Below are 42,423 nucleotides of genomic sequence, written 5' to 3'. Positions count from 1 at the left end.
CCACCCCCCACCCAGCACCGCACCAGCCCGGTCACCCCGCCCAACGAACCCCAGCCGAAAAGGTCACGCATTCGACCGGCAAACCCCCGTTCCCACCCACAGCACCCACCACACGCCACCAGCCGCTCGCCCATGCTCACGAAAGCTCACTCGTGCACGGTCAAACAGCAGCAGCTTCGAACCCCCTACCCCCCAAGGGCGACGGCCTGCTCGGCACGGTCACCGTGACCCCGTACGCCGAGGCCGCGCTTCGCTGACCCGTCCCCGCGCACCGGCCGGGCGTCCCGCGCGCGTGGACGCCCGGCCGGGTGATCGTGGAACGGCACCATTCCACGATCACCCGGCCGGGGCGGGAGCCCTGGGCCCGCCCCGGCCGACAGGTGGTTGAGCCGCTGCCGAGGGCTTAGCGTCGAAGGAGGGGAGTCCTCGGATCCGCCCACAGGGAGGACGATCATGGACATCAAGGGTTCGGTGGCCCTGGTGACGGGTGCCAACCGTGGAATCGGGCAGGCCTTCGCCCAGGCACTGCTCGAGCACGGCGCCGCCAAGGTGTACGCCGGGGTCCGGGATCCGGAGACCGTCGGGGACCCGGGGCTCGTCCCGCTGCGCCTGGACGTCACCGACGAGGAACAGGTCGCCGCGGCCGCGGCGACCGCCGGGGACGTCGGCATCGTCATCAACAACGCCGGCGTCGCCGGTGGCCCGTCCCTGCTGGAGGGGTCGTTCGACGGGGCCAGGCGCGAGATGGAGGTCAACTACTTCGGCACCTGGGCGGTCTCGCGTGCGTTCGCACCCGTACTGGCCGCCAACGGAGGCGGAGCGCTGGTCACCATGCTGTCCGTGGCCTCATGGGTGGCCAACCGCAGGCTGCCGAGCTACGCGGCTTCCAAGTCCGCCCAGTGGTCACTGACGAACGCCTTCCGGCTGGCGCTGCGGGAGCAGGGCACGCTGGTGGTCGGCGTGCACGCCGGCTACGTCGACACCGATCTGGCGGCGGACATCGACTCGCCGAAGATCGGCGCGGCCGACGTGGCCGAGCAGACCATGGCCGCGCTGCTCGACGACGAAGAGGAAGTGCTGGTCGACGAGCGCACCCGCCAGGTACGCGCCGCGCTCTCGGGTGATCTGGCGACCCTGTACGCCGATCGGTGACGACTCGGTACGCCACCGGCTGGCGGCTCGAACTCCTGAGCACCGGAGGAAACCCGAGGTCAGGGGTGCGGGCATGGTGGCGGCCCCCCGAGGCGATGGGGGGACAGCCCCCCAGGAAGTCTGCAACTGACCGGCTTCTGCCGAGGGGACGCCCCTCCCCAGACTCACTGCATGACAACTCTTCCCGATCTCACGGTCGCGAGCACGACGTCCACGGTCCGCCCACGCGGATCCGCCCCGGACGCGGGCAGCGACTTCGCCCGGCTGACGCAGCGCATCACCGAGGCGGGCCTGCTGCAACGGCGCCCCGGCTACTACACGCTGCGCCTGGGCCTGGTGACCGGGCTGCTGGTGGCGGGCTGGACGACCTTCGTGGTGCTGGGCGACACCTGGTGGCAGCTCGCGGTCGCCGCCGTCATGGCCCTGCTCTTCGGACAGGTCGCGCTCGTGGCCCACGACCTGGCACACCGGCAGGTGTTCCGACGGCGGCGGCCGAGCGAGATCTGGGGACGGCTCTACGGCAACCTGGGCATCGGCATGAGTTACGGCTGGTGGATGAACAAGCACACCCGCCACCACGCCAACCCCAACCACGAGGAACTCGACCCCGATGTCGCCCCGGACATCCTGGTGTGGTCCACCGAGCAGGCCTGCGACAGCAGCGGCCTGGCCCGCCTCATCGGCGGTCACCAGGCACTCCTGTTCTTTCCGCTGCTGACACTCGAGGGCTTCAACCTGCACGTGTCGAGCGTGCGGGCGCTGCGTTCGCCGTCCATGAAGAGCCGTCTGCTGGAGGGGAGTCTGCTCTTCCTGCACCTGGCGGCCTACCTGTCCGCGCTGTTCCTGGTGCTCTCACCCGGCAAGGCGGTGGCGTTCCTCGCCCTGCACCAGTGCCTCTTCGGTGTGTACCTCGGCTGCACCTTCGCCCCCAACCACAAGGGGATGCCCACCTTCACCGGCGACGAGCGGCCCGACTTCCTGCGCCGCCAGGTGCTCACCTCCCGTAACGTCCACGGCGGCCGGCTCACCGATGTGCTGCTCGGCGGGCTCAACTACCAGATCGAGCACCACCTGTTCCCCAGCATGCCCACTCCCCACCTGCGGCGCGCGCAGGTCGTCGTGCGCGCGTACTGCGCGGAGATCGGGGTCCCGTACCACGAGACCGGGCTGATCCAGTCCTACCGCGAGGCACTCACGCATCTGCATCGGGTGGGAGAGCCGATCAGGCGGCAGCGCAAGGCGGCCTGACGGCCGGAGGCCCGGACGCCCTGCGCGGGCGTCGCGGTCACCGGCGGACGGCCGTGACCAGCCACGCCCCTGTCCGCATACGGACACCGGTCGCGTCTTCGTACGGAGCGAGGGCGGCGCGGAGCGCGGCCCGCACGCGCTCGGCTCCGTCGCCGTCGTCCGCGGTGTCGAGCTGTTCCACCAGATGCCGTCCGGGTCCTGACCCCAGGAGGTGCCCGGCGGCGTCGTCGGCGTCGCGGCCGAAGTCTCCGAGCGCGGTGACGGCTTCGGTGCGTACGTCGTCGAAGCCGGCCTGTCCGAGAACCTCTCGTACGACGTCCGGGTCGGCGAGCGAGAACATGCCCGGGCCGGCAGAGTCACCGGACGCCTGCGGCAGGGAGGACAGTGCCGCGCTCACGGTGCCGTACAGCTGGGCCCACTCGCTGCGGGCCGGGTCCGCCATGCACACGAAGGCGAGCCGTCCGCCGGGGCGCAGGGCGCGGGCGACGTTGCCGAACGCGGCGGCCGGATCCGCGAAGAACATCACCCCGAAGCGGCTCAAGGCCGCGTCGAACCCGGCCTCTGGCAGGGGGTGGACCTGGGCGTCGCCCTGCTCGAAGCCGATGTTGTCCAGGCCCTCCCGCGCGGCCAGCAGGCGCGCCCGGTCGAGCATGGGGCCGGACAGGTCCAGGCCCAGGACCGATCCCGGGGCAGCGGCACGGGCGGCCAGTCGCGTGGTCTGGCCGGCCCCGCAGCCGACATCGAGGACGCGGTCCCCGGGGCCGATCCCGGCCGCGGTGAGCAGGGGTGCGTCGAACCCCTCGTTGACGGCGTTCCAGCGGTCGTGGTGGTCGCTCCAGTGTCGGCCCTCGTCGCCGTTCCAGGCCTTGGACTGTGCGGTGTTGACGAGTTCGTACATGGGATCGCTCCTGCCGGAGAGCTAGTATGGGCATCTGCCCATACCAAGGTATGAGCGTTCGCCCATACTGGCAAGTGTCGTCCGGGAGGACCCGATGTCACCACGCGGAGTAGCGATCCCCGACGTCCGGGAGCGGCTCTTCGCCGCAGCGGAGCGGGTACTGGCCCGGGAAGGCACGGCCGGCCTGACCAACCGGTCCGTCACGGAGGAGGCGGGCTGCGCGAAGGGGCTGCTCTACAACCACTTCGCGGACCTGGACGACTTCGTGACCCAACTCGTCCTGGACCGGTTCGCGCGCATCGCCGCGGAGGTGGGACCGCTGCCCGACCGGGCGGGCAGCGGCAGCGTGCACGACAACCTCACCGCCGCGGCCCTCGCCATGCTCGGCACGAGCGGCCCCGCGATCGCCGCGGCCGCCCTCTCCCGCAACCAGGTCGCCCAGCGCGTGGCCCGGTCCTGGGCGGAGGGCACACCGGGACCCGGCGCGGTCGAGGACGCGATGACCCGCTACCTGGAGGCCGAACAACGGCTGGGCCGGGTGGCCCCGGACGCCGACTGCCCCATGCTGGCCCTCGCCCTGACCGGCACGGTCCACCACCTCCTGATGCACCCGGGTCCGCAACCGCAGGCTCCCGAACCATTGATCCGGCGGCTGGTCACGGCCCTGGTGGCCAGTCAGGAGCAGGCGTAGCTGAAGGACGCCTCCGCCTCGATCGGCTTGCGCTGGTGCGCGATCCGCAGCTGTGCGGACCCCCGGAAGCTGCCGGGGCCGCGGACCGTCCAGCGGAGGTGCACGGTGACCCTGCGGTCGCCCCGGCGGGCCATGTGGACCAGCTCGCCGGAGTCCTGGCCGTCGCTGCGCAGCCAGTGGTACGTCACCGGGCCGCCGCTGCCGTCGGTGGTCACGACACCGACCAGATCGGCGGTCTGTCCGCAGTGCAACCGCCCGACGGGCGCCCGGACTTCGACCGCGGTGACCGTCGGGGCCGGGGCCGGGCGCAGCAGCAGCCAGAGCAGGACGGCCGCGGCGGTCAGGAAGGCCGTCGTGGCGATCCGGGCCCACCGCCTTCGACGGCGGGGGCGGCTGCCCGGCGGTACGGGGGCGGTGCGCCACTGGGCGCGCAGGACGTCCTGGGCCTCCAGAGGGACGCCGGGGCCGAAGCGCAGCAGGATCTCGCCGTCGTCCTCGCCGGCCGGGGGCGGCGTCGTCGCCCCGGCGGGCGCCGCCGTCGGGGATCCGGCGGGGGCGCGATTGCGCTTGCCGAGGAGGGTGGCCTGATCGTCCGCGGCGGGGGAGCGGGGCCGGTGCGGGGCGGAGCGGGCGCGGCTGGGCATGGTGAGCTGCTCGTCCGGCACCCCGTGGCCGGGCCTGTCCGCTTCCGGGACCACGTCTTCGGGGCCTGCGACGTTGGTACCGGCGTCTTCGGGACTTGCGTCTGCGGGGCCTGCGACGTTGGTACCGGCGTCTTCGGGACTTGCGTCTGCGGGGCCTGCGACGTTGGTACCGGCCGCTGCGGCACCGAGGGCTTCGCCTTCCTCTCCCCGAGGGCGCGCACGCTGGGTGTCCGCCCGCGTCTCGTCCCCCGTCGGAGCCGTGGTGATCTCCGGGCCGGCCGCGGCCACCGCCGCGCGGAGTTCCGTGCGCCGCAGGAAACCCGCCGGGAGCGCCGCGCGCCCGGCGACCAGTGCCGCCCGGGCCGCCGCGAGCCCGTCGGAACCGGCGGTGGCGGAACACCGCGCGAACAGGGCCGACGCCGGGGTACCAGGTGTCACCCAGGCCTCGCCCAGGGTGCGGCACAGGACGGCCCAGGCCGCGATGTCCGCCTCGCGGCGCGCGGAGTCCGGCGCGTCGCCCAGCACCGCGCCCAGCGCGGCCTCGGCGAGCAGGGCGACCCCGTCCGGGGCGAGGACGACGGTGTCCGCGTCCAACGCTCCGTGGGCGAGGCCGGCCGCGTGCAGGGCGAGCAGGCTCTGCGCGGTCTCGTTCAGGACACTGGCCGCACTGCCCGCGCCGGGGCCCGAAATCCCGCGGGCCAGCAGGTCCGCGAGGGTGGGAGCCGGTGGCCGGGCGGTGACGAGCCACACCTGCCCGGCCTCCACGACCAGGTCGACCGTGCCGAGCACTCCGGGCAGCCGGAGCCTGGCGACGGCGAGCACGGCCGCCGCGAGCCGCTCGCGTGTGCCCTCCGGCGCGAGCAGGGCACGGTCGATGCGCAGCGCGCCGAGCACCGGCTCGCCGGACCTGGCCGGGAGCAGCGCGTGCCAGGTGCCGTGGCGGGCGTCGCGCGACCAGCCCGACAGGGTTCGCCCGGCGACGGTGGTGGCTGTCGTCATGCCGATCCGTTCTCGCTCTCGCTCTCGTTCTCGCTCGGTACGGCGCTCAGCACGGCGGCGCGTCCAAGGAGGCCGTCTGTGGTCCGTTCGCGGCCGCCGGAGTGCTGGTGAGCGTGACCGTCCAGGTGCCCCGGCACGGGTGGTTGGCGAAGTCGGCCACGAAGGTCACGGGGTAGTGCGTGCTGCCGGACAGCTGCTGCGTCCGGTGGCCGTACGGATCGGCGGGCGTGTTCACGTAGTAGTCGGCCGTGACGGTCACCGGCCCGGTGCCGGTCGTGTCGACGCTGACGTCGGCGACCAGCGTGCCAGGGGTCTGCCCCCGCTGCCAGGAGCCGATGGTGATGGTGACCGTGCCGGGCGTGGGAATGAGCGTGGGTGTGGGCGTGGCCGGGCTCGCGGTCGTCGGTGCGGGCGATTCCGCCGGTGCGGCGGTGCTCGCCGTGGGGGTGGGGGAGACCGCGGGGCCGTCCGAGGGGGTTGCGGTCGGGGTGGTGTCGGTCGTGGGGGAGGCGCCGGACGCGGACACGGACACGGAGGGCGAAGAGGTGGACAAAGTCGGCGAGTTGAGAGTCGAGGGCACCGAGCTGGCCACTGTCGTCGACGTGTCGTGCGGACGGGCCGCCACCGCCGTCGCCCCGCCCGCGACGACCGCGAGGGCGGCCGCCCCGGCGGCGGCCTTCCACCCGCTGCGCCTCAGCCGACCGAGCAGGGTCAGGGCCCGGGCCGGAGCTTCGAGGGTCGCCGTCGCGGTGAAGGGGAACAATAGGGCGAGCAGCGCCGTGAGTTCGGCGAGTCTGCGCCGTCCCCGCTCCTCCCAGCCTGCGCCGTACCCCTCGGTGGCGGATCGCTCGAGGTCGGTGAGGAACGCCTCGACGCCCGGCCGGTCCGCCGGGTCCTTGGCCAGTCCCCGGCGCAGCAGCCCGCGTACGGGGGCGGGTACGTCGTCCAGGGGGACGGGGGCCCGCAGGTGCTGGAGGCGCAGCGCGGTCACGTCGTCGCCGGTGAACGGGCGACGCCCGGTCAGGCACTCGTGGAAGACGGCCGCCGCGGCGTACACGTCGCCGGCCGGTCCCGCCGGTTCGCCCTGCCACTGCTCGGGCGCCATGTAGGCGGGCGTGCCGGCGGCCTCGGTCTCGCGGCCGGTGCGCACGGCGATGCCGAAGTCGGCGAGCGCGCTGGTACCGTCGGCGCGGACCAGCACGTTCTCGGGCTTGTAGTCGCGATGGACCACTCCGGCCGCGTGGGCCGCGCCGAGGCCCAGCAGCGAGCCCTTGAGCAGGACCAGGGCGGCCTCGGGCCCGGTCGACCCGTGCCGGCGCAGCAGTTGGCGGAGGCTGACGCCGTCCACCGCCTCCATCACGATGGCGGCACCGCCGCGCGCCTCGACGTACTCGTAGAGCCGCACCACGCACGGGTGCCGCAACTCGCCCAGGAGTCGGGCCTCCGCGCGGAAGCGGGCGAGGAACTCCCGGTCGGTACGCAGGTGTTCGCCGAGGTACTTGATCGCCACGGGTATCCCGGTCGCGGTGTGCCGGGCCAGGACGACCCGTCCGCCGGCGCCCTCGCCGAGGGTACGCACCTCCGCGTAACCGGGGACGGCCCACTGACCGGGGCTGCCGGTGTCCTCCTTCATGTCGTCCCCTCCACGGCCGCGCCCAACGCTGGAGCCGGTGCCGTACCCCGAGCGCCACGCCGACGCCGTATCCGGCGGACCAGCCAGCGCACCGGCGCGGACCACACCGGGAAGGCGACCAGGGCGACCACGACCGCCTCGATCGGCGTGGTCCACGCCGGGGACAGCCACCCGTCCAGCAGGTCGCCGATCCGGGAGCGCCAGGCCAGCAGGGCGAGGACGAGGAAGCCGTACGTGCCGACGACGACCGCGAGTCCGTACGCCGCCATGCCCGCCTGCCGCGGCCCGGGCCGGACGCCCGCGCGCAGGTCCTGCCAGAGCCCCTTGCGGAAGTACGCGCTCGCCTCCTCGCGCAGCCGGGGCACCCGCAGCGCGTCGGTGAGGGCCTGGTAACCGTCCAGCGGCATCAGCGGGTTGAAGTTGTAGAGCGTGTTCAGGTACAGCCCGAAGGCCAGTTGGAAGAGGACGGCCGAGGCGGCACCGGAGGGCAGGAAGGCCGCACCGGCCGCGCACCAGCCGGCCAGCGCCGCCGTCGACAGCGGTCCGGACAGCGCGACGACGACGCGTGACCGGCGGGTGCCGAACCACATGTCGCTGGTGTCCACGAACGCGAACGGCATGCCCATCATGAGCAGGAAGCCGCCGCGCCTGACCTTGCGGCCGTACGACTTCACGGCCAGGGCGTGCGTCAACTCGTGGACGACGAGGGCGGATATGTATCCGGCGCCGAGCAGCACCGGGCCCCACACGCCCGCGCCGCCGAAGTCCAGCAGTTGCCGGCGTCCCTGCGCGACGAAGAACGCGAACAGCCCGCCGACCACCGAGAGCCAGACCAGCGTCACTCCGGTCCGGGTGAAGAACCGCCAGCCGAAGGTCTGGTAGAGGCGGGCGGCGGTGCGGTCGAGGCCGGGGACCGAGATCTCCAGTTTCAGCAGCGCCCGGTACACGGCGTGTCCCACGCGCCGCCAGCCCGTCCGCTCCACCTGCTCGGGTCGGCCGGGCAGACCACGCAGCAGTCCCGCGTCCGCGAACGCGGCGAGCGCCGCCTCGATGCGCGGCAGCGCGAGCTCGCCGAAGCGGTCGGCGTACGCGAACAGCAGGTCCCGTACGGTGTTCTCGCCGTCGACGGCCTGCCAGAGGAAGACCTCGCGCTCGTCCAGTTCCAGATACCTGCCGGTGCGGGTGCTGTTGAGCACCCAGCGGGCCTCGCCGCGGTCGGCGGGCAGCTGCTTGAGAGCCCACCCGGAGCGGCGGCGGGGACGCGCGGTGAGCGGGCCGTTCGCCTCCGGTGCCGCCTCCTCCTGTGCCGCGGTGGGGAGTCGGGTGAGCTGGGTGCCGACGACCTGGGTGCGCTGGCCGATGTGGGCGTCGCGGGGCTGCTCGAACACCAGGCGTACGTCGCCGACGGACAGCTCGGTCCCGTCGGCGAGTTGGGCGGCGCCGCCGTGCAGGTCGACGCCCGCGACGGCCGTACCGTTGAACGAGTCCAGGTCCTCGATCCGGAAGCCCGACTCGGTGCGCACGATCCGGGCGTGACGGCGCGACACGCTGGCGTCGGACAGGACGACGTCGCTGTCCGCGCCCCGGCCCAGTGTGGTGACCGGGCCGGTGAGCGGGACGAGCAGGGTGGGGTCGTCGAGGCCGCGCAGCTGCGGCGCGGCGTACGACGTCGGTGCCGCGCCGCGGCGGAGTGTGCCGCAGTGCAGGCAGTACGGGAAGTCGCGCCGCACATGGACGCGGCAGGCGTGGCAGAGCATGGGTCGACTCAGCCCGCGCCGGATCCGCTGATGAACGTTCCGTCGGTGAAGCCGCCGTCGGTGTCCGGCGCGGAGGGCGAGAGATGGGTGGAGACGTTGCCGAGGCCGGGGGCGCTCACGCCACCGCGCATGCGCTCGGTGCCGTCGGCCAGGCCCGCGCGGCCACCGCGGCCGCCCTCGCCGTCGCCACCGCCGGGTTCTCCACCGCCGCCGCCGGGTCGGCGTCCGGTGTTCTCCTGGCTGCCGCCGCCGCTGCCGTCGCCGCCTCCGGGTTCTCCACCGCCGCCGGGACGTCGGCCGGTGTTCTCCTGGTCGCCGCCACCACTGCCGCCTTCTCCACCGCCGCCGGAGCCGCCGTCGTGGCCGTGACCGCCGCCCTCTTCGCCGCCCCCGCCGTCGCCGCCGGAACCTCCGCCGTCGCCGCCACCGGAACCGCCGTGGCCGCCGCCCTCGCCGCCGCCGGAGCCGCCGTGACCGGAGCCGCCGTCCTCGCCGCCACCGCCACCGCCACCGCTGCCGCCGCCGTCGCCACCGCCGCTCCCGCCGCCCTCGCCACCGCCGGGCCGGCGTCCGGTGTTCTCCTGGTCGCCGCCACCGCCACCGCCGCTGTCTCCGCCGCCGCCCTCACCGCCGCCGCTGTCCCCACCGCCGTCACCGCCGTCGCCGCGGTCGTAGATACCGCCGTGCCCGAAGTGACCGACGTCGCCGCCGCCCTCGCCGCCGAAGCCGCCGCCGTGGCCGCCGCCGAACCCGCCGAGGCCGCCGCCGGATCCGGCCCCGCCATCACCGAAGCCACCGCCACCCAACCCACCGCCGAACCCGCCGTGGGCACCACCGTCACCGAAGCCGCCGCCGAACCCTTCGTCGGTACCACCGCCGCCGAACCCGCCGAGGCCGCCGCCGGATCCGGCCCCGCCGTCACCGAAGCCGCCGCCGAACCCGCCATCGGTACCGCCGCCACCCAACCCACTGCCGAACCCGCCGTGGGCACCACCGTCACCGAAGCCGCCGCCGGCACCACCGTCACCGAAGCCACCGTCACCGAAGCCGCCGAAGTCACCCAACCCTCCGTCGGGACCCGCACCGCCATGCCCGCCGAGCCCGCCGAGGTCCGACCCGGCCTCGTTCCCGAAGCCTCCGAATTCGCCGAACTCACCCGATCCGCCGCTCACGTCGACCGGCGATTCCTGGGTCAGCCCCCCGCCGAGCAGGCTCTGGGCGCCGGTGGCGGAGACGTCGAAGCCGTGGGCGCCCGCGTGGCCGTCACCGGCGAGCGGCAGGTCGGTCGTGTGCTCCATGGAGGCCTGATCGGCCGACACGTGGTCGACCGGGACATGCGGGACGTCATGGTGTGCCAGCGCGTGTGCCGCGCTGCCGAAGAACAGGGACGACTTGGACAGGCGCGGGTCGAGTGCGGCCGGTCCGTCGGCGGTGCCGGACTCGACGCGGAGGGCGCGGAGCTCGCCGACCTGTGCGGGTGTCAGACCGAGTCTTCGGGCCACTTCCTCGGCGTCACCGTCGAGTTCGGCCCGGAAGGCCGGGTCGACGGCAAGACGGGTCATGGCATCGCGAAAGGCGTTGTCGGTCATGTCCTCGGGTCTCCGTGGGTCTGCGTACGCTGCGGTCCGTTCCCGGCGGAGCTGAGGATCCCCCTGGCCGGAGGCAACTGCCTTTTCCAGCCACCCCCACCGATGCTGCACGGACGGTTATAAGGGGCATGGCATGACCCGCGCAAGGCCGGGAGCAGGGGCACTCCACTGAATATGCCTCCGGAAGAGTCGGTCCCCTCGGCCGCGTACCGTTCGGATACGGCCATCCGTGAGGTCGCCCGGACGGCTCGCCTCACCTGCCGACCGCGTCGCCGGACGGCCTCCAGGGGGAGCACGGCGTCGGGTCCACCCGGCCGCGCCCGGGAACGCGGACGCGGGCCCCGACCGCCGAGCGGTGGGGCCTGCGCATCCGGCTGGATATCCGACTGCTGACGGCTCCCGGCGGCTACGGCTGGTCCGGGTCCAGGGTGCCGTCGAACTCGAACACCGGGTTGGGCACGTCCTTCCGGGTCTTCCTGTCGGCGACGGTCGCCAGACCGATGATCTTGGACGGGCCGCCGGCGACGTAGGCGGAGTCGGCCCTGATCTGCACTTCGAACTTGCCGATCTGCAGCTGGTGGTCGTCGTCGTCGAAGGAGACCATGCAGATCCAGTCGGTGCCGGGGCCGACGTCGGCGACCTTGAGGCCGCCGCCGAGGGTGCCGACCAGTTGCATGACCAGGGCGAGGGCGACGGGAACGGCGACTCCCGCGGCCGGGTTGCGGGTCTTGACTGACAGCAGCAGGCTCAGCGTGGTGAACCCGAGCTGCGGCGCCAGAGCGGTCGCCCAGCCGGCGAGGACCAGTCCGAGTGGGCTGCCGGAGGGGATCATCTGACCGCCCAGGCCGACCAGGGGCTGTGTGCCGATGATCAGCAGGCTGGACCCGATGGTGCTGGCGGCCAGGACGGCCGACGACACGACGGTGAACAGGGTCGCGGTGAGCGTCTTGCCCCAGAAGATCTGGCCGCGGGTGACCGACCGGGTCAGGACGGTCTTCCAGGTGCAGTGGTGGTCCTCGCCGGCGAAGATGTCCCCGGCGACCAGTGCCGCGAGCATCGGGAAGATCCACTGCGAGCCGAAAGCCTTTGTTGGTTCGGCGGCATTGACCGTCAGTACTTCGCTCATGGAGTCGGACCTTGGAGACGGCGCATGAAGCAACCATGAAGCCCGTCGGCGGCGTCCCCGTGCTCGGCCGGACGAGCGGGCCGCGGGCTCGGCGCGGAAGCCGTCCTCGGCGGTGCCACCTGCCGGTGCTGCCGCTCGTTCACCCCGCTCCTGCGGCGTGACCTGCTGTCTTGCGGACGGCGGGGATCAGGTCCGCGAGCCGTTCGAGTTGGTCGCGCTGGGAGCGCAGGTCCAGGGCGGCGAGCCGGGCGACGATGTGCCGGGTGCCGGCGGCGACGTACCGGTTCAGGCTCTTGAGCACCTGGTCGGCGGAGCCGGTGACCACGGCCTGGATCCGTTCCAGTTCCTCCAGCGGCATGCCGTACGTGGCCCGCACGTAGGCGTCCAGCGCCCGGCGTCCGCTCTCGGCGTCGTCGTCGATCCGTACCGAGACGAACAGTGCCGCGGTGATGTCCTCGGCTGCGCGCCCGACGTCGGCCGCCGCCCGACGGACCTGACGAAGGCCGGATACGTAGTCGGCGGGGTCGGGCGGGTAGGGCAGCCATCCGTCGTACGACCGGCCGGTGCGGGCCAGTGCCGCGGGGGTCGCGCCGCCGAGCCAGACGGGCGGGCCGCCGGTCCGGTACGGCCTGGTCGTAGGCGGGATGTGGTCGAACCGGAGGATCTCGCCGTGGAAGGATTCGGCGCCGTCCCACAGGGCCCGCCACAGTGCGACGGTCTCGTCCAGGCGGGCGAAGCGCCTTTCCCACGGCAGTTCGGACAGCGTGTAGAGGGGCCGCCCGAAGCGGCCGGGGAACCCCGCGCCGACGGTCACGGTGAGCCGGCCACCGGACAGCAGGTCGATCGACGCCAGTGACTGCGCGGCCTGGACCGGCCGCCGCAGGAACGGCATCAGCGCGGCCGTCCCCAGCGTCACGGTCCCGGTCGCCGGAGCGAGCGCGGCCAGCATCGTGAGCGCCTCGATACGCGGGCTGATCAGGGAGTCGTTGACGAAGAGCGAGGAGAAGCCCAGGCGTTCGGCCTGTCGGCCGAAGGCGACCAGCTCGCGAGGGTCGTCGGCCGCGCCCCACTGGGCGGTCGCGGTCGGAAGCAGCACACCGATGTCCATGGCGCCGATGTTCACGTCGGGTGCGGCCGACGACAATTCCCCGCGGGGAATGGCCCGGCACCCTCCGCCGCCGGTACAACGGGCCGGTGAACTTCCCTCGTGCGCTTCGCGAACGCCGCACCGGCCGTCGTCTCAGCCAGCTCGACCTGGCGCTTCGGGCGGGCACCACCCAGCGCCATCTCAGTTTCATCGAATCCGGCAGGTCGGTCCCCGGCCGGAACATGGTCGTGCGCCTGGCCGAGTCGCTGGAACTGCCGCTGCGGGAGCGCAACGAACTGCTGCTGGCCGCGGGGTACGCACCCGCCTACCCCGAGAGCTCACTCGACGATCCGGCGCTGGCGCCCGTACGCACCGCGATCGGCCACATCCTGCGCGGGCACCTGCCGTATCCGGCGCTGGTCGTGGACCGCGGCGGCGCTCTGATCGCCGCGAACACCGCGTTCGACCTGATCGCCGAGGGGGCGGCGCCCGAGCTGGTCGGCCCGGGCACGAACATCTACCGTCTTGCCCTGCATCCCGAGGGGCTGGCTCCCCGCATCCGCAATTTCGACGAGTGGGCACGCCACATCCTGGCCCGCCTCGGCCACCTGGAGGAGTTGCGTGCCGAACTCAGCGCGTATGTCCCGGAGTTGGATCCGTCCGCCGGGCTGCTCGGTTTCGCCGTCCCGCTCCGCCTGGAGTCCTCGTACGGTGAGCTGCGCCTGATGACGACCGTGACCACCTTCGCCACCGCCGTCGACGTGACACTCGCCGAGCTGAAGCTGGAGGCGTTCCTGCCGGCCGACGCGGCGACAGCCGAGGCGCTCGCGGCGGCCGCCGGACGGATGGGTGCGGCCGTCGGACCGGCGGGTGCCGCTGCCGGACCGGTGAGCGCCGCTGCCGCCGTGGGTCAGTCGCCCGGAAACATGTAGTCGGTCTTGATCCGTCCGTGGTCGTCGAGTACGAGCATGACCAGGCCGCCCCCGGCGACATCGCCGGTCTCGGCGGACACCGTCTGCCGGCCGAACTTGACCACGTCGTCGAGGCGTACCGCGTCCGCGCGGGCCCGGAACGTGAATCCGTCCTTCTCGACGAACCGTTCGTGACTTCGCGTCACCCGGGCCTCGATGGCGTCGTACCCATGAGCCTCCAACGTGGTGTGGGCGAAGCCGAGTTCCGCGGCGATCTGCCTGATCGCCGCGGGCGGGTGAAGGACGTGTCTGCCGTCCTCGGCCCACAACCCCTCGATGGCCGCGCGCCGTTCGACGGCGTCGGCCAGTGTCCATTGGGCCATGTACAGGTCGGCCAGGCGCTGCGGGTCGATCTCCGTCATGTGGATCTCCTCGCCGGGCGGGTCACTTCGGACCAGATCGTGCGACGTGCGGCGGCGGTCGACAATTCCCGCCGGGGAATGGGGGCCGGTGCCCCGGCCGCAGCGTGCCCGCGGGCTTTTCCCTTGCCTCCCTCCGCCACCGTGTTTATAGTCGAGATGACTATTAAGGAGTCGCTCGTGAACTGGAACCTCAGCTGGACCGAAGCGCTCGGCTTCGCCACCGGCGCCCTCTGCGTCTGGCTGGTGGCACGCCAGCACATCGCCAACTGGCCCGTCGGCATAGCCAACAACGTCTTCTTCATCGTGCTCTTCCTCCAGGCCGGCCTGTACGCCGACGCCGGTCTCCAGGTCGTCTTCATCGCACTGGCCGCCTACGGCTGGTGGACCTGGGCCCGCGGCGCAGGACCGGTCGCCGACGGCGCCCTGCCGGTGCGCCGCACCAAGGGTGTCGAATGGGCCTGGCTCGCCGCCGCCGGAGTGCTGGGCACCGCCGCCCTCACCCTCCTGCTGGACCGGGCCACCGACTCCACCGTTCCCTTCTGGGACGCCCTCACCACCGCACTCTCCCTGACCGCCACGTACGGCCAGTGCCGCAAGCTGCTGGAGTCCTGGTGGCTGTGGATCGCCGCCGACCTGGTCTACATCCCGCTCTACGCCTACAAGGGCCTGTACCTGACCTCCCTGCTGTACGTCGGCTTCCTCGCCCTGTGCGTGGCGGGCCTCCTCGGCTGGCGGCGCACCCTCGCCGCCGGCCCCCGCACCGCCACGGCGGTGACCGCGTGAGCGCCGCCGCCCGCCCGTACCGGCACGGCCTGGTGCTCGGCAAGTTCTATCCGCCGCACGCCGGCCACCACCACCTCGTCCGCACCGCACTCGCGCAGTGCGACCGGCTGACCGTCCTCGTCTGCGCGGCCTCCGTGGAGTCGGTGCCGCTCGCCGACCGGGTGACCTGGATGCGCGAGGCCCATCCGGACGCCGAGGTCGTCGGCGCCGTCGACGACCACCCGGTCGACCTGCACGACCCCGCGGTGTGGGACGCCCACATGGCGGTCTTCCGCTCGGCCGTCCCGGACCCGGTGGACGCCGTGTTCACCTCCGAGCCCTACGGCACCGAGCTGGCCCGACGGTTCGGCGCGGCCGAGGTTCTCGTGGACCTCGACCGCACCAGGTACCCCGTCTCCGGCACGGCCGTGCGCAAGGACCCGGTGGGCTGCTGGACGTACCTCGGCCCCGGCGTGCGCGCCGCCCTCGCCCGGCGCGTGGTCGTCCTCGGCGCCGAGTCCACCGGCACCACCACCCTCTCCCAGGCACTGGCCGACCACTACCGCGCACGCGGCGGCATCTGGACGGACACCGGCTGGGTGCCCGAGTACGGGCGCGCGTACAGCGAGGAGAAGCTCGCCGCGCTGCGCGCCGCCGACCCCGGAGCCGACTGGACGGAAGTCGACTTCACCTCCGAGGAGTTCCCCCTCATCGCCCGCCGCCAGGACGCCGACGAGGAGTGGGCGGCCCGCGCCGGCTCGCCGGTGCTCTTCTGCGACACCGACTCCTTCGCCACCACGATCTGGCACGAGCGCTACCTCGGCACGCCCAGCCCCGAGGTGGCGGCCGTCGCCGCCCGCACCCCGCGCCACCTGTACCTGCTCACCGACCACGAGGGCGTGCCCTTCGAGGACGACGGCCTGCGCGACGGCCCCCACCTGCGCCCGTGGATGACCGGCCGCTTCCGGACGGAACTGGAACGCACCGGCCGCCGGTACCTGCTGGTCACCGGCAGCCCCGAGCAGCGGCTGCGCACCGCCGTGGCGGCGGTGGACGGCCTGCTCGCCGAGGGCTGGCACTTCGCCGACCCGCTCCCGGAGCACCGCTGACGGCCGCCCGAACCCCTTTGCGATGCACGAGTGCCACCAGCACGGCAACCAGCGGATCGAGGACCGCCAGGCTGACGAAGAATCCTTGCAGGGAACCTGAGGAAACACCGCAGGAGGTCGAAGGGCACGGCGCGAGCGGCGCGCGCCCCCGCGACCTGCGGCCCGTGCGCTTCTCCCGTCCCGGTCGGGGGAAGGGATGCCCACGATCCGGAGGAGGGTCCCGGCATGGGCAAGGATCTCGACACCGTTCCGCTGGCCCCTCGGCATCTGCCGCTGCTCGGGCACACGGTGGCGCTGCTGCGCGACCGGCTGGGGTTCATCGCCTCGCTGCCCCGCCACGCCGATCTGGTGCGGCTTCGGCTCGGGCCGCACACCATGGTCCTGGTCTGCGACCCCGGCCTCGTCCAGGAGGTACTGCGGGACGACCGCACCTTCGACAAGGGCGGCCCGTTCTTCGACCGGGCCAGGGAAGCGGTCGGGAACGGGCTGGCGACCTGCCCGCACGGCCGTCACCGCAGGCAGCGCCGACTGTGCCAGCCGGCCTTCCGGCCCGCGCGGCTGCCCGACTACGCGGCCGCGGTCACGTCCGCCGCCTACGAGACGATCGCAGCCTGGGCCGACGGGGAGAGCGTCGACGTCAACCGGGCCATGCTCGCCGTCACCAACCGGGCCCTGGCCACCACGATGTTCAGCAGCCGCCTGCCGGAACCCGTGACCCGTCGGATCGGTGAGGACGCCGAGACGATCATGTCCGGCGCGATGCGCCGCATGCTCGTCCCCGCCCCCTTCGACCGTGCGCCGACCCCGGGCAACCTCCGCTTCCAGCGCGCCCGGGCCCGCCTGCGACAGACGGTCGCCGAGGTCATCGCTGCCCACCGCGCCGACGCCACCGACCACCAGGACCTGCTCTCCGCCCTCCTCCTGGCCGAGCAGCCCGAGGACACGGATGACGGGCCCGGGGCGCTGTCCGACGGGGAAGTCGCCGACCAGGTCGTCACGTTCTTCATCGCCGGCACGGAGACCACGGCCGGGCTGCTGTCGTGGGTCCTGTACGAGCTGGCCCGCCACCCCGACATCCAGGACCGGCTCCACGCCCACGTCACCCAGGTCCTGGCCGGCAGGCAGCCGCGCGCGGCCGACCTGCCCGGGCTGACCTACCTCACCCAGGTCATCACCGAGGCCCTTCGTCTGCACTCGATCACCTGGCTCGTCACCCGTACCGTCACCGAGGACACCATGCTCGGCGGCACGCGTCTGCCGGCCGGTACCACGATCGCGCTGAGCCAGTACGCGGTCCACTGGAACCCTCGCGTCCACCCCGGGCCCCGTGACTTCGACCCCGACCGGTGGACCGAACAGCCCGCCGACCGCGCCTCCTTCATCCCCTTCGGGTCCGGTCCGCGCCGGTGCATCGGCGACCGCTTCGCCCTCCAGGAAGCCTCGATCGTCCTCGCCCTGCTGATCGGCTCGTGGAAGTTCACGGCCCTCACCGACCGCCCCGCGAAGACCGTCCTGTCCGCTGCCTGCGTCCCCCGCGACCTCCGCCTGCGCCTCGAAGCCCGACCGGCACCCGGCGACAGCGACGGCCGCACCGCGGGCCGCCCCGCCCCCTCGAACATCCCTGGGGCGTGATCCGACGGTCCCGTCTGCCGCCGCAGCGTTCCTGCGGCACCTTGCCGAGACCGCCACCCTCCGCCCGGCCTGACCCCCAGGGAGGCTGTCCGCCATGGCAAGTCCGCCGAGGAACCACATCTCCACCGCTGCCGCACCGCCGTCCCCGGGCCCGGCGCCCGGCCCGCTGCCCGCGGCCGCCCGGGCCATCGTCCGGGTCGCGGTGCGGGAGCCGTGGCTGAGCTGGCAGTTCATCAAGAACGACCCCTGGGCCGGCCTCTACCCCGGCGTTGTATTCGCCCTGGCCATCGCGGTCAAGTACGACCAGTCACCGGGCCGCCTCGCCGTGACCGCGCTGGGATCGGCCCTGTACTTCTGGCTCTACCTCTACACCTTCTGCCTCACCAACCAGCTCGCCGGACTGCGCGAGGACCGCCTCAACAAGCCCTTCCGTCCCCTGGTGAAGCGGTCGGTCACCACCCGCGGCGCGCTGGTGCGCACCGCCGTCACCTTCGTCGCGTTCCCCCTCCTCGGATGGGCACTGGGGGTGTGGCAGTGGGCACTGCTCTGGCAGGCCATGACCCTGCTGCACAACCTCGGCGGCTCCCGGCACTGGATCGTCAAGAACGCCGTCATCGGCTTCGGCGTCCTGCCCATGCTCGGCGCCGCCTGGCAGATGACCGCACCCCTCACCGCCGACGCCTGGCGGTGGACGCTCGTCCTCGCCGTCGTGGTCTTCCTCCTCATCCCTGCCCAGGACCTGCGCGACCTCCACGGAGACGCCGCCGCCCACCGCGCCACCTTCCCCCTCGCCTTCGGTGAGACCCTCACCCGCCGCTGCCTCTCGGCGGGCTTCGCCCTCCTCCCGCTCGTCGACCACTTCCTCCTCATCCGCGCCGCCACCCCGGCCACGTGGTGCGCCGAAGCCGCCACCGCGGCCCTGTGCTGGACCATCGCCCGGCGCGTTCTCGACCACCGCACCCCCGCCTACGACCACCGCACCTACCGCTACTTCGAGTACTGGTACGCGGCCGTCCTCACCACCGCCTTCCTCACCCTCTGACCGCCCTCGACCGGACTGTGCCGACACCGGCCGAACCCAGTCGTCAGGCCTTCAGCTTCTGTGCCGCCCAGAAGTGCCGTTCAGGGCCTTGACGTAGGGAACGGCGGCGGTGGACCGCTGGGGCCGGTGGCGAGGTCGCGCAGTTCCTCGATCCGACCGTGTCGGGTCAGCAGGTCGGCATAGAAGTCGACGGTGTTCTGCGGCCCGTAGCGGCGTGCGGCCACGTCCGCGCCGAGCAGCCGTATGGCCTCGTCGACGCGGCCGGACCGTTCCAGTACCCGGACCTGTGCGGGCAGGGCCTCCCACAGGTCGCGGTTGCCGCGCTGCTTCGGGTCACGCCGGAACTCCTCGGCGAGCGGGGCGAGCACCTCCAGTACCCGCTCGTCGCATCCTTGGCCGTCGGTCATCTCCACCAGGCTCCGCAGCACCCCCCCTTCACGCAGGTACGGGCTGAGCACGTCGATCGCCTCGTCCGCCCGGCCCGGACCAGCGCCTCGGCGTAGTCCCGCCACGCCTCGGCACTCTCCTGCCCCCGCCCGTCGGGGCGCGCGAGCTCCAGCGCCTGTTCGACACGGTTCCACCGCAGGAGGACATCGGCCCCTGCTCGTACGGCCGGCTGCCAGCCCGGCGCCGCGAGGGACACCCTGGACCTGACGGTACGAAGCCGTCGCGGGCGGCAACGTGAAGACGGAGTCGGCCCGGATCCGCGTGGTCCGGGCCGACTCCGCCACCGCTGCACGACGTCGCCGGGCCGTCCCCGTACGGAGATTCCGTGACGCCGTCGTCGGGCCCTGCCGTCAGGCGGCTTCCTCGACCGGGTGCTCCTCGACGCTGTGGGAGTCGGTGAGGCTCAGCGCACCGCCGGCCGCGATCAGGCCGACGACGACCGCGAGCAGGGCGTAGGTGATCCGTTCGCCGTGGAAGAACGACGCGACGAGGTCGCCGCTCCAGGTGCCGGCGGGGAGCTGGGTGGTGACCAGCGCGGCGATCAGGGTGCCGACGACCGCGGTGCCGACGCTGGAGCCGACCTCCTGCGCGGTGTCGTTGAGGGCGGCGGCGATGGAGGTGCGGTTGCTCGGCATCGCGTCGACGAGTGCGACCGCGCAGATCGTCATCACGGTGCGCAGTCCCACGGTCATGAACACCATGCAGACGGCGATGGCCGCGTACCCGTGGTCGACGCCCCAGGAGAGACCGGCAAGCGAGCCGGCCAGGCAGGCCGCGCCCACCAGGCAGGCGATGCGGTGCCCGAACCGGCGCGCGAGCCACTCGGACAGGGGAGTCGCGGCGAGCATCGTCACGATGATCGGCAGGTTCGCCAGGCCGGCCCGCACCGGGCTCCATCCGTAGGCGTACTGGAAGTGGAGGATCAGCCCGAACATCACGCTGGCCATCGCGATGGACGTGCCGATCTGGGCGAGGGCGGCGCCGCGGACGGTGCCGTTCGAGAAGAGGCGCAGATCCAGCATGGGTGCCGCGCTGCGGCGCTCGTGCCGGATGAACCCGATCGCGGCCACGACGGCGCCCACGATCGACGCGAGGGTGGTCGTGGAGAGCCAGCCGTGCTCGACACCGCTGGTCAGCGAGTAGCAGGCGAGCCCGATGGTGCTGACGCTCAGCGCGGCGCCCGGGATGTCGAGCGCGTCCTTGGTCAGGTCCTCCGGCCGGTCGGCCGGGACGCCGAGCCGGACGCCGATGCACGCGATCAGCGCGATCGGGGCGTTGACGAGCAGCAGCCACTCCCACCCGACATGGGCCAGCGCGGTGCCACCCAGCAGCGGTCCGAGGACGAAGCCGGACATGCCGACGACGATCATCACCGTCATGGCGCGCATCCGCAGGGCCGCGTCGTCGAACAGGCGGAAGACCAGGGAGTTCGTGATCGGGGCCATCGCCGCGGCGGCGATGCCGAGTACCGCCCGCAGGGCTATGAGCTCCCCTGCCGTGGTGACGAGTACGACACACAGGCTCACCGAGCCGAACGCGGCGAGTCCGACCAGCAGCACCCGGCGGCGGCCCAGCCGGTCGGCCATCGACCCGGCGGTGAGCAGAAGGCCGCCGAAGGTCAGGGAGTACGCCCCGGTGACCCATTGCAGCGCGGTCGTCCCGCCGCCGAGGTCGCGGCCGATCGTGGGCAGCGCGATCGACAGCAGCGTGTTGTCGACCATCTCGACGAAGAAGGCCAGGCAGAGGGCGGCCAGGGGAATCCACGCCGCGCGTAGGGACGGATAGGTGCGTGCCGAGGGGGTTTGCAGCGTGGCAGTGGTCATGGCAACAAGTCCTCTTCATCGAACGACGTACGGTTATCGAACAACGTACGATGAGATACGATAGAACAGCGTTCGGTTCGATGCAAGAACGGTGGAAAGGGAGCCATGACACGCCTGCAGAGCCGCTCGGGCGGAGGACGTCGACGGGCTTCGCACTCGATGGAGTCCGTGCTCACCGAGGCGGTGGCCCTGCTCGACGAGGCCGGGGCGCCCGCACTGACCTTCCGGGCGCTCGCGCAGCGCCTCGGCGGCGGCGTCGCCAGCATCTACTGGTACGTGGCGAGCAAGGAGGAACTGCTCGACCGCGCCACCGACCACGTGGTGGGCGCGATCCTGGCCGACATCGAAGACCTTCCGGTCGGCGACGACCCGATCGACGACCTGCGCGCGATGGCCGTGACGCTGTTCGACGCGATCGTGCACCGGCCCTGGCTGGGCGCCTACTTCATGCGCAACACCGACGTCCAGGGCAACTCCCTGCGCCTGTACGAGAAGCTCGGCCGGCAGACCCTTCGCCTGGATCTCACCGCGCGGCAGCGCTTCCACGCCGTGTCCGCGATCGTGGGCGTCGTCGTCGGCTCCGCCGTCGACATGGGGCAGGAGCCGCCCGAGGAGATCCTCGAGGGTGCCGTGAGCCGCGAGGAGTTCCTCGGCCGCTTCGCCCGGAACTGGCGGGAGCTGGACCCCGCGGAGTTCCCGTTCGTGCACGAGATCGTCGACGAGTTCGACGGCCACGACGACGTCGACCAGTTCCGCTCCGCCCTGGAGCTGACCCTGACGGGCCTGCGACTGCAGGCCGGAGCCTGAACGTCACGCTCGTCGTCGCTGGTCGTCTCGACCCGCTCTGCCGGCGGGCGGACGCGCCCTTCGAACTCGCCGGGTACACACACGGCGCAGGTCCAGGTGTCGGGGCGGGCGCGTTCCGGCCGTGGCGGTGAGGGCGGTCGATCCCTCGCCATGCTCTGAGCGCACCCGCCCCCGTACGGCTCAGCGGCCGGTGAGCGCCTTCAGCGTGGCCTCGGCCGTGGTGACGCTGGACTGGGGGTTCTGGCCGGTGACGAGGTTGCCGTCCACGACGACGGTGTCGCTCCACGGCGCCCCGGTCTCCACCCCGGCGCCGCGCTCGCGCAGCAGGCTCTCCAGGAAGTAGGGGGTGTTCTCGCCCAGGCCGCCCTGGTTCTCCTCCGTGTCGGAGAACGCGGTGAGGGTGCGGCCGGCGAACGCGAAGCCACCGTCCGGCGTCGTGGCACTGAGCAGGGCGGCGACACCGTGGCAGAGTGCGGCGATGACGGTGCCCCGGGCGTCGGCCTCCTTGAGGAGCCGCCCGAGATCCGCGTCCTGGGCGAGGTCGGCCATGGGCGCGTGACCGCCGGGGATGTAGAGCGCGTCGTAGTCCGCCACCTCCACCTCGGACAGCGTGAGCGGGTGGGAGAGCTGCTCGGAGATGCCGTCGAGGTAGGCGCGGAACTCCTGGGCGTCGGTCTCGGACACTCCGCCGCGGGCGTCGAGGCTGAGCGCGTCGACCGTGGGGCGCACGGCCCCGGGGGTGGCGATGTCCACCTGCGCCCCGGCGGCGAGCAGCGCCCGGTGGGAGGCCGCGACCTCTTCCGCCCAGAAGCCGGTCGGATGGGTGGACCCGTCGGCGAGCTCCAAGCTGTCGGCGGCCGAGACGATCATCAGGATCTTCGACATGGGATGCCTGCTCTTCTCTGTCGACCACGTGGTGAACGTGGTGAGCGTGGTGAATTCGGTCAATGGACCACGTGGTGAACGTGGTGCCCGTGCGCCGCGGCCCGGAGTGCCCCGGCGATCAGGACAACGGCAGGATTCATCACGGGCATGCCCGGACGCCTCCCTCCATCCATAAGGGATGTGATGGACCAGGGTTGCGCGCTTGTTGCGCCTGTGTGCCACCAGCACTGAGTGGTACGGGCACGGTCAGCGAGCCGTATCCGCCGTTAGAATGCGGAAGAACGGTGCTCTCCATAAGTTCTGCGATGGGAGGAGACGCCTTGCCCGGGCTGGACCTGCTGGCGACGTTTCTCGAGATCTACCGCACCGGCTCGCTGTCCGCGGCGGCCGCCCGGCTGGGCGTCAGCCAGCCGGCGGTCACCGGTCAGCTGGCACGCCTCGAGGAGCAGTTGGGGGAGTCACTGTTCGTACGGTCGAGCAAGGGAGCGCAGCCGACGCCCCGCGCCGCGGCGCTGGCCGCTCGCGTCGGCGCGCATGTCGACGGCCTGCGCACCGCCCTCGAGCCCTCGCGGGAGCCGGGTGCCCTGTACGGAACGGTCCGGCTCGGTGGCGCGGCCGAGTTGATGTCGCTTCAGGTGCTTCCCGCCCTGGCGCCGCTGTCCGCCCGGGGACTGCGGATCCGGGTGACGTTGGGGCTTGCCGAGGCACTGCTGTCGGAGCTGGCCGCCGCGAGGCTCGACCTGGTGGTCTCCGCGATCCGCCCACAGCGCGAGGATCTGCTGGTGACGACGCTGGTGGACGAGGAGTTCCTGCTCGTGGGGCCGCCCGCGCTCGCGCATGCCGTCGACCAGGAGCGGCTGTCCGCCGACCCGGTCGCCGCGCTGTCCCATCTGCCGCTGGTGGCCTACTCGGAAGACCTTCCGATCGTCCGGCGGTACTGGCGCACCGAGTTCGGGCGGCGGCCGCCCAATCAGGTCGCGGTCGTCGTCCCGGACCTGCGCGCCGTGCTGGCCGCGGTGGCCTCCGGCATGGGGATCTCCGTCCTGCCCCGCTATCTCGTCGCCCCCGCGCTGATCGCGGGTGAGGTGGCGCTGATGCACCGGCCCGTGGTTGAACCGTTGAACACCCTGTACCTGGCGTCCCGGCGGGACGGTCCGGCGAGTCCGGTTCTCACGGCCGCGTGGGAGCAGTTGACCCGGGCGGGGCAGGAGTGGGGAAGTCTGTGATGATTTCGCCGCGTTTGTTCGGTATTCGGCTGGTGAATTAGACTACCTGGCATGGTTTCTCGCGCGATCCATGTCTTCGGGCTCACGAGCGGCTGAGGACCCGCCATGGGCGGAAAGACCGAAGAGATGGCGGGAGACGTCGTCCGACGCGGCGACGCCGCCTACCACGGCATCTGGTCGGACATGCTCTGGAACGGCCTCAAGCCGCAGCGCTTTCCCGACCTGATCGTTCGCGTCGCCTCCGAACGCGACGTCCCGGCCGCCGTCCGGCTGGCCCGCTCCGAGGGACACCGCATCGCACTGCGCTCCCACGGACACAGCTGGTGCGGCTCACCACTGCGCGACGACGGCATACTCATCGACCTCTCCGCACTCGACGCATACGAGATAGAACCGACTTCGCGCACCGCCACCGTCCAACCCGCGCTGAGCGGACGTGAGTTCGTCGCCGCGCTCACCCCGTACGGCCTCGCCTTCCCGGCTGGGCACTGCGGAGCCGTCGCCCTCGGCGGCTATCTGCTCAGCGGCGGCCTCGGCTGGAACTCCGGCGCGCTCGGCCCGGCGACCGCGAGCGTGCAGGCCGTCGACGTGGTCACGGCCGACGGCACCACCCTCACCTGCGACCACGCGGAGAACCCCGACCTGTTCTGGGCCGCCCGTGGTGCCGGACCCGGCTTCTTCGGTGTCGTCACCCGCTTCCAGGTGTCGCTGTACGACTCCCCGGCAGCGATCGCCGAGACCTCGTACGTCTTTCCGCTGACCGACGTCGAGCCGGTGACCCGCTGGGCCACCACGGCCGCCGAGCGGCTCCCGGCGAACGTCGAGGCGTCCTTCATGCTCTCGACCGCCTCCGCCGAGATGACGACGGCGACGCCGAGGCCCAAGACGATCACCTTCACGGGCACCGCCTTCGCCCGCACGGCAGAGGAGGCCGCCCGCTGCCTGGAGCCGCTGCGGGACTGCCCCCTGGCCGACCGCGCCCTGTACCGGAAGGCCGACCGGCCCACGACCTTCGAGGACCTGTACGAAACGGCGTCCGGCTTCTGGCACCAAGGCCACCGCAACGCCGTAGACACCCTGTGGTCGGACACCGGGTACACCACCCTGCTGCCCGCCCTCGCCGCCTCGGTCGCCGCAGCACCGTCCGAGCAGTCACTGGTCCTCGCGCCCCTGTGGCCCGCCTCGCGCGACCGTACCCTCGCCGGGGACATGGCCTTCTCGATCCTGGGCGAGACCTACCTCGCCCCCTTCGCGATCTGGGACGACCCCGCCGCGGACGCCGACAACACGCGCTGGCTGCGGGACACCATGCGCATCGTCGAGCCGTACGGAACCGGCCACTACATCGCCGAGACCGACCTCACCGCCGATCCCTCCCGGGCGCGGCGCTCGTACACCCCGGCCGACTGGGAGCGACTGCGGCGACTGAAGGCCGCGTACGACCCGGAGCACGTCTTCCACTCCTACCTCACCCCCTGACACCGGCCGGGACGTCCGCATCGAGGCCCGCTGCCCCGAGCCCGGCCGCCGCCGAGCCCAGCTCGGGGACCGTCGGGGGCGCCCTCAGCGGAGCCGACGCACGCGCAGCACCACGTCGTCGGTGTGGTGAGCGCCGGCGCCGCCGTCGGGGGCGACGCGTGGCCGCTGCTCGTCGACCTCGATCTCCCAGTCGTCGGTGAGCAGCTCGGCGACCATCGAGGGCCAGACGTAGTCGGCCGGGTCGAAGCCGCTGTCGTTGGCCTGCTGGTTCTCCATCCCCGCGTGGTGGACGAGCAGCAGGACGCCGCCGGGCGCGACGGCCGCGAGCAGCGCCCGCTCGGCCGCGGCGTCGGGGGTGCGCAGCAGGGCCGGGTACTGCGCGGAGACCAGGTCGAAGGAGGCCGGCGGGAGCGCCGAGCGGGTGAGTTCGGCGTGTATCCAGCGAACGGTGAGCCCGGCGTCCCGCGCGTGCCCCTCCGCCCGAGCCAGCGCCACGCCCGAGACCTCCAGCGCGGTCACGTCCCAGCCGGTCCGCGCGAGCCAGACGGCGTCCGCGCCCTCGCCGCAGCCGACGTCGAGCACGCGCCCCGGTGTGAGCCCGGCGACCTCGGCCACGAGCGCACCGTTGGGCTGCCCGCTCCACAGCTGGTGCCGGTCGGCGTAGCGGCTGTCCCACTCCGCCCGTACGGCCGGGTCTCCGAGGTATCCGCCGGCAGGGGAGGGGATGTCGGACAGGGGCGATCCTGTTGCGATGTTGTCGGTCACCGGCCCACCGTCGCCCATCGGGCCGCGACTCGGCCAGTACTGTTGCCGGTCCGGCAAAACGGCGTTCCCAGGGTGCCGCAGGCGGGCGCGGCGACGAGTCGAATCCGATTGCCCGGGTTCCGTCGGCGCGCGATCATCACCGGATGAACGAAGTCGAGGGGCCGCTGCTGGCGAGAGTCGTGCAGACGTGTTCCGCCTTTCCGTCCCAGTGGAATGCATGGACGACGGAGGGCGCTTACTTGTTCCTCCGGTACCGACATGGTGAAGGCTGCGTCGAACGGCATCCTGGCCCGGGCGTCGACACACCTGACTCCTGGAACGAGGGCCTCTCGGAGATCCTGACCGAGTGGGATGACGGCACCGGCCGCGGAGCCATCACTCTCGAAGCCTTCCTCGCGGCCTCCGGCTTGGCACTGGCGCCGGGTGCGTCGGTGAGCTGATGCCAAAGGACGCGGTCCGACTTCATCGCCTCAGGACCAGGCTGTGAGGTCGGGCCTCTCGTCACCGCTGCGGGGGCTGAGGGGATCGCGGCAGGCGCTGCCCGTCGGGGTCGATCCGCCCGGCGCGGATCGCCTCCTCCCGTGCCGCGGCGTTGCGGGCCGCCCAGTACCGCGAGCGGATCCCGGCCATCGGCTCGCGCAGCGCTCGCAACGCCAGGCCGGTCGCCGGCGCCAGGACGCCGGCCGGGATCGCGGCTGCTTCGGATCCGGGGACCGGGAGGCGGTCAGCCGGATCTCAACAGCCCCGCTCGGACGCCGTGTTGAGATACGGGCGGACGCCCTCACCTCGTACGTGGCGCCTTTGGCTGCCTATCGCCGAAGGCGAAGCGAGTTCAGGTGGTGCGTGCGTTCTCGGTGGTCATGGCCAGCAGTACGAGGGCGTCATGTCCGGCCGTTCCGGGCGGGGCCTGGTAGATCAGGACGCGTTGACCGTCGCCGGCAGGTGTGAGCACCTCGTTGGCGAGGGTGATCCGGCCGATCGCCGGGTGCTGGAACGCGGTCTCGCCCGCTCGCTTGACCCACACTTCGTGTCGGCGCCACAGAGCGGCGAACTCGCCGCTGGCCGAGGACAGTTCGTCGACCAGGGCGGCGGTGCGCCCGGGTGCGCTCAGCTCGGCGGTGTGCAGGTGCGCGACGCTGTTGCGGGCCACCCGGCCCCAGTCGGCGAACAGGGTTCGCGCGGCCGCGTGCAAGAAGGTGTACCGGATCGTGTTCCGCTGTGCCGGCGGCCAGTCGCCGAGCCCGGGCATCAGGGCGAAGCCTTCAGGATTGGCGGCCAGTACGTCGTTGACGTCGTCGAGTACGTAGGCCGGGCTGGGGCGGACCGACTCCAGCAGCAGCCGCAGGCCAGGGCTGGCCGGGCGCGGGTCGGCGGGCCGGCGGCGCGGTGTCCGCCCCGCGACCTGGTCGGCGAGGCCGAGCAGATGGGCGTGCTCGTCGTCGCTGAGGCGCAGCGTCCGGGCCAGCGCGCTCAGTACCGCGTCACTCGGCGCGGTCTCCCGGCCCTGTTCGATCCGGATGTAGTAGTCCACGCTCACGCCGGCCAGCGCGGCCAGTTCCTCGCGGCGCAGCCCGGGTGTGCGCCGGGTGCCCGGCCCCATGGGCAGTCCGACATCGGCCGGGCCGATCTGACCGCGGCGGATCCGGAGGAAGTTGGCCATGGCGTTCACGGCGTCGAGTTTCCCACGGCCGGCCCGCTCCTGGGTGGCCGTGCTGCACCCAGGAAGCACGCGGCCTGCCCCGGAACCGGTCCGGCGGTGCAGCCTCGGACCATGACTAACGCGATCATCATCGGTGGCGGCTCCGGTATGGGTCTTGCCCTGGCCCGGACCCTGCTCGCCGAGGGCATGGATGTGACGATCGTCGGCCGTGGCGCCGACCGACTCACGACGGCCCGGGCGCAACTGGAGCGTTCCGGGCACGGGAAGATCAGCGCCGTCGTGGCCGACATGGGACGGGAGGAGGACGTGGCCGCACTGTTCGCCCGGGTGGAGCGGGTGGATCACGTCGTGGTCACCGCGGCCGACGCGACCGGCGTGTACGGCCGGACCGCCGACGTCGCCACCGCGACCGCCCGGTCCGTCGTCGACACCAAGCTGCTGGGCGCCTGGCTGGTCGGCAAGTACGCGGGCGGGCGGGTCACCGGCTCGATCACGTACACCTCGGGCATCAACGCGTACCGGCCCAACGGGTCGAACACGATCATGGCCGCGGCCAACGGCGCCCTCGCTTCGCTGGCGTACGGTCTGGCGATCGAGCTGGCACCGGTGCGCGTCAATGTGGTCTCTCCGGGCTGGGTGGACACCGACATCTGGAACCAGCTCGGCATGGACAAGGAGGCGGCCTTCGCCGAGCTGGCCGAGCGGTTGCCGGCCCGTCGTGTCGGCACCCCCGACGACATCGCCCAGGCATTCACGTCGGTGATGCACAACAGCTTCATCACCGGAACCGTGCTGCACGTCGACGGAGGTCACCGCATCACCTGATCCGACGATGAGTTCACAGCCCTCGAACGGTCCACCTGGTGATACGACCCTTCTCGACGGGAGTGCCATGTCCACGATCCAGCCAGTGATCCTGACTGCCGACCATGACGTCCTGCTCGGCTTCTACACGAAGCTGTTCGGCGCCGAGCAGATCTTCCGGGTGCCGGAGGAAGGTCCGGCCTTCTACGTCGGTCTGCGCATCGGTGACACCGACCTCGGGCTGGTGGCCAGGCCGGACCTGGAGACCGGGGCGACACCGCGGATCCTGCTGAGCATCGGTGTCGACGACGTCGAGGAGACGCTCGGCCGGGTGGAGGCGCTGGGCGGCTCGGTCGGCGGCCGCCCCAACGACATGCCGTGGGGACAGCGCGTCGCCCACATCCAGGACCCCGACGGCAACCCGGTGAACCTCACTCAGCCGATCTCGGGGGACCGGGTCCGGTCAGAGTGAGTGCTCGGGCTCGATGCCCGGGGGGAACCCGTGGATCCCCGGGGCGACGACGGTGTCCTCCGGGATGGCGAGGGGACAGACGCTCCAGTTCGCGGCGATGCGCATCACGTGCTGTTCGTTGGGCATGGCGGCGAACCAGGCCTCCCATTCGGGTTCCTCCCAGTCGGGCCGGACCTCCTCGTGCCCGATCAGTCCGACGCCGAGCTCCCGTTCGATGGCGGTGGGTTCCCCCAGCCGCAACGGGACATCGCCCGGAAGGCCGTTGTAGCAGTAGGCGCGGGTCAGTTCACCCGAGTCGATCCTGGCCCAGGCGTGGCATTCGCCGATGCGGTCGCTGCCGAAGTACTGGAGATCCCCGAGTCGCGCGGACAGCCCCAGCAGCCAGGCGGGCAAGTCCGTCTGTGTGGCGCGGACCTCCGGTGCGAGGTGGATCCGGCTGTGGGCGAACGTCCAGCCGGGGACGACGGGCCGCGCCACGAAAACCCCCTGCCGATAGGCGAGTTCGGCGCCACTCAGCCAGTCCATGCTGCGCCGGTGGCGGAGACCGAGGGCGTCGGCCACCGCCTCGGGTTCGGCGTCCCGAACCGCGATCCATTGCGTCTTGTAACCGAAAGACATGACCTCTCCCACCCCGCAACCCGTGGACGACCGGGGGATCATGGCAGGCGGCACTGACAACGGCGTTGCGGCGAGGGTGCCTTCGGTCTTGCACCCACGTCGCAGTCGACATGCGGTCGGTCCCGAGCTTGAGGACCCGAGCCGTTCGGATCGGATCGACTTCGGCCCTGGGTACGACAAGGCCGCTGCTTCGTGTGAAGCAGCGGTCGGTGTCGCGTGTGATGCCCTGTTGCGGGGGCGGGGTGTGCCCGGTACTGGTGGGTTTAGTACCAGTGGTGGGTCTGCCAGAAGTCCCAGGCCTGGACGGGGCTGCCGTAGCGGGAGTTCATGTAGTCCAGGCCCCACTTGATCTGGGTGGCGGGGTTGGTCTTCCAGTCGGAACCGGCCGTGGCCATCTTCGAGCCGGGCAGGGCCTGGACGAGGCCGTAGGCGCCGGAGGAGGAGTTGGTGGCGGTGTGGTTCCAGCCGCTCTCGTGGGTGACGATCTTGTTGAAGGCGTTGTACTGGGCCGTGTCCGGGATCATCTGCCGGGCGATCGCCTGGGCGGAGGAGGCGGACGTCGTGGAAGCCTGCGCGGGGGCCGCGGCGAGGGCGATGCCCGCGGTGGAGGCGACGACGGCGGTCACGGCGAGGGCCTTCTTCGGGCTGGCGATGCGGCGGATGGCGGCGAAGGACACGGAGACTCGCTTTCTTCGGGGACAGGAAGGCCGCTCGCTCGCCGGGGGACCGTGTGGTGCGTAAGTGGTCCTGGCATGCGTCGGCACCGTGACCCGGTGGGGCCGTGGTGCCTGGCGACGTCCTCAAGACAACCAGCCCGGACCAATGTCCGCAATGACCCCTTTTACTAGTTGCCGTCGCATTGGGGTGTTTGTCGGTTCGTGTGAGCCGGCTCTCAATCCGCAGGTCAGGGGTGGTAGGTGCGCGGACAACTACCCGTTTCGCTCCACTATCGGGGTTAGTAGGTGACGTGGGTCATGTGGGGCGCTTCACCGGTTCGGGCACGCTGTGTGCCCAAGGGTTCACCATGCGGGTGCGCGAGGAGCGACTGTGCGGCCGGGTGCTCGTCGCTGTCCGGGGCGAAGCACGGCTGGGCGGCGAGCTTCTTCAGTCCGGCGATGTCGCCGGCGCCGAGACGTGTCGGCACGTCCCTCTGCTGGCTCGGATACATCATCTGGTAGCGGTCGCTGGTGTGATCCAGGCCGAGGGCGTGACCGAATTCGTGCAGATAGGTGGACTTGATCTGGTCGACCCCCTTGGACCGGCCCGGGTCGGGTGCGACCTCGTTGGCGTGCACGAAGTCGGCGTCGAAGAGCGCGAAGCCATCGAAGTTCTCGAAGGCGTAATCGTCGTCGCTCACGGTGGCGACCGGCCCGATCCAGGAGTTGCCGCCGAGGCCGATCGAGCCGGCGCCGGCCATTTCCACCCAGTTGTAGCCGGTCACGTGGGTCGAGGAGTAGGAGACGGTGATGTCCGCTCCGGTCGGGGCCTTGATCCAGCCGGACGGGCCGTCGCCCATGGGGACGCCGTGCTTGTCCTCTCCGCTGGCCGCGACGGTGGCGCCCTTGTAGATGAACTGGTAGCCGCTCGCGGCCGACAGGGTCGCGAACGCCGACTTCAGGCGGTTCAGTTCGGTGGTCGCCTTGCCGCCGCGCTTGTTCAGCGCGGTGAAGTCGACCTTCCAGGTGATCGGGGTGCACTTGTCCCAGTAGGAGTAGGCCATGGTGGACCCGGAGGAGGAGTACGCGTAAGAGGTCGTGCGACCCATGTTGGTGGTCGCGGCCTTGGTGGGGGCGGGAATCTTCTGGTACAGGCGCTTGGTGGAGGTGCTGTACCGGTAGTTGACCGCAATCCACTTTCCGGCGGAGTTCTTCACGTACACCGACCCGTTGGGGTAAACCCGCGCGGTGAGGGTCTTGTAGTAGCGATAAGTGCAGGAGAAGCCCTTTTTGGGGATGTAGCTCCCGTAGGCGCACTTGTACGCCTTGGTCGTGACGGTCTTGTAGGCGGCGGCATCGGCGGGGGCGGCCAGCGATATCGGGAGGACTGCGGCGATCGCGGCGATCGCGGCCGTGCCGAGGGGGCGGCGGTTGTGCATCGTGCTCCTTACGAGCGGTCATGGCGAAGTGGCTTGCCGTACTGCGGAGTTGGAACAGGTACGGGGTGGCGGTCGGATCGGCGCCGACGCCGAGCGCGCTGCAGCGCGTGCCGCAGCAGGTCGACCCGCGGTCAGGCAGGGTGAAAGGCCCTTGCGTGCGCCTGCTCGCGGGTGCGGTCGCCGTCCTGTACCTGTCACAAGGACTTGGTGGGAAGCGTGAGCGTAATGTGTGGAACACGTGAAGATCAAGTTTTCTTGAACTGATTCCCAGGGCGAAATCGCTGGTCAGGCCGCGAAGGATGCGCGGCGAAGCCGACGGACGACCACAGTCGCCTGGGCTACGCGCTACAGCTGACGGCCGCGCGGCAGCTGGGAGGGTTCCTCGACGGCCCCACCGACGTGCCGGCGGAATTCGTGGACCACCTCGCCGAACAACTCGGCATCGGCGACGCGTCGGTGCTGAAGGCGTACGGCGAGCGGGAGAACACGCGCTCGAAGTGCTGATCGCGACGGGGCTGTTGGCCAAGGCCGAGCGGAAGCGGCGAAGGCGAGCACCTCCTCAGACGGCAGCCGGCCTCCGGGAGCCGGGCACGAGCATCTCGGCCTCGGCGGCGGCCCAGCGGGCGGGGGCGAGGCTCTCGGGTGAGCGTGTCCGGGCCCACGGTGACGAGACCGGCTGTATGGCGGCGGTCTCCGTCTCGTACGAAGCTGGAGATGACGGTGCAGGAGCCCGGCGGCGCGCGCCTGGTCCGGACCTCGCCGACATGTCGAGCGTGCGTGCTCTCCTCGGGTGGTCCGGGAGGTCCGGGCGGCTGTCGAACGAGGTGCTGCGGAAGGCTCTGCCTACGCCCTGATCGACCACACAGGACCATCTTCAGGAGAGGGCGGTCATCATGCGAGCTCACCTCGGAGACCAGCTCGTCGTCGAAAGCACGAAGCCGGGCACGGCCCGGCGCGACGGGGAGATCGTGGGACTCCGTCACACGGACGGCACACCGCCGTACGAGGTGCGCTGGGCGGACACGGACGAGGTGGTGCTCGTGTTCCCCGGGCCCGACGCGCACATCCACCATCCGGAGCACGGACAGCCCGGGACAGCTCAGGGGTCCGCCACCCCGGGCGACATCGGGCGGCGGGTGGCTGTCGAACGCCGCAGACAGGGACTCGCCATCGAGGAGGCGGCCCGCCGCGCACGGATGTCGCCCGCCTACCTGTCGTACCTCGAGGAACACCCGGCGGACCCGACTGCGGCGGCTCTCATCAGGCTGGCCGACGCACTGGGCACGACCGCGGCCGTGCTGCGCGGAGGGGGTGCCGACCTGCCGCCGGGGCAGGGCCACGCGCTGCTGCACCCACGGATCGAGGACCTCGACCCGGGTGAGTGCCGCGCCCTGCTCTCGACCCACGGTGTGGGACGGATCGCGCTGTTGGCGCCCGACGGCCGCCCGGCGGTCGTCCCGGTCAACTACGAGGTCGTCGATGACGTGATCGCCTTCAGGACCGCCCCCGGCTCGCTGCCCGCGACGGCCGTCGGAGCGGAGGTCGCCTTCGAGGTCGACCACGTGGACGACGTCCTGAGCCAGGGCTGGAGCGTGCTCGCCGTAGGCACGGCGAGCGAGGTCATGGATCCCGACGTCGTGCGCGGGCTCACCGGGCGGGCGCACACCACGCCCTGGCCGGGTGGTGGGCGCGGGATGTGGGTGACGATCCGGCCCACGAGTCTCACCGGCCGCAGGATCACCCCGGCGGACCAGTAGCGCGGCCCGGTGCTGCCGACCGAGGAGAGAGCGCGGGATGTCGGAGTGGACGTGGGAGTGGGAGGGCTACGACCCCGGGGGCGAGCAGCTGCGTGAATCCCTGTGCACGCTCGGGAACGGCTACTTCGCCACACGGGGTGCGGTGCCCGAGTGCCGGGCGGGGCTGGTGCACTGTCCCGGAACCTACGTGGCCGGGTGCTACAACCGCCTGGAGTCGACGGTGGTGGGACGGCAGGTGGTGAACGAGGATCTGGTCAACCTCCCGAACTGGCTCCTCCTGCGCTTCCGTGTACGCCGTACGGAAGGGAGGTGGGGCGCCTGGTTCACCCCGGACACGCACCCGGTGCTCGACCACCGGCACACCCTGGATCTGCGCCACGCCACGCTCACCCGCGCTGTCCGCCACCGGGTGGACGGGGCGGGAGTGCTCGCCGTCGAACAGTCCCGCCTGGTGCACATGGGGGAGCCCCACCTGGCCGCACTGCGGACCGTCTTCTCGGCCGAGGGCTGGTCGGGCGAGGTCGAGATCGAGTCCGGGATCGACGGCGACGTGATCAATGGCAACGTGCACCGCTACCGGACCCTCGAACGCCGCCAGCTGACCGGTGTGCGTACCGGCTCCCAGGAGCCCGGCGCGGTCTGGCTGACCTGCCGCACCAGCACCTCCGGCATCCAGATCGCCACGGCGGCCCGTACGGCCGTCACCGGCCCCACCCCGGTCACGTCCGTATCCCACCCGACCCGTCGCCGATCCCTGTACCGCCTGGTGGTCCCGCTCGCCCCCGGCCGGCCCGTCACCGTGGAGAAGACCGTCGCCGTGCACACCTCCCGCGACACCGCGATCGGCGACCCGCTCGGCGCGGCGATCGACCGGGTGGCCACGGCGGCGGACTTCCCGGGGCTGCTGGACTCCCACGCCGCCGCCTGGGAACGGCTGTGGCGGCGCGCGGAGATCCAGGTGCCCGGCCGGGCCGGGCGCGTCCTGCGGCTCCACCTCTTCCACCTCCTGCAGACGCTGTCACCGCACACCGCGGACCTGGACGTGGGCGTCCCGGCCAGGGGACTGCACGGTGAGGCGTACCGCGGCCATGTCTTCTGGGACGAGCTGTTCGTCCTGCCGTACCTCGACCTGCACTTCCCGGAGGTCTCCAGGGCGCTGCTGGACTACCGCTACCGGCGCCTGCCGCGGGCCTGCCGGGCGGCCGCCGAGGCCGGCCGGGCCGGGGCGATGTATCCGTGGCAGAGCGGCAGCGACGGCCGGGAGGAGAGCCAGGCGTGGCATCTGAACCCCGCGTCGGGACGCTGGCTGCCCGACCACTCCCGGCTCCAGCACCATGTGGGCTCCGCGATCGCGTACAACGTCTGGCGGTACTGCGAGGCCACCGGCGACACGGAGTACCTCCATACCAAGGGCGGGGAGATGCTCCTGCAGGTCGCCCGGTTCTGGGCCGGCCTGGCGGTCCTCGACCCCGGTACCGGCCGCTACCGCATCCGGGGCGTGGTCGGGCCCGACGAGTACCACGACGCCTACCCGGACGCCGTCCGGCCGGGACTGGACGACAACACCTATACGAACGTCACCGCCGCCTGGGTCCTCGTCCGTGCCCTGGACCTGCTGCGGCGCCTGCCCGTCTGGCGCAGGGAAGAACTGTGCGACCGCATCAGGCTGGACGCCGATGAACCGGCCCGGTGGGACGACGTCTCCCGCCGGTTGCGGATCCCGTTCCACCGGGGCGTCATCAGCCAGTTCGAGGGCTACGGCGACCTCGCCGAGCTGGACTGGGACGCCTACCGGGCCCGGTACGACAGCATCCGGCGGCTGGACCGGATCCTGGAGGCCGAGGGCGACACGGTCAACCGCTACCAGGCGTCGAAGCAGGCCGACGTCCTCATGCTCGCCCATCTGTTCTCGCCCGCTGAACTCGGGCAGCTCTTCGCGCGTCTCGGCCACCACGTGGACGACGAGGTCTGGCGCAGGACGGTCGACCACTACCTGCGGCGCACCAGCCACGGCTCCACCCTCAGCGGGCTGGTCCACGGCCTGGTGCTCGCCAGAGCGCGCCGGGCCGAGGCCTGGCAGTTCGTCCAGGAGGCCCTGGAGGCCGACATCGCCGACATCCAGGGCGGTACGACCGGCGAAGGGATCCATCTCGGAGCGATGGCCGGCACCCTCGATCTGATCCAGCGCGGCCTGACCGGACTGGAGACCCGTGAGGACGCCCTCCGGTTCGACCCGGTCCCCCTGCCGGCACTCTCCGAGTACGGCTTCTCGCTGCGCTACCGCGGCCACGGGGACGTGGGCGTACGGTGCCGGAGCGGACAGCTGGAGATCAGCGTGCCGGACTCGGAGGAGTCACCGCTGCGCGTGGTCCTGGCCGACCGGGCCGTGACCGTGACGCCCGGGAAGACCTGCACGCTCGTGGTCCCGGCGAACTGAGGACCCCACCGCCGTCACCCGCGTGCCCCCGGCCGTCCGCCTCGGCCGCCGCGCCGAGGACGCCTGTTCGCCAGGGGCTGGACAGCATGGCGTCGAAGGGGCCGTTCAGGTGCCCCTGGGTGTCGGTGAGGGCGAAGGGCCGGGGGCCGGCGGCGCGCGGAACGAGGTGACGACCGGGGCCCCGACGGAGGATGCCGTAAGCCGGGGGCATGGGCAAGTTATGTACAGTTCAGCAAATTTCGACACGCGGATTGAAACCCGACTCCCTCACGAAAGAGGCGAGTTGGGAGCTATCTCCCCAGCCGTCTCACAGTCCGCCGCCAAGGCCTTCCTCAGCTTCGTCCCTAGGTTCACCGGACATGACAGACAACACTTCTGCCGCAGAGCAGACGCCCGAACAGACATCCCGGGCCCTCGCCCGGCACCGCCTGGACAGCAGCATGAAACGGCGTCGCGTCCTGATCGGAGGGGCCGGTGTCGCCGCCGCCGGCGGCCTGATGGCCGCCGGGTTCGCCTCGGCCGCCACCGACACCGGTAGCGCCGCTGAGACCGGGAACGCCGAGGGGACCACCACCGTGTGCACCCTGACCGCCGAGGTCACCGAAGGCCCGTACTCCCTCCCGGGCGCCCTGGTCCGCGAGGACATCCGGGAGGACAAGGAAGGCTTCGAGGTCCAGTACACCTTCACGGTCGTCGACACCGGCAACGACTGCGCCCCGCTGGCCGACGCCCTGGTGGAGATCTGGCACTGCGACGCGCTCGGGGAGTACTCCGGGTTCGTCGGGGGCAACGGACACAAGGAGGACGACGACGGCACGTTCCTGCGCGGCGGCCAGACGACCGACGAGAACGGCCGGTGCAGCATCGTCTCCATCTGGCCGGGCCACTACGTCTCCCGCGCCGTCCACGTCCACATGCGGGTGCACACCGACGTCACGCTCACCGACACCTCGTACACCGGCGGCGAACTCGTCCACACCGGACAGCTCTTCTTCGACCAGGACATCAACACCGAGGTCCAGGCGACGTCCCCGTACTCCGCCAACACCACCAAGGAGACCCTGCTGGCGAACGACGGCATCTACGACGACGGCGGCGCCTCGTCCGGTCTGCTGACGCTGACCGCGCTCGGGGACGGCGTGTCCGACGGCTACAAGGCGACCCTCACCGTCGGGGTGAGCACCTCCTAGCCCACGGTACGACCGGCCCCGACCGTACGCCGGAGCACGGGACGGCCCGCGCCACGGCCGTCCCGTGCTCCCGGCCCTGAAACTCTTCGCGAGCAACGGCCGTTACCGCATCCGCGGTAGCTACGCGCCGCCGACCACCGGCGCACAGACCGGCGGCGCGCACACCCCGTGGACCTACCTCACCGTCCGCTCCGGCAGCCCGCGATGAGGTAGGCGTTCACACGGCTACGACTGCTCGCCGCCCAGCGCCGATGCGCTGTCGTGGCCGCCCCAGCCGCCGGGGGTGCGCCACAGGACGTGGACGCCGAAGACGTCGCGCAGGGTGTCGGTGGACCAGTCCTCGGTGGGCGGTTCGGTGAGGACCAGGTACAGGCGGTCGGCCGGCGTCGGCAGGGTGTGGTTGATCTCGAGGAGGCGGGCGGCTCCCGAGCGCAGGTCGGCGTGGGTGGAGTGGCCCGCGCCGAGGATCTCGTAGAGGAAGTGGCCGTCCTCGTCGACGCGGCTGACGTCGATGACGGGTGAGTCGGTCGGCTGAAGGTCCGCCCACAGCAGGTCCGACATCAGGGCGTGGCGTACCGCCTCGTGCTTCCTGCACCTGCGGTCGGCGGCGGCCGCCGTCTCCAGTGTGTCCAGGAGGCCCTTCGGCGTGGGCGCCGGGGTGGCGGGCAGGTCTTCGACGGGCGTCATGGGCTCGGCTTCCTCGTGTGCCGGCTGCGGTGCGGCCGGTGCGGGTGCGGTCTGCGGCTCGGGCTGGGCGGTCAGGCGCCCGCGCAGCGTCTCGCGGGCCTCGGCCAGGGGCTGGGTCCAGCCGGTGCGGGCCAGGTCCGCGCGGAGCCGCCGGCTGTCGAGGGTGTTGTCCTTGAGGGCGCGGTTGGTGGTGGTCGCGAGGTCGCGCAGCAGGTTCAGCCGGTGCTTGTCGGGGGAGCCGAGGACGCGTCGTACGTCCACCCAGTCGGCCTGGTCGCGGCGCAGGACGCGGTTGGCCATGCCCTTGAGTTCGGAGAGGTGTTCGCGGGCGTTGTCCGGGACGGTGCCGTCGTCGCCGGTCAGTTCGTCGAGAACGCCGAGTGCCGCCGCGTAGCGTTCGGCCATCCTGGGCGAGATGGGCTGGCGTCCTCGCTGGTCCGTGGTGAGCAGGCAGTGGTGCCGGTCGTGGGCGAGCACCCAGGAGTCCAGTTCGTCGCCGGTGTGCGGGGGAGTGGAGCCGTGACGGACGGCCAGGACCAGGGGGACGTCGGTGAGGGGGGAGAGGGCTTCCACCCGGTAGCGGCCGCCCGGGCCGGGACCCAGCACGCGGACCCGGAAGTCGGTCCCGATCTCGGGGAGTTCACCGTTCGGCATGGCGGGTCCGGTCTCGATGGGCGGCGGGGGCGTGGCGGTGCCGTCGGTGTGCGTGAGGGCCTCGGGGAGCGGAGAGGTGTGCAGGACGGTCAGGCTCTGCGTGCTGCGGGTGAGGGCGACGTAGAGCTGACGCAGGCCGGCCGGGCCCCGGTCGGCGATGGTGGCCGGTTCGACGACCAGGACATGGTCGTACTCCATGCCCTTGGCCTGGGCGGCGGCCAGCACGGACACGGCTTCGCGCTGTTCGTCACCGATGCCGGTGGCCTGGTGCAGGTGGCGGCTGATCTCGTCGAGCCAGCGGGAGTCGTCGGGGACGATGACGGCCACGGAGCGCAGGGTGTCGCCGTCGGTGGTTCCCAGCAGCCGGGTGGCGTGCTCGACGGTGTCGTCGAGGAGGTTCCACGGGTCGGTCGCCACCGTCCGGACGGCGCTCTCGCCGGCTTCGCGGATGGCCCGCGGGTAGGGCAGTGCGGGGGCGACGGCGCGGGCCAGGGGCGCGACGAACTTCATGATCTCCACCGGCACGCGGTAGCTGGTGTTCAGCTCGGCGACGCGCCAGTCGCCCTGGTCGGACAGCAGGGCGCCGAGCCGGTCCCAGTCGGCGTAGGCGTGGGGGCCGGTGGCCTGGGCGAGGTCGCCGAGGACGGTCATGGAGCCGTTCACCGCGGAGCGTCTGCGCAGGGAGCGGGCCTGCATGGGGGTGAGGTCCTGGGCCTCGTCGATGACGATGTGCCCGTAGCGGTGCGGGCTCTCGCCGGTGATGAGGAATTGCAGTTCCTCGAGGCAGACCTGGTCGTGGAGGGTCCAGGGGTCCGCGTCGGCCTTGTCGGCCCGGGGGCGGTGCAGGGCGGCCTGCTCCGGGGCTTCGAGTACGCCGTCGGCGCAGGCGTGCAGCAGGTCGGGGGAGTCGTACAGGCTGCGCAGGGTCTCCCGGGGGCCGGGGGAGGGCCAGACGCGTTCGATCAGGCGCTCGACCTGGCGGTTGCGTTCCAGGTCGCGGCGGATGGTCGTGTCGCGGCTGCGGCGCGGGGCGACGGCGACGAGTTCCCGCAGAAGACGGTCGACGAGCAGGCTGCGGAAGCGGTCGCGGCGTTCACGGTAGGAGCCGTCGCCCGCGCGGACGTCCGTCAGTAGGGCGAGGACCTCGGAGCGCGGGATGCGCAGGGTGGTGCTGCCGGCGGTGACGGTGAACTCCGGCCGGGCGTCCTTGTAGGAGGGCGTGGTGGTGAAGTCGTCGACGGCCTCGGGCCGGCACTCCCGCTCGACCCGCCTGTGCAGGACGGCCGCCATGCGCTCGTCGGACTTGACCATTTGCGCCTGGGGGGTGTCGGTGCCCAGGATCTCCCCGTCCCACAGGCGGGACAGCTGCACGGCGTTGACGTTGCGGGTGCCGAGGGTGGGCAGGACCTGGCTGACGTAGTCGAGGAACTGCTGGTGGGGGCCGATGACGAGGATGTCCTGCGCGGTGAAGTGCCCGTTGTCGACGAGCCAGGTCACGCGGTGCAGGCCGACGGCGGACTTGCCGGTACCCGGGCCGCCCTGCACGACGAGGATGTCCGAGGGCGAGCCGGTGACCAGGGCCATCTGGTCGCGGCGGATGGTCTCGACGATGTCCCGCATGCTGCCCCGGCGGGAGCGCTGGAGCTCCCGCAGGAGGAAGTCGTCGGGCTGCTGCGGCTTCTGCCGGTGCATACGTGCGACATCGGTCGGGGTGAGCGCCTGCGGCCGGGTCCTGGTCGGCTGCCGTACGTCATCTGCCGCGTCCTTCGCCGCGCCCGGACGGGCCGCGCCCGCATGGTCCGCGCCCTGCCGATCCGGGCCCTGCCGATCGGCGCCCTGCCGGTCGGCGTCGTCCGGGGCCGGCCGTGGGGAGGGCAGGGCGACGCCGATGTCGTCGGCATAGCCGTCGACGCGCTGGCGCGTGCAGCGCAGCTGCCGCCGCAGGACGACGTCGCCGGGCGCGTCGGGCAGGGCCTGCGCCCACTTCCGCGCCTGCGGGGTGGTCCACAGCACCACCACGGTGTCGCGGGTGTGGACATCGGAGACGGCCCGCCGTCCGACGTACCAGGTCTCCGGTTCCCCGCCGGGGGCGTCCTGGACGTCGACCCGGCTGATGACCAACGAGGCGTCGCCGAGACCGCCGTACGCCGCCGCCTTGTCCTCGGCGTCGATGCGGTTGGCGACACTGTCCTTGCCGCTGGCGGACGCCGAGGCGATCGTGCCGCCGGACAGTTCGGTGAGCCGCTCGTGGTAGCAGCCGTAGGCGCGATCCACCGCCTTCTGCTCGATGGCGATGATCTCGTCACGCGTGGTGGTGCTCATGTGCTTGCTTTTCCCCTCCCTCGCGACACCTCGGAAGGCGCCGCGCCGGGCACAGCCCGGTCCCCAGCGAAAGACATATCAGACCCGGCGAGCATTCCGGGCGTGCGGCCGAGGATTTGACGGCCGGTCAGGCGCAGGCGTCGGGGAGCCGCCGTCGAACCGGTGGCGCCCCCGTGGACGGGCCCATAGCTTGAGCGCTCGTGACCGACGATCCGCAGCGGCGCCCGAACCGACGTGACCTCGGCCGGGTGTTCGACGAGGTGCCGGAGCTCTACGACCGGGTCCGGCCGGGATACCCCGACGAGCTGTTCGCGGACCTCGTCGCCGTCACCGGAATGGACGAGACGTCGTCGGTGCTGGAGGTGGGCTGCGGTACCGGTCAGGCGACGCGCTCGCTGGCGGCGCTCGGCTGCTCGGTGACCGCCGTCGAGCCGGGCGCGGGCATGGCCGCGCTCGCTCGCGGGCGGATCGCCGCCTACGGCGACGTCGAGGTCGAGATGTCGACGTTCGAGGAGTGGGACGACCGCGGCCGACGCTTCGACGTCCTCGTGGCCGCGTCGTCGTGGCACTGGGTCGACCCGTCGATCGGCTGGCGACGAGCGCACGACGTCCTCCGTCCCGGAGGCTGGACGGCCCTGCTCGGCAACGTCGTCGTCCGCCGACCGGGGGAGCCGGAGGTGTACGCCGAGACCGCCGATCTCCACGAGCGGTTCTGTCCGGGGAACCCCGACTGGGGGCATCCGCCCTCGGAGGACGACGTGCGCGCCACCGACGAGGGCTGGGGGCTGGTCGAGGACCCCGGAGGGTTGTTCGGCCCGACGATCGTGCGCTGGTACCCGACGGTTCAGTGGTTCAGCGGGGAGGGCTTCGCCGATCACCTTCGCTCGACGTCGCCGTACCGCAGGCTCGCCCCCGACGTCCGTGAGCCGCTGCTCGACGCCGTCGCCGAGCGCATCCGCACGCGGATGGGCGACCGGGCGGCTCGCCGCTACCTGAGCGTCCTGCGCGTCGGACGGCGCGCCGGGTGAGCCTGCCCGAGGGTACTCAGACGCCGTGAGATCGATCCAGGGGTTCAGCGGCCTTGGTCAGCGGCCCGCCCGCGTCACCTGTGTTGAGCACCCCGGCCGGCTCCAGCAGCAGAATGGCGGTCTCCTCGTCCGCCACCGGGCAGTGTTCGGCGCCCCGGGGAACCACGAACAGCTCGCCCGGCCCGAGCACGACGTCGCCGTCCCTCAGCCGAATGGTGAGTCGGCCGCTGATGACGAGGAACAGTTCGTCGGTGTCTTCGTGGGTGTGCCAGACGAACTCGCCCTTCAGTTTGGCGAGTTTGACCTCGTAGTCGTTCAGGTCGGCGATCTTCTTCTGTGTCCAGAGATCGTCGAACTGCGAGAGCTTGCGGGCGAGGTTGATGGATGCATGGGGTTCGGTCATGCGATCAGCGTGCTGCCGCTGGTCGCCGCTGGTCTTGTACGTTCCTTGCATGCCTGGCCTCACGGGCAGAGGCATGGCGGGCCCGGCCCGGATCGGACGATCCTGGGACGGGCCGCGTCTCGCCCGCCGGTCAGTTCGACATACGGGCGAACATCCCGGGTT

39 protein-coding genes and 1 pseudogene (1 of these 40 cut by a window edge) are annotated in these 42,423 nt (G+C 72.0%); 21 read left to right on the top strand and 19 right to left on the bottom strand.

All coding sequences use genetic code 11. The annotated features are described in order from the left end of the window. Nucleotides 1–453: 453 nt before the first annotated feature. The gene (locus ACZ60B_RS19165; protein ID WP_469388393.1) at nucleotides 454–1,152 is read left to right on the top strand and encodes an SDR family oxidoreductase; all 699 of its coding nucleotides are present in this window, start codon (nucleotides 454–456) and stop codon (nucleotides 1,150–1,152) included. 171 nt (nucleotides 1,153–1,323) lie between these two features. After that, the gene (locus tag ACZ60B_RS19160; RefSeq protein ID WP_469388391.1) at nucleotides 1,324–2,400 is read left to right on the top strand and encodes a fatty acid desaturase family protein; all 1,077 of its coding nucleotides are present in this window, start codon (nucleotides 1,324–1,326) and stop codon (nucleotides 2,398–2,400) included. 37 nt (nucleotides 2,401–2,437) lie between these two features. Here ACZ60B_RS19160 and ACZ60B_RS19155 read toward each other — a convergent pair whose 3' ends face one another. After that, nucleotides 2,438–3,298: a class I SAM-dependent methyltransferase gene (locus ACZ60B_RS19155; protein WP_469388390.1), complete on the bottom strand. Its 861-nt coding sequence runs from the start codon at nucleotides 3,296–3,298 to the stop codon at nucleotides 2,438–2,440. Nucleotides 3,299–3,392: 94 nt separating this feature from the next. On the opposite strand from ACZ60B_RS19155, the gene ACZ60B_RS19150 reads away from it, so the two are divergent. Further along, nucleotides 3,393–3,989 (top strand): TetR/AcrR family transcriptional regulator, encoded by a 597-nt coding sequence (locus tag ACZ60B_RS19150; RefSeq protein WP_469388388.1) that lies wholly within the window; start codon nucleotides 3,393–3,395, stop codon nucleotides 3,987–3,989. On the opposite strand, the gene ACZ60B_RS19145 is transcribed toward ACZ60B_RS19150, so the two are convergent. The 3 genes from ACZ60B_RS19145 to ACZ60B_RS19135 are packed head-to-tail and all read right to left on the bottom strand — an operon-like array spanning nucleotide 3,974 to nucleotide 9,022. Beyond that, entirely contained in the window at nucleotides 3,974–5,632 is a 1,659-nt protein-coding gene (locus ACZ60B_RS19145; RefSeq protein WP_469388387.1) for a hypothetical protein, read from the bottom strand. The two genes, ACZ60B_RS19150 and ACZ60B_RS19145, sit on opposite strands and share 16 nt — an antisense overlap. A gap of 46 nt (nucleotides 5,633–5,678) precedes the next feature. Beyond that, complete coding sequence (locus tag ACZ60B_RS19140) at nucleotides 5,679–7,265, bottom strand: serine/threonine-protein kinase (RefSeq protein WP_469388385.1); 1,587 nt, start codon at nucleotides 7,263–7,265, stop codon at nucleotides 5,679–5,681. Next, the gene (locus tag ACZ60B_RS19135) at nucleotides 7,262–9,022 is read right to left on the bottom strand and encodes an FHA domain-containing protein (protein WP_469388384.1); all 1,761 of its coding nucleotides are present in this window, start codon (nucleotides 9,020–9,022) and stop codon (nucleotides 7,262–7,264) included. The genes ACZ60B_RS19140 and ACZ60B_RS19135 overlap by 4 nt, the downstream gene beginning before the upstream one ends. Before the next feature lie 83 nt (nucleotides 9,023–9,105). Here ACZ60B_RS19135 and ACZ60B_RS19130 point away from each other — a divergent pair, with 83 nt between their 5' ends. Then, the gene (locus ACZ60B_RS19130) at nucleotides 9,106–10,734 is read left to right on the top strand and encodes a hypothetical protein (RefSeq protein WP_469388382.1); all 1,629 of its coding nucleotides are present in this window, start codon (nucleotides 9,106–9,108) and stop codon (nucleotides 10,732–10,734) included. Between the two features lie 283 nt (nucleotides 10,735–11,017). Here ACZ60B_RS19130 and ACZ60B_RS19125 read toward each other — a convergent pair whose 3' ends face one another. Both ACZ60B_RS19125 and ACZ60B_RS19120 read right to left on the bottom strand, forming a co-directional pair. Continuing rightward, a complete protein-coding gene (locus ACZ60B_RS19125; RefSeq protein ID WP_469388380.1) occupies nucleotides 11,018–11,737 on the bottom strand; it encodes an ABC transporter permease in 720 nt (239 codons plus the stop codon). Nucleotides 11,738–11,876: 139 nt separating this feature from the next. Continuing rightward, the gene (locus ACZ60B_RS19120; RefSeq protein WP_469388379.1) at nucleotides 11,877–12,845 is read right to left on the bottom strand and encodes an LLM class flavin-dependent oxidoreductase; all 969 of its coding nucleotides are present in this window, start codon (nucleotides 12,843–12,845) and stop codon (nucleotides 11,877–11,879) included. 86 nt (nucleotides 12,846–12,931) lie between these two features. On the opposite strand from ACZ60B_RS19120, the gene ACZ60B_RS19115 reads away from it, so the two are divergent. After that, a complete protein-coding gene (locus tag ACZ60B_RS19115) occupies nucleotides 12,932–13,756 on the top strand; it encodes a helix-turn-helix domain-containing protein (protein ID WP_469388377.1) in 825 nt (274 codons plus the stop codon). Here the strand turns inward: ACZ60B_RS19115 and ACZ60B_RS19110 are convergent. Beyond that, complete coding sequence (locus ACZ60B_RS19110) at nucleotides 13,735–14,157, bottom strand: hypothetical protein (protein WP_469388375.1); 423 nt, start codon at nucleotides 14,155–14,157, stop codon at nucleotides 13,735–13,737. The genes ACZ60B_RS19115 and ACZ60B_RS19110 overlap by 22 nt on opposite strands. A 156-nt stretch (nucleotides 14,158–14,313) precedes the next feature. Between ACZ60B_RS19110 and pnuC the strand changes: the two genes are divergently transcribed. The 4 genes from pnuC (at nucleotide 14,314) to ACZ60B_RS19090 (ending at nucleotide 18,702) form a co-directional block, all read left to right on the top strand. Beyond that, nucleotides 14,314–14,940 carry a nicotinamide riboside transporter PnuC gene (gene pnuC / locus ACZ60B_RS19105; RefSeq protein ID WP_469388373.1) on the top strand — a complete coding sequence of 209 codons (627 nt, stop codon included), beginning with the start codon at nucleotides 14,314–14,316 and terminating at the stop codon, nucleotides 14,938–14,940. After that, entirely contained in the window at nucleotides 14,937–16,028 is a 1,092-nt protein-coding gene (locus tag ACZ60B_RS19100; RefSeq protein WP_469388371.1) for an AAA family ATPase, read from the top strand. The genes pnuC and ACZ60B_RS19100 overlap by 4 nt, the downstream gene beginning before the upstream one ends. 225 nt (nucleotides 16,029–16,253) lie before the next feature. Then, nucleotides 16,254–17,660 carry a cytochrome P450 gene (locus tag ACZ60B_RS19095; protein ID WP_469388369.1) on the top strand — a complete coding sequence of 469 codons (1,407 nt, stop codon included), beginning with the start codon at nucleotides 16,254–16,256 and terminating at the stop codon, nucleotides 17,658–17,660. A 94-nt stretch (nucleotides 17,661–17,754) separates the two neighbouring features. Then, nucleotides 17,755–18,702: a UbiA family prenyltransferase gene (locus ACZ60B_RS19090; RefSeq protein ID WP_469388368.1), complete on the top strand. Its 948-nt coding sequence runs from the start codon at nucleotides 17,755–17,757 to the stop codon at nucleotides 18,700–18,702. Between the two features lie 80 nt (nucleotides 18,703–18,782). Here the strand turns inward: ACZ60B_RS19090 and ACZ60B_RS19085 are convergent, their stop codons facing one another. Next, a complete protein-coding gene (locus tag ACZ60B_RS19085) occupies nucleotides 18,783–19,109 on the bottom strand; it encodes a hypothetical protein (RefSeq protein WP_469388366.1) in 327 nt (108 codons plus the stop codon). A gap of 390 nt (nucleotides 19,110–19,499) precedes the next feature. Continuing rightward, nucleotides 19,500–20,972: an MFS transporter gene (locus ACZ60B_RS19080; protein ID WP_469388364.1), complete on the bottom strand. Its 1,473-nt coding sequence runs from the start codon at nucleotides 20,970–20,972 to the stop codon at nucleotides 19,500–19,502. 159 nt (nucleotides 20,973–21,131) lie between these two features. On the opposite strand from ACZ60B_RS19080, the gene ACZ60B_RS19075 reads away from it, so the two are divergent. Next, complete coding sequence (locus ACZ60B_RS19075; protein WP_469388398.1) at nucleotides 21,132–21,779, top strand: TetR/AcrR family transcriptional regulator; 648 nt, start codon at nucleotides 21,132–21,134, stop codon at nucleotides 21,777–21,779. 180 nt (nucleotides 21,780–21,959) lie between these two features. Here ACZ60B_RS19075 and ACZ60B_RS19070 read toward each other — a convergent pair whose 3' ends face one another. Further along, complete coding sequence (locus ACZ60B_RS19070) at nucleotides 21,960–22,664, bottom strand: type 1 glutamine amidotransferase domain-containing protein (protein ID WP_469388363.1); 705 nt, start codon at nucleotides 22,662–22,664, stop codon at nucleotides 21,960–21,962. Between the two features lie 320 nt (nucleotides 22,665–22,984). On the opposite strand from ACZ60B_RS19070, the gene ACZ60B_RS19065 reads away from it, so the two are divergent. Continuing rightward, nucleotides 22,985–23,890: a LysR family transcriptional regulator gene (locus ACZ60B_RS19065; RefSeq protein WP_469388361.1), complete on the top strand. Its 906-nt coding sequence runs from the start codon at nucleotides 22,985–22,987 to the stop codon at nucleotides 23,888–23,890. 105 nt (nucleotides 23,891–23,995) lie between these two features. Further along, nucleotides 23,996–25,369, top strand: a complete 1,374-nt coding sequence (locus ACZ60B_RS19060; protein WP_469388359.1) for an FAD-binding oxidoreductase — start codon at nucleotides 23,996–23,998, stop codon at nucleotides 25,367–25,369. Between the two features lie 84 nt (nucleotides 25,370–25,453). Here the strand turns inward: ACZ60B_RS19060 and ACZ60B_RS19055 are convergent, their stop codons facing one another. Next, nucleotides 25,454–26,134: a class I SAM-dependent methyltransferase gene (locus ACZ60B_RS19055; RefSeq protein WP_469388357.1), complete on the bottom strand. Its 681-nt coding sequence runs from the start codon at nucleotides 26,132–26,134 to the stop codon at nucleotides 25,454–25,456. A gap of 143 nt (nucleotides 26,135–26,277) precedes the next feature. Between ACZ60B_RS19055 and ACZ60B_RS19050 the strand changes: the two genes are divergently transcribed. Further along, the gene (locus ACZ60B_RS19050; RefSeq protein WP_469388355.1) at nucleotides 26,278–26,574 is read left to right on the top strand and encodes a hypothetical protein; all 297 of its coding nucleotides are present in this window, start codon (nucleotides 26,278–26,280) and stop codon (nucleotides 26,572–26,574) included. A gap of 61 nt (nucleotides 26,575–26,635) precedes the next feature. Here ACZ60B_RS19050 and ACZ60B_RS19045 read toward each other — a convergent pair whose 3' ends face one another. Further along, on the bottom strand, nucleotides 26,636–26,785 hold the full coding sequence (locus ACZ60B_RS19045; protein ID WP_469388354.1) for a hypothetical protein: 150 nt from the start codon (nucleotides 26,783–26,785) through the stop codon (nucleotides 26,636–26,638). Between the two features lie 181 nt (nucleotides 26,786–26,966). After that, complete coding sequence (locus ACZ60B_RS19040) at nucleotides 26,967–27,794, bottom strand: helix-turn-helix domain-containing protein (RefSeq protein WP_469388397.1); 828 nt, start codon at nucleotides 27,792–27,794, stop codon at nucleotides 26,967–26,969. Between the two features lie 111 nt (nucleotides 27,795–27,905). Between ACZ60B_RS19040 and ACZ60B_RS19035 the strand changes: the two genes are divergently transcribed. Next, on the top strand, nucleotides 27,906–28,619 hold the full coding sequence (locus ACZ60B_RS19035) for an SDR family oxidoreductase (protein WP_469388353.1): 714 nt from the start codon (nucleotides 27,906–27,908) through the stop codon (nucleotides 28,617–28,619). Nucleotides 28,620–28,686: 67 nt separating this feature from the next. Continuing rightward, a complete protein-coding gene (locus tag ACZ60B_RS19030) occupies nucleotides 28,687–29,070 on the top strand; it encodes a VOC family protein (RefSeq protein WP_469388351.1) in 384 nt (127 codons plus the stop codon). Here the strand turns inward: ACZ60B_RS19030 and ACZ60B_RS19025 are convergent. The 3 genes from ACZ60B_RS19025 to ACZ60B_RS19015 all read right to left on the bottom strand — a co-directional run bounded on the left by ACZ60B_RS19025 (nucleotide 29,062) and on the right by ACZ60B_RS19015 (nucleotide 31,783). Continuing rightward, the gene (locus ACZ60B_RS19025) at nucleotides 29,062–29,688 is read right to left on the bottom strand and encodes a hypothetical protein (protein WP_469388350.1); all 627 of its coding nucleotides are present in this window, start codon (nucleotides 29,686–29,688) and stop codon (nucleotides 29,062–29,064) included. The two genes, ACZ60B_RS19030 and ACZ60B_RS19025, sit on opposite strands and share 9 nt — an antisense overlap. A 263-nt stretch (nucleotides 29,689–29,951) precedes the next feature. Next, a complete protein-coding gene (locus ACZ60B_RS19020) occupies nucleotides 29,952–30,365 on the bottom strand; it encodes an aggregation-promoting factor C-terminal-like domain-containing protein (protein WP_469388348.1) in 414 nt (137 codons plus the stop codon). Between the two features lie 278 nt (nucleotides 30,366–30,643). Then, nucleotides 30,644–31,783, bottom strand: a complete 1,140-nt coding sequence (locus ACZ60B_RS19015; RefSeq protein ID WP_469388346.1) for a matrixin family metalloprotease — start codon at nucleotides 31,781–31,783, stop codon at nucleotides 30,644–30,646. Between the two features lie 324 nt (nucleotides 31,784–32,107). Between ACZ60B_RS19015 and ACZ60B_RS19010 the strand changes: the two are divergent. The 5 genes and pseudogenes from ACZ60B_RS19010 to ACZ60B_RS18990 all read left to right on the top strand — a co-directional run. Continuing rightward, nucleotides 32,108–32,275, top strand: a pseudogene (locus tag ACZ60B_RS19010) (DUF4158 domain-containing protein); the annotation flags it as partial. Nucleotides 32,276–32,676: 401 nt separating this feature from the next. Continuing rightward, the gene (locus ACZ60B_RS19005) at nucleotides 32,677–33,540 is read left to right on the top strand and encodes a DUF1918 domain-containing protein (RefSeq protein WP_469388345.1); all 864 of its coding nucleotides are present in this window, start codon (nucleotides 32,677–32,679) and stop codon (nucleotides 33,538–33,540) included. A 37-nt stretch (nucleotides 33,541–33,577) separates the two neighbouring features. Next, the gene (locus tag ACZ60B_RS19000) at nucleotides 33,578–35,977 is read left to right on the top strand and encodes a glycoside hydrolase family 65 protein (RefSeq protein WP_469388343.1); all 2,400 of its coding nucleotides are present in this window, start codon (nucleotides 33,578–33,580) and stop codon (nucleotides 35,975–35,977) included. 359 nt (nucleotides 35,978–36,336) lie between these two features. Next, nucleotides 36,337–37,167, top strand: coding sequence for an intradiol ring-cleavage dioxygenase (locus ACZ60B_RS18995; RefSeq protein WP_469388341.1), 831 nt, complete (start codon nucleotides 36,337–36,339; stop codon nucleotides 37,165–37,167). A gap of 64 nt (nucleotides 37,168–37,231) precedes the next feature. Beyond that, a complete protein-coding gene (locus ACZ60B_RS18990) occupies nucleotides 37,232–37,375 on the top strand; it encodes a hypothetical protein (protein WP_469388339.1) in 144 nt (47 codons plus the stop codon). Between the two features lie 17 nt (nucleotides 37,376–37,392). Here the strand turns inward: ACZ60B_RS18990 and ACZ60B_RS18985 are convergent, their stop codons facing one another. Continuing rightward, nucleotides 37,393–40,830: an ATP-binding domain-containing protein gene (locus tag ACZ60B_RS18985; RefSeq protein WP_469388338.1), complete on the bottom strand. Its 3,438-nt coding sequence runs from the start codon at nucleotides 40,828–40,830 to the stop codon at nucleotides 37,393–37,395. 200 nt (nucleotides 40,831–41,030) lie between these two features. Here ACZ60B_RS18985 and ACZ60B_RS18980 point away from each other — a divergent pair, with 200 nt between their 5' ends. Continuing rightward, nucleotides 41,031–41,858 (top strand): class I SAM-dependent methyltransferase, encoded by an 828-nt coding sequence (locus tag ACZ60B_RS18980; protein ID WP_469388336.1) that lies wholly within the window; start codon nucleotides 41,031–41,033, stop codon nucleotides 41,856–41,858. 16 nt (nucleotides 41,859–41,874) lie between these two features. On the opposite strand, the gene ACZ60B_RS18975 is transcribed toward ACZ60B_RS18980, so the two are convergent. Then, nucleotides 41,875–42,261 (bottom strand): cupin domain-containing protein, encoded by a 387-nt coding sequence (locus tag ACZ60B_RS18975; RefSeq protein ID WP_469388335.1) that lies wholly within the window; start codon nucleotides 42,259–42,261, stop codon nucleotides 41,875–41,877. 130 nt (nucleotides 42,262–42,391) lie between these two features. Further along, on the bottom strand, nucleotides 42,392–42,423 hold the final stretch of the coding sequence (locus tag ACZ60B_RS18970) for a carboxymuconolactone decarboxylase family protein (protein ID WP_469388333.1). Its footprint extends 448 nt past the window's final position; the window shows 32 of its 480 coding nt (coding positions 449–480); its start codon lies off the right edge, out of view; its stop codon occupies nucleotides 42,392–42,394.

Source organism: Streptomyces sp. NPDC104096 (genome assembly GCF_055584385.1).
This window is presented reverse-complemented; position numbering and strand designations above follow the sequence as displayed.

What these genes read in the sequence shown, in the direction of transcription:
- ACZ60B_RS19120 (WP_469388379.1), bottom strand. Translation starts at nt 12,845, where the DNA reads ATGGACATCGGTGTGCTGCTTCCGACCGCGACCGCCCAGTGGGGCGCG.
- ACZ60B_RS19085 (WP_469388366.1), bottom strand. Translation starts at nt 19,109, where the DNA reads ATGACCGACGGCCAAGGATGCGACGAGCGGGTACTGGAGGTGCTCGCC.
- pnuC (WP_469388373.1), top strand. Translation starts at nt 14,314, where the DNA reads ATGACTATTAAGGAGTCGCTCGTGAACTGGAACCTCAGCTGGACCGAA.
- ACZ60B_RS19135 (WP_469388384.1), bottom strand. Translation starts at nt 9,022, where the DNA reads ATGCTCTGCCACGCCTGCCGCGTCCATGTGCGGCGCGACTTCCCGTAC.
- ACZ60B_RS18975 (WP_469388335.1), bottom strand. Translation starts at nt 42,261, where the DNA reads ATGACCGAACCCCATGCATCCATCAACCTCGCCCGCAAGCTCTCGCAG.
- ACZ60B_RS19070 (WP_469388363.1), bottom strand. Translation starts at nt 22,664, where the DNA reads ATGTCGAAGATCCTGATGATCGTCTCGGCCGCCGACAGCTTGGAGCTC.
- ACZ60B_RS19140 (WP_469388385.1), bottom strand. Translation starts at nt 7,265, where the DNA reads ATGAAGGAGGACACCGGCAGCCCCGGTCAGTGGGCCGTCCCCGGTTAC.
- ACZ60B_RS19160 (WP_469388391.1), top strand. Translation starts at nt 1,324, where the DNA reads ATGACAACTCTTCCCGATCTCACGGTCGCGAGCACGACGTCCACGGTC.
- ACZ60B_RS19155 (WP_469388390.1), bottom strand. Translation starts at nt 3,298, where the DNA reads ATGTACGAACTCGTCAACACCGCACAGTCCAAGGCCTGGAACGGCGAC.
- ACZ60B_RS19075 (WP_469388398.1), top strand. Translation starts at nt 21,132, where the DNA reads ATGGAGTCCGTGCTCACCGAGGCGGTGGCCCTGCTCGACGAGGCCGGG.
- ACZ60B_RS19040 (WP_469388397.1), bottom strand. Translation starts at nt 27,794, where the DNA reads ATGGCCAACTTCCTCCGGATCCGCCGCGGTCAGATCGGCCCGGCCGAT.
- ACZ60B_RS19090 (WP_469388368.1), top strand. Translation starts at nt 17,755, where the DNA reads ATGGCAAGTCCGCCGAGGAACCACATCTCCACCGCTGCCGCACCGCCG.
- ACZ60B_RS19035 (WP_469388353.1), top strand. Translation starts at nt 27,906, where the DNA reads ATGACTAACGCGATCATCATCGGTGGCGGCTCCGGTATGGGTCTTGCC.
- ACZ60B_RS19000 (WP_469388343.1), top strand. Translation starts at nt 33,578, where the DNA reads ATGTCGGAGTGGACGTGGGAGTGGGAGGGCTACGACCCCGGGGGCGAG.
- ACZ60B_RS19015 (WP_469388346.1), bottom strand. Translation starts at nt 31,783, where the DNA reads ATGCACAACCGCCGCCCCCTCGGCACGGCCGCGATCGCCGCGATCGCC.
- ACZ60B_RS19050 (WP_469388355.1), top strand. Translation starts at nt 26,278, where the DNA reads ATGAACGAAGTCGAGGGGCCGCTGCTGGCGAGAGTCGTGCAGACGTGT.
- ACZ60B_RS19030 (WP_469388351.1), top strand. Translation starts at nt 28,687, where the DNA reads ATGTCCACGATCCAGCCAGTGATCCTGACTGCCGACCATGACGTCCTG.
- ACZ60B_RS19110 (WP_469388375.1), bottom strand. Translation starts at nt 14,157, where the DNA reads ATGACGGAGATCGACCCGCAGCGCCTGGCCGACCTGTACATGGCCCAA.
- ACZ60B_RS18985 (WP_469388338.1), bottom strand. Translation starts at nt 40,830, where the DNA reads ATGAGCACCACCACGCGTGACGAGATCATCGCCATCGAGCAGAAGGCG.
- ACZ60B_RS19060 (WP_469388359.1), top strand. Translation starts at nt 23,996, where the DNA reads ATGGGCGGAAAGACCGAAGAGATGGCGGGAGACGTCGTCCGACGCGGC.
- ACZ60B_RS19125 (WP_469388380.1), bottom strand. Translation starts at nt 11,737, where the DNA reads ATGAGCGAAGTACTGACGGTCAATGCCGCCGAACCAACAAAGGCTTTC.
- ACZ60B_RS19025 (WP_469388350.1), bottom strand. Translation starts at nt 29,688, where the DNA reads ATGTCTTTCGGTTACAAGACGCAATGGATCGCGGTTCGGGACGCCGAA.
- ACZ60B_RS19150 (WP_469388388.1), top strand. Translation starts at nt 3,393, where the DNA reads ATGTCACCACGCGGAGTAGCGATCCCCGACGTCCGGGAGCGGCTCTTC.
- ACZ60B_RS18995 (WP_469388341.1), top strand. Translation starts at nt 36,337, where the DNA reads ATGACAGACAACACTTCTGCCGCAGAGCAGACGCCCGAACAGACATCC.
- ACZ60B_RS19080 (WP_469388364.1), bottom strand. Translation starts at nt 20,972, where the DNA reads ATGACCACTGCCACGCTGCAAACCCCCTCGGCACGCACCTATCCGTCC.
- ACZ60B_RS19095 (WP_469388369.1), top strand. Translation starts at nt 16,254, where the DNA reads ATGGGCAAGGATCTCGACACCGTTCCGCTGGCCCCTCGGCATCTGCCG.
- ACZ60B_RS19145 (WP_469388387.1), bottom strand. Translation starts at nt 5,632, where the DNA reads ATGACGACAGCCACCACCGTCGCCGGGCGAACCCTGTCGGGCTGGTCG.
- ACZ60B_RS19130 (WP_469388382.1), top strand. Translation starts at nt 9,106, where the DNA reads ATGGGTGGAGACGTTGCCGAGGCCGGGGGCGCTCACGCCACCGCGCAT.
- ACZ60B_RS19165 (WP_469388393.1), top strand. Translation starts at nt 454, where the DNA reads ATGGACATCAAGGGTTCGGTGGCCCTGGTGACGGGTGCCAACCGTGGA.
- ACZ60B_RS19005 (WP_469388345.1), top strand. Translation starts at nt 32,677, where the DNA reads ATGCGAGCTCACCTCGGAGACCAGCTCGTCGTCGAAAGCACGAAGCCG.